At 62.4% G+C, this 57,671-nt stretch carries 52 protein-coding genes, 1 pseudogene and 1 riboswitch (2 of these 54 cut by a window edge); of the genes and pseudogenes, 28 read left to right on the top strand and 25 right to left on the bottom strand.

What is annotated here, in order from left to right; genetic code table 11:
* From QRN54_RS16960 to QRN54_RS16925, 8 genes are all read right to left on the bottom strand, one after another.
* On the bottom strand, positions 1 to 861 hold the 5' portion of the coding sequence (locus QRN54_RS16960; protein WP_052417026.1) for a TerD family protein. The gene continues 696 nt to the left of window position 1, outside the view; only the first 861 of its 1,557 coding nucleotides appear in the window; the start codon lies at positions 859 to 861; its stop codon lies beyond the left edge, outside the window.
* Between the two features lie 40 nt (positions 862 to 901).
* Entirely contained in the window at positions 902 to 1,795 is an 894-nt protein-coding gene (locus QRN54_RS16955) for an SGNH/GDSL hydrolase family protein (RefSeq protein WP_285182467.1), read from the bottom strand.
* A 158-nt stretch (positions 1,796 to 1,953) separates the two neighbouring features.
* Positions 1,954 to 3,363, bottom strand: a complete 1,410-nt coding sequence (locus tag QRN54_RS16950) for a TerD family protein (protein WP_285182466.1) — start codon at positions 3,361 to 3,363, stop codon at positions 1,954 to 1,956.
* A gap of 27 nt (positions 3,364 to 3,390) precedes the next feature.
* Positions 3,391 to 4,248, bottom strand: coding sequence for an HAD family hydrolase (locus QRN54_RS16945; RefSeq protein ID WP_082661496.1), 858 nt, complete (start codon positions 4,246 to 4,248; stop codon positions 3,391 to 3,393).
* Positions 4,245 to 5,354 carry a cysteine protease StiP family protein gene (locus QRN54_RS16940; RefSeq protein WP_003941082.1) on the bottom strand — a complete coding sequence of 370 codons (1,110 nt, stop codon included), beginning with the start codon at positions 5,352 to 5,354 and terminating at the stop codon, positions 4,245 to 4,247. Before QRN54_RS16940 ends, QRN54_RS16945 begins: the two co-directional genes overlap by 4 nt.
* Positions 5,351 to 6,640: a phosphoribosyltransferase family protein gene (locus QRN54_RS16935; protein ID WP_007727042.1), complete on the bottom strand. Its 1,290-nt coding sequence runs from the start codon at positions 6,638 to 6,640 to the stop codon at positions 5,351 to 5,353. Before QRN54_RS16935 ends, QRN54_RS16940 begins: the two co-directional genes overlap by 4 nt.
* The gene (locus tag QRN54_RS16930; RefSeq protein WP_042950575.1) at positions 6,637 to 7,794 is read right to left on the bottom strand and encodes an HpcH/HpaI aldolase/citrate lyase family protein; all 1,158 of its coding nucleotides are present in this window, start codon (positions 7,792 to 7,794) and stop codon (positions 6,637 to 6,639) included. The genes QRN54_RS16935 and QRN54_RS16930 overlap by 4 nt, the downstream gene beginning before the upstream one ends.
* Before the next feature lie 92 nt (positions 7,795 to 7,886).
* Complete coding sequence (locus QRN54_RS16925) at positions 7,887 to 9,032, bottom strand: hypothetical protein (RefSeq protein ID WP_285182474.1); 1,146 nt, start codon at positions 9,030 to 9,032, stop codon at positions 7,887 to 7,889.
* A 243-nt stretch (positions 9,033 to 9,275) separates the two neighbouring features.
* On the opposite strand from QRN54_RS16925, the gene QRN54_RS16920 reads away from it, so the two are divergent.
* The 5 genes from QRN54_RS16920 to QRN54_RS16900 all read left to right on the top strand — a co-directional run bounded on the left by QRN54_RS16920 (position 9,276) and on the right by QRN54_RS16900 (position 13,660).
* Positions 9,276 to 9,851: a TerD family protein gene (locus QRN54_RS16920; RefSeq protein ID WP_003941199.1), complete on the top strand. Its 576-nt coding sequence runs from the start codon at positions 9,276 to 9,278 to the stop codon at positions 9,849 to 9,851.
* A gap of 137 nt (positions 9,852 to 9,988) precedes the next feature.
* Positions 9,989 to 11,110 (top strand): DUF475 domain-containing protein, encoded by a 1,122-nt coding sequence (locus QRN54_RS16915; RefSeq protein WP_003941145.1) that lies wholly within the window; start codon positions 9,989 to 9,991, stop codon positions 11,108 to 11,110.
* 176 nt (positions 11,111 to 11,286) lie between these two features.
* Positions 11,287 to 11,763 (top strand): GNAT family N-acetyltransferase, encoded by a 477-nt coding sequence (locus QRN54_RS16910; RefSeq protein WP_042922718.1) that lies wholly within the window; start codon positions 11,287 to 11,289, stop codon positions 11,761 to 11,763.
* Positions 11,764 to 11,781: 18 nt separating this feature from the next.
* Positions 11,782 to 12,231 (top strand): GNAT family N-acetyltransferase, encoded by a 450-nt coding sequence (locus QRN54_RS16905; RefSeq protein WP_083055947.1) that lies wholly within the window; start codon positions 11,782 to 11,784, stop codon positions 12,229 to 12,231.
* Positions 12,232 to 12,295: 64 nt separating this feature from the next.
* Positions 12,296 to 13,660: a lipase family protein gene (locus QRN54_RS16900; RefSeq protein ID WP_083055945.1), complete on the top strand. Its 1,365-nt coding sequence runs from the start codon at positions 12,296 to 12,298 to the stop codon at positions 13,658 to 13,660.
* Between the two features lie 94 nt (positions 13,661 to 13,754).
* Here the strand turns inward: QRN54_RS16900 and QRN54_RS16895 are convergent, their stop codons facing one another.
* The gene (locus QRN54_RS16895) at positions 13,755 to 15,689 is read right to left on the bottom strand and encodes an oxidoreductase (RefSeq protein ID WP_063315083.1); all 1,935 of its coding nucleotides are present in this window, start codon (positions 15,687 to 15,689) and stop codon (positions 13,755 to 13,757) included.
* Between the two features lie 271 nt (positions 15,690 to 15,960).
* Between QRN54_RS16895 and QRN54_RS16890 the strand changes: the two genes are divergently transcribed.
* On the top strand, positions 15,961 to 17,001 hold the full coding sequence (locus tag QRN54_RS16890) for an ABC transporter substrate-binding protein (RefSeq protein ID WP_045066630.1): 1,041 nt from the start codon (positions 15,961 to 15,963) through the stop codon (positions 16,999 to 17,001).
* Between the two features lie 55 nt (positions 17,002 to 17,056).
* Here the strand turns inward: QRN54_RS16890 and QRN54_RS16885 are convergent, their stop codons facing one another.
* From QRN54_RS16885 to QRN54_RS16870, 4 genes are all read right to left on the bottom strand, one after another.
* Complete coding sequence (locus QRN54_RS16885) at positions 17,057 to 19,234, bottom strand: 3-hydroxyacyl-CoA dehydrogenase NAD-binding domain-containing protein (RefSeq protein WP_083055943.1); 2,178 nt, start codon at positions 19,232 to 19,234, stop codon at positions 17,057 to 17,059.
* Positions 19,235 to 19,289: 55 nt separating this feature from the next.
* Entirely contained in the window at positions 19,290 to 20,501 is a 1,212-nt protein-coding gene (locus tag QRN54_RS16880) for an acetyl-CoA C-acetyltransferase (protein ID WP_063315085.1), read from the bottom strand.
* A gap of 189 nt (positions 20,502 to 20,690) precedes the next feature.
* Positions 20,691 to 21,065: a hypothetical protein gene (locus QRN54_RS16875; RefSeq protein WP_021333780.1), complete on the bottom strand. Its 375-nt coding sequence runs from the start codon at positions 21,063 to 21,065 to the stop codon at positions 20,691 to 20,693.
* Positions 21,065 to 21,445, bottom strand: a complete 381-nt coding sequence (locus QRN54_RS16870; protein WP_063315086.1) for a nuclear transport factor 2 family protein — start codon at positions 21,443 to 21,445, stop codon at positions 21,065 to 21,067. Before QRN54_RS16870 ends, QRN54_RS16875 begins: the two co-directional genes overlap by 1 nt.
* Before the next feature lie 95 nt (positions 21,446 to 21,540).
* Between QRN54_RS16870 and QRN54_RS16865 the strand changes: the two genes are divergently transcribed.
* The 14 genes from QRN54_RS16865 (at position 21,541) to QRN54_RS16800 (ending at position 34,863) form a co-directional block, all read left to right on the top strand.
* Positions 21,541 to 22,680, top strand: a complete 1,140-nt coding sequence (locus tag QRN54_RS16865) for an acyl-CoA dehydrogenase family protein (RefSeq protein WP_063315087.1) — start codon at positions 21,541 to 21,543, stop codon at positions 22,678 to 22,680.
* Positions 22,681 to 22,782: 102 nt separating this feature from the next.
* Positions 22,783 to 23,571, top strand: a complete 789-nt coding sequence (locus QRN54_RS16860; protein WP_031331690.1) for an enoyl-CoA hydratase/isomerase family protein — start codon at positions 22,783 to 22,785, stop codon at positions 23,569 to 23,571.
* A gap of 31 nt (positions 23,572 to 23,602) precedes the next feature.
* Entirely contained in the window at positions 23,603 to 23,980 is a 378-nt protein-coding gene (locus tag QRN54_RS16855; protein WP_083055939.1) for a Zn-ribbon domain-containing OB-fold protein, read from the top strand.
* Positions 23,977 to 25,128, top strand: coding sequence for a thiolase family protein (locus QRN54_RS16850; RefSeq protein ID WP_045064296.1), 1,152 nt, complete (start codon positions 23,977 to 23,979; stop codon positions 25,126 to 25,128). The genes QRN54_RS16855 and QRN54_RS16850 overlap by 4 nt, the downstream gene beginning before the upstream one ends.
* Before the next feature lie 43 nt (positions 25,129 to 25,171).
* Positions 25,172 to 26,365: an acyl-CoA dehydrogenase family protein gene (locus tag QRN54_RS16845; RefSeq protein ID WP_063315168.1), complete on the top strand. Its 1,194-nt coding sequence runs from the start codon at positions 25,172 to 25,174 to the stop codon at positions 26,363 to 26,365.
* On the top strand, positions 26,362 to 27,321 hold the full coding sequence (locus QRN54_RS16840; RefSeq protein ID WP_063315089.1) for a phosphotransferase family protein: 960 nt from the start codon (positions 26,362 to 26,364) through the stop codon (positions 27,319 to 27,321). Before QRN54_RS16845 ends, QRN54_RS16840 begins: the two co-directional genes overlap by 4 nt.
* Positions 27,322 to 27,376: 55 nt before the next feature.
* The gene (locus QRN54_RS16835) at positions 27,377 to 28,579 is read left to right on the top strand and encodes an acyl-CoA dehydrogenase family protein (RefSeq protein WP_063315090.1); all 1,203 of its coding nucleotides are present in this window, start codon (positions 27,377 to 27,379) and stop codon (positions 28,577 to 28,579) included.
* A complete protein-coding gene (locus QRN54_RS16830; protein WP_285182458.1) occupies positions 28,576 to 29,334 on the top strand; it encodes an SDR family NAD(P)-dependent oxidoreductase in 759 nt (252 codons plus the stop codon). The genes QRN54_RS16835 and QRN54_RS16830 overlap by 4 nt, the downstream gene beginning before the upstream one ends.
* 31 nt (positions 29,335 to 29,365) lie before the next feature.
* Complete coding sequence (locus QRN54_RS16825; RefSeq protein ID WP_082845685.1) at positions 29,366 to 30,154, top strand: SDR family NAD(P)-dependent oxidoreductase; 789 nt, start codon at positions 29,366 to 29,368, stop codon at positions 30,152 to 30,154.
* Positions 30,154 to 31,215 (top strand): NAD(P)-dependent alcohol dehydrogenase, encoded by a 1,062-nt coding sequence (locus QRN54_RS16820; RefSeq protein WP_045066632.1) that lies wholly within the window; start codon positions 30,154 to 30,156, stop codon positions 31,213 to 31,215. Before QRN54_RS16825 ends, QRN54_RS16820 begins: the two co-directional genes overlap by 1 nt.
* Before the next feature lie 67 nt (positions 31,216 to 31,282).
* Positions 31,283 to 32,791: a class I adenylate-forming enzyme family protein gene (locus QRN54_RS16815; protein WP_502944055.1), complete on the top strand. Its 1,509-nt coding sequence runs from the start codon at positions 31,283 to 31,285 to the stop codon at positions 32,789 to 32,791.
* Positions 32,792 to 32,818: 27 nt separating this feature from the next.
* A complete protein-coding gene (locus tag QRN54_RS16810; RefSeq protein ID WP_063315091.1) occupies positions 32,819 to 33,442 on the top strand; it encodes a TetR-type transcription factor C-terminal domain-containing protein in 624 nt (207 codons plus the stop codon).
* Positions 33,443 to 33,514: 72 nt separating this feature from the next.
* Positions 33,515 to 33,850, top strand: a complete 336-nt coding sequence (locus QRN54_RS16805; protein WP_021333766.1) for an EthD family reductase — start codon at positions 33,515 to 33,517, stop codon at positions 33,848 to 33,850.
* Positions 33,847 to 34,863 carry an MBL fold metallo-hydrolase gene (locus tag QRN54_RS16800; RefSeq protein ID WP_021333765.1) on the top strand — a complete coding sequence of 339 codons (1,017 nt, stop codon included), beginning with the start codon at positions 33,847 to 33,849 and terminating at the stop codon, positions 34,861 to 34,863. The genes QRN54_RS16805 and QRN54_RS16800 overlap by 4 nt, the downstream gene beginning before the upstream one ends.
* Before the next feature lie 27 nt (positions 34,864 to 34,890).
* On the opposite strand, the gene QRN54_RS16795 is transcribed toward QRN54_RS16800, so the two are convergent.
* The 6 genes from QRN54_RS16795 to QRN54_RS16770 form a co-directional block, all read right to left on the bottom strand.
* The gene (locus QRN54_RS16795) at positions 34,891 to 35,655 is read right to left on the bottom strand and encodes an SDR family NAD(P)-dependent oxidoreductase (protein ID WP_031331685.1); all 765 of its coding nucleotides are present in this window, start codon (positions 35,653 to 35,655) and stop codon (positions 34,891 to 34,893) included.
* Positions 35,656 to 35,675: 20 nt separating this feature from the next.
* On the bottom strand, positions 35,676 to 37,394 hold the full coding sequence (locus QRN54_RS16790) for an ABC transporter permease (protein ID WP_063315092.1): 1,719 nt from the start codon (positions 37,392 to 37,394) through the stop codon (positions 35,676 to 35,678).
* Positions 37,394 to 38,557: an ABC transporter ATP-binding protein gene (locus tag QRN54_RS16785; protein WP_021333762.1), complete on the bottom strand. Its 1,164-nt coding sequence runs from the start codon at positions 38,555 to 38,557 to the stop codon at positions 37,394 to 37,396. Before QRN54_RS16785 ends, QRN54_RS16790 begins: the two co-directional genes overlap by 1 nt.
* A 2-nt stretch (positions 38,558 to 38,559) precedes the next feature.
* A complete protein-coding gene (locus QRN54_RS16780; RefSeq protein WP_021333761.1) occupies positions 38,560 to 39,321 on the bottom strand; it encodes an SDR family NAD(P)-dependent oxidoreductase in 762 nt (253 codons plus the stop codon).
* Positions 39,322 to 39,398: 77 nt separating this feature from the next.
* Positions 39,399 to 40,433 carry an ABC transporter substrate-binding protein gene (locus QRN54_RS16775; RefSeq protein WP_021333760.1) on the bottom strand — a complete coding sequence of 345 codons (1,035 nt, stop codon included), beginning with the start codon at positions 40,431 to 40,433 and terminating at the stop codon, positions 39,399 to 39,401.
* Between the two features lie 283 nt (positions 40,434 to 40,716).
* Positions 40,717 to 42,042 carry an FAD-dependent oxidoreductase gene (locus tag QRN54_RS16770; protein ID WP_172403421.1) on the bottom strand — a complete coding sequence of 442 codons (1,326 nt, stop codon included), beginning with the start codon at positions 42,040 to 42,042 and terminating at the stop codon, positions 40,717 to 40,719.
* Positions 42,043 to 42,246: 204 nt separating this feature from the next.
* On the opposite strand from QRN54_RS16770, the gene QRN54_RS16765 reads away from it, so the two are divergent.
* Positions 42,247 to 43,281, top strand: a complete 1,035-nt coding sequence (locus QRN54_RS16765; RefSeq protein WP_063315093.1) for an ABC transporter substrate-binding protein — start codon at positions 42,247 to 42,249, stop codon at positions 43,279 to 43,281.
* Positions 43,282 to 43,373: 92 nt separating this feature from the next.
* Complete coding sequence (locus QRN54_RS16760) at positions 43,374 to 44,162, top strand: SDR family NAD(P)-dependent oxidoreductase (protein ID WP_021333757.1); 789 nt, start codon at positions 43,374 to 43,376, stop codon at positions 44,160 to 44,162.
* A gap of 74 nt (positions 44,163 to 44,236) precedes the next feature.
* On the opposite strand, the gene QRN54_RS16755 is transcribed toward QRN54_RS16760, so the two are convergent.
* On the bottom strand, positions 44,237 to 45,799 hold the full coding sequence (locus QRN54_RS16755) for an MFS transporter (protein ID WP_285182454.1): 1,563 nt from the start codon (positions 45,797 to 45,799) through the stop codon (positions 44,237 to 44,239).
* Positions 45,800 to 45,974: 175 nt separating this feature from the next.
* Here QRN54_RS16755 and QRN54_RS16750 point away from each other — a divergent pair.
* Together QRN54_RS16750 and QRN54_RS16745 are read left to right on the top strand one after the other, a co-directional pair.
* Positions 45,975 to 46,271, top strand: a pseudogene (locus tag QRN54_RS16750) (NADP-dependent oxidoreductase); the annotation flags it as partial.
* A 105-nt stretch (positions 46,272 to 46,376) separates the two neighbouring features.
* Positions 46,377 to 46,985: an MDR family NADP-dependent oxidoreductase gene (locus QRN54_RS16745; protein WP_233405705.1), complete on the top strand. Its 609-nt coding sequence runs from the start codon at positions 46,377 to 46,379 to the stop codon at positions 46,983 to 46,985.
* A gap of 85 nt (positions 46,986 to 47,070) precedes the next feature.
* On the opposite strand, the gene QRN54_RS16740 is transcribed toward QRN54_RS16745, so the two are convergent.
* From QRN54_RS16740 to QRN54_RS16730, 3 genes are all read right to left on the bottom strand, one after another.
* A complete protein-coding gene (locus QRN54_RS16740; RefSeq protein WP_003941187.1) occupies positions 47,071 to 47,775 on the bottom strand; it encodes an MgtC/SapB family protein in 705 nt (234 codons plus the stop codon).
* A 9-nt stretch (positions 47,776 to 47,784) separates the two neighbouring features.
* Positions 47,785 to 50,478: a magnesium-translocating P-type ATPase gene (mgtA, locus tag QRN54_RS16735; RefSeq protein WP_285182453.1), complete on the bottom strand. Its 2,694-nt coding sequence runs from the start codon at positions 50,476 to 50,478 to the stop codon at positions 47,785 to 47,787.
* A 348-nt stretch (positions 50,479 to 50,826) separates the two neighbouring features.
* A riboswitch (M-box (ykoK) riboswitch) is annotated at positions 50,827 to 51,000 on the bottom strand.
* A 45-nt stretch (positions 51,001 to 51,045) separates the two neighbouring features.
* Entirely contained in the window at positions 51,046 to 51,630 is a 585-nt protein-coding gene (locus QRN54_RS16730; RefSeq protein ID WP_029254386.1) for a TetR/AcrR family transcriptional regulator, read from the bottom strand.
* A 126-nt stretch (positions 51,631 to 51,756) separates the two neighbouring features.
* Here QRN54_RS16730 and QRN54_RS16725 point away from each other — a divergent pair, with 126 nt between their 5' ends.
* From QRN54_RS16725 to dszD, 3 genes are all read left to right on the top strand, one after another.
* Positions 51,757 to 52,860, top strand: a complete 1,104-nt coding sequence (locus tag QRN54_RS16725) for a membrane protein (protein WP_003941129.1) — start codon at positions 51,757 to 51,759, stop codon at positions 52,858 to 52,860.
* A 15-nt stretch (positions 52,861 to 52,875) separates the two neighbouring features.
* The gene (locus QRN54_RS16720; protein ID WP_047269684.1) at positions 52,876 to 53,349 is read left to right on the top strand and encodes a YbaK/EbsC family protein; all 474 of its coding nucleotides are present in this window, start codon (positions 52,876 to 52,878) and stop codon (positions 53,347 to 53,349) included.
* Positions 53,350 to 53,557: 208 nt separating this feature from the next.
* The gene (dszD, locus tag QRN54_RS16715; RefSeq protein WP_003941189.1) at positions 53,558 to 54,136 is read left to right on the top strand and encodes an NADH:FMN oxidoreductase DszD; all 579 of its coding nucleotides are present in this window, start codon (positions 53,558 to 53,560) and stop codon (positions 54,134 to 54,136) included.
* A 52-nt stretch (positions 54,137 to 54,188) separates the two neighbouring features.
* Here dszD and QRN54_RS16710 read toward each other — a convergent pair whose 3' ends face one another.
* Both QRN54_RS16710 and gabT read right to left on the bottom strand, forming a co-directional pair.
* A complete protein-coding gene (locus QRN54_RS16710) occupies positions 54,189 to 55,634 on the bottom strand; it encodes an NAD-dependent succinate-semialdehyde dehydrogenase (RefSeq protein ID WP_042922728.1) in 1,446 nt (481 codons plus the stop codon).
* Between the two features lies 1 nt (position 55,635).
* The gene (gene gabT / locus QRN54_RS16705; protein WP_007727077.1) at positions 55,636 to 57,000 is read right to left on the bottom strand and encodes a 4-aminobutyrate--2-oxoglutarate transaminase; all 1,365 of its coding nucleotides are present in this window, start codon (positions 56,998 to 57,000) and stop codon (positions 55,636 to 55,638) included.
* A gap of 128 nt (positions 57,001 to 57,128) precedes the next feature.
* On the opposite strand from gabT, the gene QRN54_RS16700 reads away from it, so the two are divergent.
* Positions 57,129 to 57,671, top strand: the 5' portion of a protein-coding gene (locus tag QRN54_RS16700; protein WP_064111427.1) for a PucR family transcriptional regulator. The gene runs 975 nt beyond the window's last position; only the first 543 of its 1,518 coding nucleotides appear in the window; it begins with the start codon at positions 57,129 to 57,131; its stop codon lies beyond the right edge, outside the window.

The raw sequence follows: 57,671 nt of genomic DNA, 5'->3' as shown, positions 1-57,671 counted from the left end.
CCAGGACACCGACTTCCACGACGCCATCGACCGTGGGAGCACGCCGTCGATCACGCCGAGTTCGTGCGCAAGCTGAGCGCTGTCGCGGGCGTGATTGTCCCGCGCGAGTGAGACGAGGTCGTCGTGACGCTTCTGTGCGGCATCGCGCGCCGCCACTCCCGCTGCCGAGTTCCGCAACGACGGATCTGCGACGGCTGCGGTCAGATCCTCGTCCAAACGGGCAAGCGCGTACTCGCTGCTGGAGACGAAGGAAGCGGCAGAACGCGAGGCGTCCTCGAAGATCATCCACGCACGCTCGAGGCCGCGGCCCACCTCCAACGGCTCCACGGCGGAGTCCCACTCGGGCGCAGCTGTCGGGCCTGGTTGTGCCGGCTCGTCGTCCACCTCGACGCCGTGCACCGAGATCAGTTCCGCCAGACCACCCGCATAGCCCTGCCCTACGGCCCGAATCTTCCAGGCACTGGACTTTCGGTACAGCTCCCAGCAGATGACCGCTGTCTCGGTACCTGCGGTGGGGATCGCGAATTCGGCCAGGACCGAACCGGATTGATCGCTCAGGGTGGCGGAGAGCCCGGCCGTGCGAAAGGCGCCCGCGGCCGTCGCTGCCGGATCCACGCTGACGATGCACAACACGGCCGCGGCATCGGGGTGAAGTCGATCGAGTTCCACCCGGATGCCGCTCTGGTCGAGTTGCACTCCAGCGGTGGATGGTTGGTTGTAGAACACGAAGTCCGCGGACGTCAATGCCCGCAGGTTCGCGTCCGCTACCAGCGCCGACACGTCGAACGGCGTCTGGCTCTCGGCTCGAAACGTCACCACGGGCGCCTGCAGCGGCGCGTTCTGTCCGGGAACAAAAGTCATACCCACAGCAGCGAACTATGCCATGACCGGGCTCTCTCGGTCAGCCTTGCACGTCCGCCACCACTAGATCGGCCACCGCGGTCATCCCAGCGTCCGTGAAGTGCAAGCGCTGCGCCGTCGACTCCGAGAACAGGCCTTCGAACCAACGCTGATCTGCACTCGCACATGCGTCGTGCCCGCCGGCGATGCTCGCCGCCGCAATGTCGACAGTGCGCACACCGTGGGCGTGGGCCACCTCGTCGAACTTCGTGTTGTAGCGAGCGAAGTAGTCCATGAACCAGGATGCGTCGGCGTCTGAGAACGGAATGTTCGGCCAGCATCCGCGAGAGGAGATCATGCCGCCCTCACCGATCAGGTAGATGCGAGCGTCAGGCGCGCGCTGCGTGACCGCAGTCAGGATGCGATCCAATTCTCCGGCAGCCCGGTCGATTCCGGATTGGGCGACGGAATTCGCGAGCGGGTCGTACCGGCATCCACGATCGGTTCCTGGCCCCGGAGCGACGCACAGGGGGCCGAGGAAGATGCTGTTGGAGTCGTTGCCGCCGATCGAGATGGTGATCAGGTCGGTGTCCGGGTGAACGGCATCGAGTTGGACAGGCCAGTAGTTCGGAATCAGCTGTGGAGTGTCGATGATGTTCTCGGCGCGTGCCGCGCTGCAAGAGACGTCGGTGAACTCCGCGACCTCGAGTGCCCGAGAGATCTTGCCCGCGAAGTTCTCGTACGAACGCGAACAGGCGTCGGGGTACATCGGTTCCAGCCTTGGACCGGAGGCACGGGAGTCACCGAGGGCGACGTACTTGATCCCGGTGCCGGATACTCCTGACCGAGTTTCCGACTGGGGCACCGAAGCCTGCGCGATTCCGGTGCTCACGAGCGCCAGCACAACGCCTGCGACGGCCGCCGCCCGACCGAGAAGTTTCCCTCGAATGATCATCTACTGTGCCAAGTCCTCTCGCGCACGGCCGCTCGACTGACGGCTCGACATGCCGCATGAGGTTAACGCACAGAGGGGGAAACGATGTCCGGTTCGACGGACGGCGATCGAAATCACCTACCGCCGAACCGGATTCATCTCGAGTATGCAGTCTCGACTCAAGCAGTGAGGAAACGGCCCAGCTGCGGCGCAGCTTCTCCTGCGTGCTTGGCCTGGATACCTTCACCGATGGCCTGCAGCTTCCATTCACCGTTCACGCGGTACACCTTTGCCATCACCATTCCGGTGAAAGCCATGCCGCCCTGGAGCGTGTATCGAGCGAGCTCGGAGTTGGTGGTGCTGTCCACGAGACGGCAGAAAGCGTTGGAGACCTGCTCGAACGTGTGTCCGCGGTACGAGGTCACGGTGAAGATCACGGTGGTCACGTGAGCCGGGACCCGCTGAAGATCGACGAGCATGACCTCGTCGTCGCCGTCTCCGTCGCCGGTCAGGTTGTCACCCATGTGACGGACCGAGCCGTCCTTGGACGTCAACTGACCGTAGTAGCAGACGTCGACGAGGTTGCCGTCGGCGTACAGGAGTGCCGAAGCGTCGAGGTCGACATCGGCGGTACGGCTTCCGAACAGGCCGCTCTTCTTGATCGGATCCCAACCCAGACCCATCTGGATCATGGTGAGCGCGACGCCGCCCTCCTTGCGGAGTGTGACCTTCTGTCCCTTGGTCAGGCTGACGGGGCGTCCCTTGACCAGGCTCACCTCGGGCTGCTGGGCCGGCGGCTGGTTCTGCACGGGAGGCGCCGGGGGCGCCTGGTTGTACGTCGGCTGCTGGTTGTACGCAGGCTGTTGGTTGTAGGCAGGCTGCTGCGCCGGCGGGTAGGCCGGCGGCGTCGGTCTCTGGTTGTAGGCCGGCGGCTGGTTGTACGCGGGCGGGGCCGGCGGAACCGGCGGCGCGTTGTACGAAGGCTGCTGCTGCGGCGGCTGGTTGTACGCCGGCGGTGTAGGAGCGACGGACGAGGGCGGGGTGATCGGCGCCGGAGCCGCGACCGGAGTGGGAGGCGGCGGTGGTGCATCGTCGACGGACACACCATGATCGGTGACCAGCGCGGCAAATCCACCCGCGTACCCCTGGCCGACGGCGCGCACCTTCCATGCACCCTGGCGTCGGTACACCTCGAGCGCGATGACGATGGACTCGGTGGTGAGGCCGTCGATCACGTACTCGTACAACACGTTCCCGGCCGCATCGGAGACCCGAGCGGTCGGTGCAGCAGTGCGCCCGAAGTTCGACGAAGCGTCGTCGAGCGTGATGACGGCGCGAACCTGCTCGATATCGGCGGGTACGCCGGCGAGTGAGACTCGGAGTGAGGCAATGCCACCCGGGTTGGGTACCAATTGCACGCCGGGTCCGGTCGGCTGGTTGAAGAAGACGAAGTCGGCGTCGGAACGAACTTTTCCGTTGCTCGTCACGAGGAGTGCAGACAGGTCAGCGGCCGCAGCCAGCTGAACCGAGACAACTACATCCGAGACGTCCAGCGGGCCGTTCTGCCCTTTGGCAAGCGATACAGACAACTAAATCCCCTTCATAGAGAGCGTGTATTACCCGAGCGCGGAAGAGAACCACCGCAAGATCTCCGCGCTCGCTGCGATACCGGACCTTTCTGTCACAGTAACGGTCGGCCGTTGCCAATTCAGTTCTTCCAGCTCACCGTGCCTGGGCCTGATCGCGAAATCGGAGTATTCGAGCATGTCCGCATCCAATGCGCCGTCACCAGCCGAGATCACGACGGCGGACTGATCCAGATCACCCGACTCGACCAGTCTGCGGCGCACCTCTGCCAGCGCGCGTGACTTCGAGACAGCGTCGGGCATCGTGTAGATCTTCCGGCCTTGACGAGAGACGTTCCAGCCCCGCGCCACACACCAGTGATTCCATTCGGTCTCGAATTCACTCGGCATCACGGCCAGATCGACGACCAGGTACGGAAACAGATCGTCGGCAACACGAATGGAGCTGACCCAACTCGAGTCGATGCGCGATTCCAGTTCCGCCTGAACCTGCGGCAACTCGGCGCCGGCCTTGCGGGTCGAACGGTCGATCTCGTTTCGCCACTCGCGATCGGCTTCGCCGTCCACCAGGATGTTTCCGCCGTTGCTCGTGATCGCGTACTTCCACGGTCCGCCGGGGAGATCGATCCGCTGAAACTGTGCGATGGTCCGGGTCGTTGTCGGAATCACCGGAACCCGCGAGCTGAGCGCAGTCAGCAGTTCGATCGATTCGACGCTCATGTGCGAGAGCGGACCGCCGTTGTAGTACTCGACGCACAGCGGGCTCGGTGCCGAATCCAGGTCGGAGCCACTGGGATCGCCGCCGATCGCGGCCTGCGAATAGATCATCGTGCGGTCCAGATCCGTGGCGATCAGGACCTGGGACGCAGCGGTGTCCACACGGCTCACGTGATGTCCTTGATCAGGCCGACACACGAGTAGGCGAGATCCGGGACGACCTCGACCGGGACCCCACGGGCCTGTGCCAACAACCGGATGTGTGCGTGCTCCGGGGCTTCGAGTTCGCGCACCAGAACCTTCCAGGGAAGCCGGCGCAGCAGCACCCTGGTTGTTTCTCCGACACCGGGTTTGACGAAGTTGACCGTCGAGATCCCGTACTCGGCCTGCACCTTCTCCACCGACTCCCAACCGGCCCAGGTCGGCGTCCGATCGGAATCGAGCACTGCAGCAAGAGAATCCGCTGCGTCGCCGCGAACCGAATCGAACTCGGCCGAGACCACGTCGAGCAACCTGTTGGAAACGTCGACGTCGGCGAGGTCGGCGTAGAACTTGGCGCCGTGGAAATCGCCGGGCCCGATGAGGGTGTCGTTGAGGACAGTTCGTGAGACCAAGCCGGACACCGTCGAATTGAGGCACGCCGACGCGATCAGGAAGTCGTCACGGGTCCCGTACGTTCGCACGCAGTGTCCGGGGTCGGCGAGAACAGCCAGATCGGAGTCGAACTTCGCTCCGCCTGCCTCGTGGTACTCCGTCAACGCTGCGTCGAGTTCGCGGGCGATGGCGCCCTTGCCCGTCCAGCCGTCGACGAAGACGACGTTCTCCGAGTCGTGATGGTGCGCAAGATAATCGAGTGCGACGGAATCGATTCCTTTGCCACGGACGATGGACACCGCATAGTGCGGCAACGTCAACCCGCGGGTCTGCTGGGCCCAGCGCCGCATCAGAATCCCGATCGGTGTTCCGGCCCGGGCGAGTGAGACCAGCGTGATGTCACTCCCCCGCTCGGCCAAGACCAGGTCCATCACGGTCCCGACAGCGCGCGCCAACCGTGGAGCGCTCTCGGCGAGCACCGTCTCGAAAAGATCCCGGTATGCCTGATCGGGTTGGTACTCGATGGGGAGAGACTCGGCATAGTGCGCCTCACCCGACTGAATACGCTTCTCGCGCACGGATACATCCGCTTCGAGATCCACGTGCGAGAGATCCTTGAGCAGCCACTTCACTTCGCCCGGCGCGTACGAACCGAATTCGGGCCCGACCAATGGTTCGTTCATGACGAGCTCCCTGCTCTGGAATCTCGCAGCGCCGACGGATCGGCCCCGCGAACGGTGGCGACCAGGACGTCGGTGCCGGAGTTCCGCAACACCTCGACCACTCCGTCCATCGCCGTCAACCGATCGGTGTCGGCGGGCTCGTCGATGACCAGCAACGCAAGGGCGTCGACCGCCGCATCAGGCCACTGCGCGTTGTAGACGTATCGAGGGTCGTTCTCACCCAGTTCGGGCGCCGGAAAGGTGAACCCGCGACGCAGCGGGTATCCCGGCACGTCGACGACGTACGCGGGTGAGCGAGTTGTGGTCTGGTAACGAACTGCTCGCCCAGAGCTTTCCAAGCCCGCAGCGATGCGCAGTGGCAGGTACATCAACTCCTCGTGACCGATCACGATCACAGCACGCGACGCGTCGATCGACGATTTGAGAATGGACACCGCTGCCTCGACGGCTGACTCGAATGCCGCGGTGTCGCCATCGAGAAAGCCGTGCCTGCCACCGTCGGGGACATGTGCCGGCCACGGCAGATCGATCCGTGCCAGCGTGCCACGGCGGTCACCGATCGGATTGAGATCCGGAGCATCCAGCGCCGTGACGCGCTCGGTCAGGCCGTCGGGCAGGACCGTCGAACCCGAAGCGAGAGAGACGTAGTCGATTCGTACATTCAACTCTGCCGCCGCGGCTTCGCCGGCGACTCGGTGTTCCTCGGTTCTCATGTCCACCAGCGAGGCCACGACGTAGCGGCTTCGCGGGCATTGCCCGTGCAGCGCCCGGATGGCATCGATCGCGGTGGCGCCGGTGGAGATCTCGTCGTCGACGAGGACCAGAGGCAGGTCGTTCTCGAACAGTTCGGCGGACGTCGGCTGCATCAGATGGCTCGTGGCGTGCGAGTGCCCCTCCTCGAATCCGGCGAGCGTCGTAGCCCCTGGTACGTCTCGGCGCGTGGAGTGCAGGTAGCAGTGAGCGTGGAGGCGAGCTGCGACGCAGTGGCCCAAACCTGTTGCGGTTTCGGCAAATCCGAGAACGACGACGTCGACACCCTCACCGAGGGTTGTCCGCACCAGATCGCCGAGGTCGTCGGCAGCGCCGATGACCACGGACGGCTCGGTGGGCACGTGCTTTCCCAGCACGGTGGACACCAGCAGATGAGCGCGACGCGGATTCCGCCGAAGTCCCGGGATCACCAGATCGGGCACCGAATGCCCGAGTGACGAATCACCGTGAACGAGGTCCAAGCCGAATTCTGCTGTAGCCCAGGGAACGTCCTTGGACTGGACAAGCTCTGTCATCGATCGACCAACGCCGTCAGCAACTCGACGAACGTGATTCCCTTGTTGGTCACACCGAACACGTGAGCTCGGAGCGCAGTCTGATGGGCCCAATTGCGGTGCGGCTTCATCTCGTTCATCTTGTTCCGGTAGCCGGACGCCTGAACTCCCCCGGCGTCGGCACCGAGAATGTCGAGGGCATCGTGATATTCCTCGTGCGTGACGGCGGACAATGCATTGACCGCTGCGACGTGCGACGGGTGGATGACCGTCTTGCCCTGGATTCCGTTGGCTCGGTCCAGCGCGATCTCACGGAGCAGACCGTCGAGGTCGCGGCTGACGAGATGCTGACGGAACCGGACGGCGTCGTGTTCCTCGAACGGGGTGGCGCGCAGCATCGGCCGGAACATGCGTTCGTGATCGGCGAAGTACTCCCACACGGGCCCGGTGATGACAAAACCCGAACCGTCCGCGCGCCCGAGATAGTTGACGATGTCGGCGATGACGTCGACCACCACGCGCACGTCGTAGATGGTCAGATCGCGGTCACGACGGATGCCGAAGGTGCTGCACATGTCGGTGGCGCCGATGCGGACGGCAAGGATTCGATCGCGGTGTTGCGCGAGAATCCCACTGATGGTGCGCAATTCGAGATCGCGAGTATCGCGGTGCACAAGCGCGGGTGATTCGAGTACCGGCATCGCGTAGAGATGCTTGCCCAGCAACTCGGATGCGTCCGCGACGGCGTCGAGAAACACGGGGCCGGACTCGCTGCCGAACTTCGGGATGACGAACCCGGTGAGCGCGGCGCGCCCCTCGGTCAACGACGCGGCGACCTTGTGGATGTCCGCGACTTCACGGACCCGTACGAACAGCAGCATGCCGACGGCGTCGGTGGACGCGATCTTGTCGAGAGCGTCAACCGCGTTCGCTCGCGCCGACTCCACCTCGTGATCCGCGACGGCGTCCTCGAGATCAAGCACCATCGAGCTGACGCCCTCGGACGCACGCTTGACCACGATGTCGGCCAACCCGGCTCGGGTGGCAGGAACGTAGAGAGTTGCACCCAGAGCAATCGCGAGCAGATCCCTCTCGTCGGAATCCGCGAACGATCGAGGCGCATGCAGGAACAGTTGCTCCCGCACGTCATCCTCGAGATGTTGAAAGTGCTGCATTTCTCTTCTCTCTGTAACCGCAATCAAGTCCATGAAACGACCCCCTGTGACAACGCGTCGAGCAACTCCGATCCCCCGATCGGCCCGACCATTCAGTTTTTGCCGGCTCGCGCCCGCATCTTCTCGACAACTTCGGTGATGAACGTCGATACCGAGTCCAGCTGTAATACATACGACCAGTAGTCCGGATGAGTTCCCGACAGTGACGCACTCGCTCGCTCGATCCTTGCTAGTTGAGCATCGAGTACGGAGCCCCACTCCGCCACCAACCCTTGGTTAACAGCGAACATCTGGGCGTCTTTCAGCCGGAAACGAACCTCACGTTCCTTTTGGCTCGGATCTGCCCGGACTGCACGCAGAGTAGCGAGACGGTCCGTCACGGCGTCGGCACACGCTTCGGCGTCGGCGAGGTGCACGCGGGCTTCGGCCATCAAAGCCAGTGCATGTTCGGGGTTTCCCGCAGCCAGCGACTGCTTCGCTTCCTTGAGATCGATGTCGGCCTGATCGATATGCGCTCGGCTGCGACTGCTGTTGTCGACGAGGTCAGCAGAACTCGCGGCGTTGAACTCGCGCAGCAATGCGGAGTACGCCGGATCCAGGCGGTCCACTCGAGTGCGCACTGCCGACAACCTGGTCGAGACCGAGGAAATCGTCATCTCGGCACGGTGCTGGGTCGACGGGGCTTCTGCCAATGCTTCCTCGAGCGCCGATACCGCTTCGCGGACACTCTCGGCCCGCGTGCGGACTGCGTCGGCGCGACCGGATGAGCGCGCATTGTCGAGCGCTGCAACCGCGTCGTCGAGGTGTTCGGAGGCCGTCACCACCGACGGGTACTCGCGATAGCGCTGATCGGTGGCAGCCAGTTTTTCCCGGACGGCGTTCGCCAGGGTTCGGGCCTGCTGGCCGAGGACGGGAATGGCGGACATCGTGACCGTCGCCTGCTCGAGGTGCGCACGATGCCCGTTGTAGAAGGCGTCGACGCCCTTTGCCGCCTCGACGAGTTCGGCTACCGACTTTTCGAACGCCGCCCGAGCACCGTTCGGGTTCTGGTGAAGTACCTGATCGTTGCCATAGCGCTCGGATGTGTCGAGGTAGTCCGACGCAGCCTGGAAGCACCGATCCCGAACGGGTTCCCACGCAGCGCGCAGCCCTCGCTCGGGGTACAGCTCGGCGGAAGCGTCGACTGCTACCGACGCGATGGTCTGCCGCTTGTCCATGTCGAGGAACGCCGAAACCATGGCCGTCTGCGCCTCCCGCGCACGACTGACCGACTCCCCCACTCTTGCCCCCCGATTGAAGCGCTCCGACCATCTTCCCACCACGATTGAATCCTACGGGTCCAGCACTTCGCTTCTCGGTTCGTAATTCTGCTGTTACGGCGAACACACCGGAACTGCGGTTAGGGTGGTGGAGGTAAACACACTCCCAAGACGACTTCGCGTCGTAGTGGGCCTTGTCTCTCCTCTTGAAAGGACCCCTGAATGGGCGTCAGCTTGACCAAAGGCGGCAATGTCTCTCTCACGAAGGAGGCCCCGAACCTGACTGCAGTGGTCGTCGGCCTGGGCTGGGACGCACGTTCCACCACCGGAGCTGCTTTCGACCTCGACGCCAGCGCAATCGGCGCAGGCTCGAACAAGAAGGTCCTCTCCGACCAGCACTTCATCTTCTTCAACAACCTCCGTTCGCCCGACGGCTCGATCGAGCACAAGGGTGACAACACGGACGGCGAAGGCGAAGGCGACGACGAGCAGATCGACGTGAACCTCGCAGCGGTTCCTGCCGAGGTCGAGAGCGTTGTCTTCCCCGTCTCGATCTACGACGCAGAAGCTCGCTCGCAGTCCTTCGGCCAGGTCCGCAACGCGTACATCCGCGTAGTCGACAAGTCGAACGGCAACGAGCTCGCTCGTTACGACCTCTCCGAGGACGCTTCCACCGAGACCGCCATGGTCTTCGGTGAGCTGTACCGCAACGGTGCAGAGTGGAAGTTCCGCGCAATCGGCCAGGGCTACGCGTCCGGCCTCGCGGGCATCGCGCGCGATTACGGCGTCAACGTCTGATCTTCGCTCTCGACGAGCTGACTCGGGGAAGGTTCCGCAGTAGTCTGTGGAACCCTCCCCGTTTTCACGTTCGGATGCGGTGAGAGACCGCTTGCAGTAACCACTCTGCATTGACCAACTAGAAAGGGCCACGCTCCGTGGTACTGCGAATATTCGGTTTATCCATCGCAATTTCGATCCTCGCGATGATCGTTGCGTTCATCTACGGCGGACCTGAGGCACTGTTCCTCGTCATCATCCTGTCGATTCTGGAAATCTCGCTTTCCTTCGACAACGCCGTCATCAACGCCACTGTTCTGCAGAGAATGAGTGAATTCTGGCAGAAGATCTTCCTCACCATCGGCGTCATCATCGCCGTCTTCGGTATGCGTCTGGTGTTTCCACTCGTGATCGTCTGGGCTGCATCCGGTCTCGGACCCGTTGCTGCACTCGATCTGGCATTGAACCCGCCTGCGGACGACGCCGCGTACTTCGCCAACGGCGAGCCGAGCTACGAAACCATCCTCACCGACGCTCACCCGCAGATCGCTGCCTTCGGTGGCATGTTCCTGCTGATGCTCTTCCTCGGTTTCATCTTCGAAGAGCGTGAGATCACCTGGCTGTCTTGGCTGGAGAAGCCCCTCGCTCGCATCGGCAAGCTCGATCAGCTCTCCGTCGTCGTGGCCGGCATCGTCCTGGTTCTCAGTGGTTCTTTCCTCGCTGCTGACGACAAGGTTTCCACCGTCATGATCTCCGGTGTTCTGGGCATGATCACCTACATCGCGGTCAACGGACTGGGTGAACTGTTCAACCTGCCGGAAGAAGGCGAAGAGGAAGAAACCGCCAAGTCCGGCGGCCCCACGCAGCTCGCGAAAGCGACCGGTAAGGCCGGCTTCTTCCTGTTCCTCTACCTCGAGGTCCTCGACGCGTCCTTCTCCTTCGACGGCGTCATCGGCGCATTCGCCATCACGGCAGACCCGATCATCATCGCCCTCGGCCTCGGCTTCGTCGGCGCGATGTTCGTCCGTTCCATCACGGTCTTCCTGGTCCGCAAGGGCACGCTCTCCGATTACGTCTACCTCGAGCACGGTGCGCACTGGGCCATCGGCGCTCTGGCCGTGATCTTGATGGTGTCCATCGGCGTTCACATCAACGAGATCATCACCGGCCTGGTCGGTGTCTTCTTGATCGGCGCTGCTTTCATCAGCAGCCTCATTCGCAACAAGCGAATCGCGAACGCAGATCCGAAGTTGGACGAGAACACTCCGGCAACTGTCTGACGTTCTTTTTCACGAAACGCCCGCGACCAATTGGTCGCGGGCGTTTTGTTTGTTATGCCTGAATTGAAACGCTCTGCATTCACAACCGCGCGCCAATTGTTCAGCCGCGCGCCAAATTCAGCCTGCGGGTGAACAATTGCCCTGCGGGTGCGAAGAACCTATTCGTAAGGGAAACCATGAACGAGATAGTCATAGAGCGCGCAACGGACGAGGACGCCGCGGAAATCCTTGTTCTACAACGCTGTTGCTGGGTTTCGGAAGCAATCTCCAACAACAGCATGGACATACCCCCGCTCCACGAGGACCTACCCACGGTCCGAGCCTGGGTTCAGGAGTCGACTGTCTGGACCGCACGACGCGGCGGCCGGCTCGTCGGGGCCGTGCGAGGAACCGCGGACGGAACCGCATGGCAGATCGGTCGCCTCATGGTGGCACCGGACTTGGCGGGCAACGGCCTCGGCCGACGCCTCTTGCAGCACGTGGAACAGAACGCTCCGGAGCACATCACACGTTTCGAGCTGTTCACCGGAAGCAGGAGCCTGCGGAACATTCGCCTGTACACCCGAGCGGGCTACTCCCAATTGCCGCCGGACCCCAGCCACATCCCCGGAGTCGTCTACCTGTCCAAGCCGAACGCCATCAACTCCGACTGAACGGCGATACTGACTTCTGTGGTGAACATTCGCGTCGCAGCGCAGACAGACTTGCCGTTCTTACGTGAGCACGACTCGCACGTCGCTGCCGAGGAACTCGCGTCAGTGGTCCAACGCGGCCGGATACTCATCGCCGAGGACAACGGTAATCCAATCGGATGGCTGCGCTGGGGCTTGTTCTGGGACGAGATTCCGTTCATGAACATGCTGACCGTCCTGTCTTCGAACCGCGGCCAAGGCATTGGGCGCGCTTTGGTCACAGATTGGGAAAAACGCATGAGCCGCGCGGGACACTCGCAGGTCCTCACCTCGACACTCGCCGACGAATCAGCCCAGAACTTCTATCGCGCAATGGGATACAGCGACGCGGGAGTTCTGTTACTCCCAGGCGAGTCCTCCGAAATCTTCCTACGCCGAGACCTCGAGCCTGCGCCCGATCTGACCGATCCCCACATTACCCGCGAGTAATATATGGTGGTCGTCACACCGCGATCTCAGGGTGGGGCGTGGCACACCAATGTGGAGGACGAGTATGTCGTCAAGGGTCTTATCTCGCACAGTTGTCGGAGTACTCGCGGTTGCACTGACAGGCGTCGGTGCACCGGCAGCACTCGCGCAGCCGGCTCTTGCCCAGTCCCCTGATGACAGTTTCTACAGCTACGAGGGCGCGGCGCCTCTCTCGTCGTACGCTCCAGGCGCGGTCCTCGAGACTCGCACCGTGCCGTACACCGTGCTCAACATCCCGACCCCGATACAGGCAGTGCAGGTTCTCTACCGATCAACCGACGCCCTCGGTCAGCCGTCGGCCAACGTCACCTCGATCCTGCGCCCGGCCAACGCTCAACCGGATAAAGTTGTTTCGTACCAATCCTTTTACGATTCACTGAACCCCGACGACAGTCCGTCGCGGGCCATCGCGGGCAACACCCCGATCGGAGATTGGACGCCGAGTGGGCGCAATTTCAACGTCGGCGGAACCTTCACGTCCATCGAGGCAGCCTTGTTCGGGCCGCTCTTCGCCCTCGGCTACACGATCGTCGTCCCGGACACCGAAGGCCCGGATGCAAACTTCGCTGCCGGACCCGAATACGGGATGATGACGCTCGACGCTCTGCGTGCGGCCCGCGATGTCCCGGAAACCGGAATCACCGACGACGCAGAGATCGCGCTGATGGGTTACTCCGGCGGAGCGATCGCCACCAACTGGGCTTCGATCCTCGCTCCCGCGTACGCACCGGAGATCAACGACAACTTGATCGGTGCCGCGCAGGGCGGCGTGCTGGTCAATCCGGCTAACAACCTTCGCTACGCGAGCGGAAGCATCGGGTGGGGCGGCGTCGTCGGCATGGCTATCGTCGGCGTTGCGCGTTCGTACGACATCGATTTCGGAAAGTATCTCAGTGACCGTGGACGCGACGTCATGGCTCGACTCGAAGACGCGTCCATCGGCAATGTGCTGGCACAGTACCCCGGTCTGACCTGGCAGGAACTGGTCAAGCCCGAGTACGCCGATCCCAATACGGTTCCCGAGTACGTCGATGTCGTGAACAAGATCAACATGGGCACCGCAGCCACACCGACGATTCCGATGTTCATCGCCCAGGCAGCCAACGGCACTATCGAGGGCACCCAACCCGGTGGCCCCGGCGTCGGAGCAGGCGACGGCGTCATGATCACGGGCGACGTCCGTACACTCGCACGCAAGTATTGCGACGCCGGCCTGCCGATTCAGTACGACCAGTACGACACCATCAGCCACTTCCTCGGCGCCATGCTCTGGCTCCCCGGTGCGCTCACCTGGATCGACGACCGATTCACCGGCAAGCCTGCTCCGTCCAACTGCGCGAACATTGCACCGGGGAACTCTCTTGCGCCGCAGGAACATGCGGCGCGCTAGCGAAGCGATCCCGCCAACAGATACCTTTGTCGTCCTGGTGCGCTATCGAACTCAACTGCATGGACCGCGTTATCGCAGGGCCCGTAAATCGCACTTAGAGTTCTGCGCCGACACGATATCCCTCTGCGACAGCGTGACTGATCCGACGGGGCGCGACGCAGTCACCGATGACGCTGACGGACTCTCCGGCAACGAGACCAAGATTCGACATCGGAATCCGCGGTTTGTGCCAGACGGCCAACGCGTCGTAAATCGTTATGTCACCACCGCCGAACACGGGCCGCAGAATCAGTGGCAACGCGGAATCTTCCGGAACCACGAGTGTGTGGCAAATCTTGAACTCCACGCCGCCGTCACCGAGCCGGCCGAGAAGTGGGCCTGCACTCTCGGCCGGAATCCGCGAGACCAATGCAGAAAGCGGGGTGGCAAAGGTGACGTGCCAGCCCCGGCCGGCGAGCGCTTCGGCGGCGCTGTATGCGGGCCAGAATCCGTCACCCTCGTCGAATACCACTGCGCGTCGACTTGCCACCTCCGGTACTCGACCGGACAAGACGTCGTCGACCGTGGCTGCTGCTCGACCCGACAGTTCGATCGGTAGTTCGGCCGGCCGCGATCCGGTGGCCACGATGACGTGGTCAGCTGACGAGTGGATGTCGGCAAGGTCGTCGGCGTCGATTTCGGCACCGAGGTTGACATCGACTTTGAGCCGTTTGAGTTCTCGCCCAAGGTAATCGATGATATCGACCAAGGTGGCGCGATGCGGCGCAGCCGCGGCCACGCGGACAGCGCCGCCGAGAATGGTGTTCCGCTCGAACAGTGTGACACGGTGCCCGCGCCCTGCGGCGACGCGCGCTGCCTCGAGTCCGGCCGGCCCGCCGCCGATGACAAATACTTCCTTGGTGCGCGGGGAGACGACACCAACACCCGGATGCCGACCGCGCCCGACTTCGGCGTTGACCGCGCAATGGAGATGCGGGTCGAAGGCACGGCAATCCTGATTGATACCGAGACAGCCACGGATCTCGTCGAGGCGGCCGGTCTGCGACTTGATGGGCAAGTCAGGATCGGCGATGAGCGCCCGTGCCATCCCCACCATGTCGACGTAACCGGACTTGATCGCGTGATCGGCGGTGGCGGCGTCGCGAATACGCTGGCCAACGAGAGTGGGAATTCCGGTGGCAGCTCGCACCTTTGACGCGGACGGAATTGCGACAGCGTCCTCGTTGGTGGAGTCCTTGACATATTTCCCGCGGGTGCCGTGCGTGATGGAGAAGTAATCGACCCCGAGTTCGGTCATATTCTCGGCGATGCGCACGCAGTCATCGATCCGCATTCCACCGGGGATTTCCTCTTCACCGCTCAGTCGCACGCCGAGGGCGAATCCGGTCGGCATGACGGAGCGCATTGCCTCGATCACCAAGCGGGGGAAACGCATTCGATTCTCGAACGATCCACCGAAGCTGTCGGTTCGCTGGTTGGTCAAGGGGGACATGAACTGAGCAGGCAGATAACCGTGCGCGGCATGGATTTCCGCGCCGTCTGCGCCTGCCTTGACAAGATTCGCGGTCGAGATGCGCCAGCCTTCGATAATGTCTTCGATCTCTGTAATCGTGAGTTCGTGAGGGGGGTAGGCATCGCGCGGTGTCTTTATCGGGGACGGGGCCGACGGCGGCGCATCCGATTCGCCGCCGATGAATTCGCGGCCGAGGTGACACAACTGACCGATGAACTTCGCGCCGTGACGGTGTATCACTTCGACTTTCGCGGCTGTGGCCGGAACGAATTCGTCGATGTACGCCTCGACGAGCTTTCGTGAGCGCAGCGTCGTGGTCGGGTGCACCACGGTGGCACCGCCGATGATCAGACCTACTCCACCGGCCGCGAGTCGCTGGAAATGTTCGGTGTCCCCGTGTGTGGGGACACCGTTTTCGGCCATGCTCGTACCGGCAGGCAAGGCCACCAATCGATTCTTGATGGTCATGCCACCGACTGCGAACGGTGAAAATAGGTGGGGGAATTCGTTACCCATGAGTGCTCTCCCAGCTCGCAACTACTGACATGGCGATCCTACTCTAACTGTATTGAATTCAGTTTAGCCAACAATGGCGGCATCGAAAACCTGCACGCACCCAACTATTGTGACGTGAGCCACATCATGGCATACTGCCGTCGTCAGCTAAACCGAGTTCAGGTCATCTCGAATGAATGCTGAATTTGCTTGTTCTCGAATATCTTTCGCGGTTCGACAACGAGATCTCCGGAAAATACCTATGACATACGAGCGCCAGAAGGGCACGTCCATGAAGATCTTTCCCCGGTCGGTCATAGCGGTGACTGCGGCCGCCACGCTGATGGTGGCGGCCGCGTGCAGCAGTAACGAGACCATGGCAACGCTGGCCTCCGGCAGTTGGGACGACGTCGTCGCCGCGGCCACAGCCGAAGGTTCCGTGCGGCTTTACTCCACCCAGCATCCGGCAAACCTCGAGGCACTGCGGGTTGCATTTGCGCAGCAGTATCCGCAGATCACCTTGGAAGTTACGCGCGGCACCGATGTCGAGATGAACCCTCGAATCGAAACCGAGAATCGAACTGGCAAGGGCGTAGGCGACGTTCACATGTCCTCGGATCCGTCCTGGATCAAAAATGCCGCCGCAACCGGCGACTTCTCGACGGCGATTGTCGGCCCAGCCTTCGACAATCCGATATACGATCGCGCTCGAAGTGTGATCGACGACCAGTTCTTCCTGACCAGCGCGGCTATATTCGCGCTCGGTTGGAACACCGACGCTCTGCCCCAGGGGCTTCGATCACCGGACGACCTGCTTGATCCCGCACTGAAGGGGAAGATCGGGGTTGTGAACCCCGGCGGATTCGCGGCCGTGGTCGACGAGTACCAGTTCTTCGAAAAGAATTGGGGCAACGGCGATTTCAACGAACGGCTCGCGGCCCTGAATCCTCGAATCTACCCGAGTTCGCTGGGTATCGCCCAAGCATTGAGCTCGGGTGAGATTGCCGCAACCCCGATGGTGCAACCGCTGGTGCGGGAGATGGCGACAGGTGCCCCGGTGGACTGGGTACTGCCGGAGCCGGCTTGGGGAACGCCGTGGTATTCCTTGGTACTTGCGTCCGCGCCGCATCCGAATGCCGCGCAGGTACTGGCCAACTTCATGGTCACAGAAGCAGGGCAGAAGGCACTCTCGTACGGATACGGTAGTGCTCTGCCGGACATCTCGGGTTCGGTCGGACGTGCGCAGGATATCCCTCTACCGGACACCGCTGCGCTCACTCCCGAGCTGACCGGCAAGTTCCAAGAAGAATGGGAGCGGAGCTTTCAACGTTAGTGGTGCGATCTGGCCCGCCTCGGATCGAGGCGGGCCACCTCAGTGCTTTACTACTTCAGTACTTTTCACCCACCTCGGCCTTCTCGACCAACGACTGCGGTGGTTCGAAATGACTGCCGTACTTCGACGCCAGATCTCGGGCGCGGTCGACGAAACCTGGCAGCCCGCCGTCGTACTGGTTGATGTACTGGATCACGCCGCCGGTCCAGGCTGGAAAGCCGATACCGTAGATCGAGCCGATGTTAGCGTCCGCGACCGATTCCAGCACGCCCTCGTCGAAGCAGCGCACGGTCTCGAGCGCTTCAGCGAACAGCATTCGTTCCTTCATGTCCTCGAACGGAATTTCCGTGGACCCTGACTTGAACGCTTCACGCAGACCTGGCCAGATGCCGACGCGCTTGCCGCTCTCGTCGTACGAGTAGAAACCGCCGCCGCCGGATCGTCCGGTGCGCTCGAGTTCACCGACCATCCGATCCATGACGGCGTTGGAACCGTGGAATGGAACGGTCTCGCCTGCGGCGAGCAATGCCCGCTCGGTTTCCTTGCGGATCTTCTGCGGCAGTGTGAGTGTCAGTTCGTCCATGAGCTGCAGTGGCGGTGCCGGGTATCCGGCCTGTGCGCCTGCTTGCTCGATGAACGTGGGGTTTATGCCCTCGCCGACGGCGGCCATCGCCTCGTCGAGGAACTTGCCGATGACGCGCGAGGTGAAGAAGCCACGACTGTCATTGACCACGATGGGGGTCTTACGGATCTGCTGGGTGTAGTCGATGACCCTGGCCAACACAGCATCCGACGTCTTGGCGCCTTTGATGATCTCGACCAGGGGCATCTTGTCCACCGGGGAGAAAAAGTGGATTCCGATGAAGTCTTCCGAGCGCGCGACACCTTCGGCCAGGATGGTGATCGGCAGGGTGGAGGTGTTGGAGCCGAGCACCGCTTCGGGTTCGACGATGTTCTCGATCTCCTGGAACACCTGGTGTTTGACTTCGACCGATTCAAATGCGGCTTCGATTACCAGGTCGACGCCCGCGAAATCGGCGGCGTAGGTGGTCGGTGTGATTCGGGCGAGGAGTTGTTCGGACTTCTCCGCCGTGGTCTTGCCACGCGCGAGCGCTTTGGCCTCCAGCGCTACCGCGTACTGCTTGCCTTTCGCCGCTGCGTCGAGCGAAACGTCCTTGAGCACCACGTCGATTCCGGCCTGGGCGGAGACGTATGCGATTGCGGCACCCATCATTCCGGCTCCGATGACACCCACCTTCTTAGCGGTGAACTTGTCGTAGCCGTCTGGCCTTGACGCTCCACCGTTGATCGCCTGCAGGTCGAAGAAGAAGGCGTTGATCATGTTCTGGGCCACTTGGCCGGTCACGAGCGAGACGAAGTAGCGGGTCTCGATCTCGTCGGCAGTGTCGATGTCGACGTACGCGCCTTCGATCGCGGCAGCCATGATCGCGCGTGGTGCCGGCATCGGTGCACCCTTGAGTTGCTTACGCAGGAGACTCGGGATAACCGGTAGGACCTGGGCCATCTTCACGTCAGCCGGTCCGCCGCCGGGAATCTTGAATCCTTTGGTGTCCCAAGGCTGTATGGCATCGGCGTGGTCGTGAATCCAAGCCTTGGCCGCCGGTAGCAATTCCGCCACCGAACCAACGACCTGGTCGATCAGGCCCAACTCCAGCGCGCGTGTCGGGCTCAAACGCGGGCCCTGCAGCAGCACGTTTGCCAGCGCCCCCTGGATGCCGAGCAGCCGTACGACACGGGAGATTCCGCCGCCGCCGGGCAACAGACCCAGGGTGACCTCGGGTAAGCCGAGTTGGTTGCCCTTGACGTCGGCCGCGATGCGGTGGTGGGTGTGCAGCACGATTTCCAGCCCGCCACCGAGCGCGACGCCGTTGATGGCGGACACTACGGGCTTGCCCAGCACCTCGAGTCGCCGCAGCACCTTCTTGAGTTCGTTGAGGTGGGTGGTGACCTCGGTGGCAGAAACCGGGTTCTTCGCCTGCGGTCCCCAAGCCTGCATGTCCCTGAGGTCACCACCGGCAAAGAATGTTCGCTTTGCCGAGGTGAGCACGACGCCGACGAAACTGTCCTTCTCGGCTTCGAGTCGGTCGACTGTCGCGGCCATTGACGACGTGTACAGGGCGTTCATCGTGTTGGCGCCCTGATTCGGGTCGTCCATCGTGAGCACGAGGACGCCATCGGTATCGAGCGCCCAGCCGATCATGTTGTCAGTCATTGATTCTGTATGTTCTTTCTCTTCAACAGAGGGAGGAGCGGACCGGGGTGCAGACTCAGACGCGTTCGATGACGGTGGCTATACCCATGCCGCCGCCGATGCACAGCGTGATCAGGCCGTAGCGTCCGCCGGTACGTTCGAGTTCGTCGAGCACGGTGCCGACCAGCATGGCTCCGGTAGCGCCGAGTGGGTGGCCCATCGCGATGGCCCCGCCGTTGACGTTGGTCTTCTCGTGCGGGATCTTCAGATCCTTCATCCACTTCATGACCACGGAGGCAAAGGCCTCGTTGAGTTCGAAGACGTCGATGTCGTCCACGGTCAGTCCGGCCCGCTTCAGAGCGAGTTCGGTGGCGGAAGTAGGTCCGGTCAGCATGATCGTCGGTTCACCACCGGTTTGGGCGGTGGCCACGACGCGGCCGCGCGGCGTCAGGCCGCCGCGCTTACCCGCGGCTTCGCTGCCGACGAGTACCAGTGCGGCACCGTCGACGATGCCCGAAGAGTTACCGCCGGTGTGGATGTGGTTGATCTTTTCTATGTTGACGTACTTCTGCAGCGCAACCTCGTCGAAACCGGTTGTAGCCGCATGTTTTTCGAACGCCGGTGTGAGCTTGCCCAGACTCTCGACGGTGCTTCCCGGACGGCGATGCTCGTCGTGATCGAGCAGGACGACCCCGTTGAAGTCCCGCACCGGAACCACGGATTTGGAGAAATAGCCTGCATTCCAAGCATTTTCCGCGCGCCCCTGTGACTGTGCGGCGTAACCGTCGATGTCCTCGCGGGTGAATCCTTCGACCGTGGCGATGAGGTCGGCGCCGATCCCCTGCGGGGCGATGTACAGGTCGTATGCGGTCGCCGGGTCGGTGAAGATGGCGCCGCCGTCGCTACCCATCGGGACACGCGACATCGACTCGACGCCGCCGGCGATCACCAGGTCGTCCCAACCGGATGCAACTTTCTGCGCCGCCAGGTTTGTGGCCTCGAGACCTGACGCACAGAAGCGATTGACCTGCGTGCCTGGCACCGAATCCGGCAATCCCGCGAGCAGGGCCGCGGTGCGCGCGATGACTGCACCCTGCTCGCCCACCGGGGAGACGACGCCCAGTACTACGTCGTCGATTTCTGCGGGATCCATTGCGGTAAAACGGGTTCCGAGTTCCTGGATCAGCCCGACTACAAGGTCGACGGGCTTGACACTGTTCAATGAGCCTTTTCGCAGCTTGCCTCTCGGCGTGCGAATGGCCTCGTAGATAAATGCTTGTTCACTCACAGGGATTCCTTTTGGTCATGACGGCTCAGTTGTTTCGGCCGGACAAGAGTGAGAGTCGCCGGCCGCATTGGCGGCGCGCGCCTGCGATAGAGATCGCGGAGGAGTGCGAGAGCGCGGGAGAATTACGGCGTCCCCGGGTAGCGCGGCAAGGCTGCGCTGTACCCGAGGTCGGCCTGGATGGAGCTGGAATCAGGAGAAGGACAGTTCGGGGGTGCGGGCGATCAGTAGGCGCCGCACCTTGCCCTCGCTGTCGAGCTGCGCAGTGGCGTTGAACGAAGCCTCGAAATCGCCGCCTCGAGTGGTGCGCCCGAGTGACAACTCGACACCGTCGACGAATGCCCCGGCGTCGATGTGGTGGATCAGAACACTCTTCTCGCGTTGCGCCAGGTAGGCGACGAGACCGTCGCGATCGCCGACGAACTCGGCAGACTGACCATCACCCTTCGAGAACTGAACGGACATCACGAAGTCTTTGCTGATCATCGTCAGCACGCGGTCCGGATCGTCGGAATCCATGTACTCGAACCACTGGATGAGCACTGGCGTCTGGTTGGTCTCGCTCATCAGCGAACTCCTTCGACGGACGAATCGGGGGGAATCAAACTGAACTCAGCGTCGAAGGTCACCTGATAGCGATCGACGAGACCGGCGGAATCGACGTGCATGACACCGACGAAATAGCCCGTGGTCTTGGTCCCGTTCTCAGTCACCGACCCATGCAGGAAATGCAGATCTCCTTCGGCTGCAACGCGCAGGACCTTGTGTTTGCGATCCACCGGAGGGCGACCCGACAGGTAGTCGAGCATTGACGCACGACCACTCCCGTAGTTAGCCCCGGTGGGCAAGACCATGGCGAACTCCACGTTCTCGGCCAACAAGGCCACAGCATCTTCGAGTCGACCGCTGTCCACGGTCGCGTAATAGGTTTCGATCACTGAGCTCATGAGATGAACTTAGTTCGGTTCACCCCTTCTTGTCGAGGCCCTGACGCGCTAGTCTCGATCCATAACCAAACTGAACTCAAGTCAATTGGAGTGATATGAAATCGTCTACTTCCCAGGTAGAGCCCCCCTGGCCACTCTCCGAGCCCGCTGCTCTCAATCCTGGCCCCGAACAGTTGGAGCTTCGTGATGCGATTCGAGCGCTGCTCGGGAAACACGGCGGCGTAGAGCAGGCTCGGTCGGCTTCGCACACGGCCGAGGGATACTCGCCGGACCTCTGGCAGCAATTGATCGAGAATATGTCGGTCACTTCGCTCGCTGCGCCAGAAGATCGCGGCGGGCTGGGTTACGGCATGGTCGAACTCGGCATCATTCTCGAAGAGTGCGGTCGGAGTCTGGCCTGTGAGCCCGTGTTTTCCTCGGCGGTCCTGGGCGCCCAGGCACTATTGGCGGCCACGTATCCCGTCGACGAACTACTGGTCAACGTCCTCGAGGGATCCTCGGTGGCAAGCGTCAGTCCACTGACTGCCGCGACCGATCGACTCAGCGGTGTCGAAAGTGAATCCTCCTGGCTGCTCAGCGGTGAGGTCTCGGCCGTCGTAGGTGGTGCTGCTGCCGACCTCGTCATCGTCTCCGCCGACACCGCCGCCGGACGGCAGATATTCGCAATTAAGACAGCCGGTCAGGTGCACTGGCGCGAGCGCGAAGTCGTCGACCCCACCCGCAGACAGGCCGACCTGACCGTAGCGGAAGTGCCGGCAGTTCCCGTGGTCGGTGCCGACGATTATGCCCGGGTCTGTACTCGGATTCATGATTTACGGACGCTCGCAATCGCTTTCGAGAACACCGGAATTGTCGACGCCCTGCTCGAGATGACCGTCGAATACGTGAAAACCCGACACCAATTCGGGCGCCCGATCGGCTCGTTTCAAGCCGTCAAGCACCGACTGGCCGACGTACTCGTGCTGCTCGAGCGCGCTCGAGCAGCAAGCAGATATGCCGCAGCCGTATACGACGAGGCCCCGGGCACTGCCCGATTGGCGATCGCGGTGGCCGGCGCCGTCTGCACCGACGCGGCCATCGACGCCGCGGCCGAGGCCGTGCAATTGCATGGCGGCGTCGGCTTCACATGGGAACACCCGGCACACTCCTATTTCCGCCGCGCATTGGGAAACGAAGCAGTACAGGGCGATTCGCGCACTCATCGCGCACGCATCGCAGAACTGATCGGTATTTGACTGTTCGGAAAATGCCACCGACGCCGGGTATTGACGCGACGTCACCCGATCTGCATACTGAAGTGAATCCAGTTCAATTTACATCCACACGAAAGGCTCATGATGATCGAGACCGACCACATCCTGTTGGAGAAAGACGGAGACATCGCACGGGTTTGGCTCAACCGCCCGCACAAGAAGAACGCGGTCACCGTTGAACTGCTGCACCGCCTCGACGAGATCATTGTCGAGGTCGACAACGATCCGAACCTCAAGGTTCTGGTGCTACGTGGCGTCAACAACACGTTCTGCTCAGGTTTCGACCTGGACGAGCTGCTCTCCGACTTCATCGGCAGCACCACAGCGATGGACGTCGCCGTGCTTTCGGCCAAGGTCTGCGACCGTCTCTACTCGATGAACACACCCTCGATCGCAGTCCTCGAAGGCTACGTCACCGCAGGTGGTTTCGAACTGATGATCTCGTGCGACTTCGCGATCGCATCGGATGACGCCAAGATCGGCGACTTCCACATCCGTCGCGCACTCTTCGGTGGCGCCGGCCCGATCTACCGCCTTCCTCGCATGATCGGGGTTCGCAAGACCAAGGAGCTCATGCTCACCGGCAAGCTGCTCTCGGGCACCGAGGCCGCTGCATTCGACCTGATCAATGCTTCGGCACCGGCCGATCAGCTCGATCAGACCGTGGCAGACTTCGCCGCGACTCTGACCGACAAGAGCCCGTTCATGATGAAGCTCACCAAGATGTGCATCGACAAGGGCCTCGACGCCGACATCCAGTCGCTCATGGTCATGGAGCACTTGGCCGTCGGCAACGCACTGCAGTCGGAAGACGGCAAGGAAGGCGTCACCGCATTCCTCGAGAAGCGTGATCCGGTGTGGGTCGGCCGCTGATCTGATTCACCCCGAGACCTGAAGGGTAGGCATGGCAGAGAAGACAGCAATCGTGCTCGAAGGCAGCCGGTGCACGGTGTGCGCCACGGTGGCCTTTCCGGCCGGCGTCATATGCAGCAAGTGCGCAACGCCAACGGCAGCACCTCTCGATTTGAGTACCCGAGGTGTGCTGTGGGCGTATACGATTCAACGTTTTCCTCCGAAATCGCCGCCGTATGTATCGCCCGCCGGAGGGTTCACTCCTTTCGCGGTCGGTTACATCGAACTCCCTGAAGGAATCAAGGTCGAGGCAATCATCGACTGTGAAGACTTCGACGGACTGGATCAGGCACCGGTGACGTTGGTCGCCACCTCACCGGTGCCCCGGTTCGCCGTCGACCGTGACGCGAAGGAAGGAGCAACCAAGTGACGCAGCCTATTTCGATCGTCGGAGCCGGGCTCTCGAAGTTCGGCCGGCAACCGGGAGTGAGTGGGCGTGCCATGGCCGTCACCGCGATCGGCGCTGCGCTCGATGATGCCGGACTTTCATGGCCCGACGTCCAGGTCGCCTTCGGCGGCAGTGACGGATCCGGGCTGGCCGACACCTTGGTGGCCGAACTCGGTTTCACCGGAATACCTTTCACCAACGTCAAGAACGGTTGCGCAACCGGCGGTAGCGCACTCTTCTCGGCGGTCAATGCAGTTCGCTCGGGTGCAGCCGAGATCGCACTGGCGGTCGGCTTCGACAAGCACCCACGGGGGGCATTCGATCCCCGACCGGAAGAATGGGGCCTGCCGGACGGATACGGCGAGGCCGGTCTGATGGTCACCACACAATTCTTCGGAGCCAAGATCTCGCGCTATATGCGCCAGCACAACATCTCGGCCGACACCCTGGCCCGCGTGGCCGAGAAGGCTTATCGAAACGGCGTTCTCAATCCGAACGCCTGGCGCCGGGAGGCGATGTCCGCCGAGACCATCGCGACAGCCGACATGGTCAACGACCCGCTCACCCGTTACATGTTCTGCTCACCCGGAGAAGGCGCCGCCGCGATCGTGGTTGCCAGCGAGAGCGCAACCAAAGCGCTCGCCGCGCGAGCGGTCACACTTCGGGCAATCACCCATCGCACCCGAAGGTTCGGCTCCTTCGAGGTTTTCAGCCCGGCCGTGCAAGGTAACGGTGAACCGACCAGTGTCAGTGCGGACGCCGCGCGGGCAGCCTTCGAGCAGGCAGGCATCTCCCCCGGCGAAGTCGACGTGGCTCAGCTGCAGGACACCGAGAGCGGTGCCGAAATTATGCACATGGCCGAGTGCGGCTTCTGTGAACCCGGCGAACAGGAATCGATGATTGCGGCCGGCGAGACAGAGATTGGCGGCCGTATTCCGATCAACACCGACGGTGGATGCATCGCCAACGGTGAGCCGATCGGTGCGTCGGGCCTGCGGCAGGTGCACGAGATAGTCACCCAACTTCGCGGTGAGGCGGGTGCCCGTCAGGTTCCCGGTACTCCCCGGATCGGGTTCACCCACGTATACGGCGCACCGGGCATCAGTGCCTGCACCGTATTGTCCGTATGAGTTTGCGAAGACGACTGAGGGCAGATCAGTGACACCACAAACGATTCCAGGTCTCGACGCGTTCACCGAGGAAGCCATCGCCTGGTTGCGTGGCGTCGCCGCACCTCGCACCGAATCGGTGTGGGGCGTTGGTTCGGATTCGGTGGCGGTATTCGAGAATTGGACCGCCGAGCAAGAGCGCGAGCACACCGACGAAATCTCGCGCTACGAACAGGCGAAGTTCGATGCCGGCTGGGGAGCACTGAGTTGGCCGCCCGAACGCGGCGGTCGCAGTCTGCCGCTGTCATACGTGTTAGCTTTCCGCCGGGCTGAGGAATCGTTCGACGTGCCGCGGCGGACCGAGATGTTCTCGGTTACACAGCAATTGATCGCGCCCACCATCGAGCAGTGGGGCACCGACGAGCAGAAGGAACGCTACGTGCGCGCGATGCTTCGCACGGACATCATTGCCTGCCAACTGTTCTCCGAGACCGAGGCCGGATCGGACCTGGCTGCCGTCCGCACCAAGGCGGTGCGCAGCGAAGCCGGCACGTGGACTCTCGACGGGCACAAGGTATGGACCTCCGGCGCGCTGGTGGCGGACTACGGAGTTGCGGTGTGCCGTACCGACGCCACCGTCGCGAAACATGCCGGGCTCACCATGTTCCTGGTCCCGATGAACGCACCTGGCGTGACCATACGCCCGATCCGGCAGATGACCGGCGGCAGCTCGTTCAACGAGGTGTACCTCGACGGCGTCGAACTCGAAGACGCGTATCGACTCGGTCCGGTCGGCAAGGGTTGGCAGGTTGCTCTCACCGTGCTGGCGGCCGAACGTCTGGACGGCGGAAATCTCGGTCTGGCCAACGCAGATCAGGCAATTGCACTCGCACAGAACCTCGAACGCGAGCTGACCGAGATCGAGAAGGACAAGGTGGCCGACCTGGTCGCCAGGAGCTATCTACAGCGCGTGAGCAATATGCGGGTGGCCGGGGCGATGCTTGCCGGCAACGAGCCGGGTCCTGAAGCCTCACTCGGAAAGTTGTTGGCTACCGACACCATGGCCAGAACGTCGGAAGTTGCCCGTTTGCTGCTCGGCCGTGAACTTACCGCCGATTCCGGTCGATGGGGAACGTTCGCGTGGTCCGAACACGCACTCGGCGCCCCCGGATACCGAATTGCGGGCGGCACCGACGAGATTCAGCACAACATCATCTCCGAGCGCGTGCTCGGTCTACCAAGGGAGCCGCGACCGTGACCAGTTCGACTCTGCAAGAACGGGTCGCCGCCAAACTACTGGCGGACTGCGGCGCGACGTTAACCGACTTCCAGCCGCTACTCGGTGGACACTCCGGACTGACGTACCGCGCCACCACCTCGACCGGTGACGTGGTGATCAAGGCGGTGCCGGAAGGCCAGCGATCCATCGGCAGGCACGACATGCTGCGACAGGCGCATATTCTGCAGGCGCTGGCCGGCACCGAAGTTCCGGTGCCGCGCGTAGTTGTCGTCGACGAGATCGAGCCCGCGTGGTTTGCCATGGAATTTGTTGCAGGCGAGTCACTCGAGCCCGTGCTCGACGACCCGGCCGTCGATCCGGTGCTCGCTGCCAATCGAATGCGTCGTGCCGCTGCAGTCCTACCGCGACTGCATGAGGTGGACCTGGCCACCATTGCAGGGCTCGCAGATCCCCTGACACCGGCAGACGAGCTCGAGCGCTGGGCCAAGACGCTGGGCGCAGTGCCACCGGAATTGGTTGTCGGCGCCGATCGTCTGTTGGAACTGTTGCGCTCCGACATTCCCGAACCTATCGAACCCACACTGGTGCACGGTGATTACCGTCTCGGCAACATCATCTCCGACGGACTGGAGCCAGTTGCACTCATCGACTGGGAAATCTGGTCTGCCGGAGATCCACGAGTCGAATTGGGCTGGTTTCTGGTATTCGCCGACGGTTCGAACTTCCCCGGTGTCGGTCGGGAAGTCACCGGACTGCCGAGCGCCGAAGAGTTGGTCGCGCTGTACACCGGAGCGGGTCCCGCACTCCCCGAACTCAACTGGTTCGACGCACTCGGCCGGTTGAAGATGGCGGCGATCATGGGCCACAACCTGCGTCGGCACCGCGAGGGTCGCCATCATGATCCGGACCAGGAGAAGCTGCCCGACACCATCAACCGGTTGATCGAGACCGGTACCGCTCTCCTGCGTCCCTAGATCTTCTAGGCCGCTGGTCTTTTGCGTCGCTGATAATCACCTAAGGAGACCTACCGTGGATTTCGCCTATTCCCCGCGGACCGAGGAACTGCTCGGCAAGCTCGAATCTTTCATGGCCGATTACGTCTATCCGGCGGAATCGGTGTACGACGCCCAGGTCGCTGCCAACGACAACCCGCACGAACAGCCCCAGATCATGCGCGATCTGCAGGCGAAGGCACGCGAATTGGGTCTGTGGAATCTGTTCATGACGCACGACGGACTCGGTGCCGGGCTCACCAATCTCGAATACGCTCCGCTGGCTGAGATCGTCGGCCGCTCCATCATCGGTAACGAGACGATCAACTGCTCGGCTCCCGATACCGGAAACATGGAGATCCTCGCCATGTTCGGCACCGACGAACAGAAGGCGCAGTGGTTGAAGCCGTTGCTGGACTGCAGTATTCGTTCGGCTTTTGCGATGACCGAACCGGCCGTGGCAAGTTCGGATGCGACAAACATTCGATCGACTATCCAACGTGACGGTGACGAATACGTGCTCAACGGCCGTAAGTGGTACACCTCCGGCATCCTCGATCCTGACTGCAAGCTCATGATCTTCATGGGCAAGTCGGATCCCGAAGGCCCGACCTACCGACAGCAGAGCATGATCCTGGTACCGGCCGACGCGCCCGGCGTTGAGGTCATTCGGGACCTGCCGATGTTCGGCTTCCAAGACCGACTCGGCCACGGCGAAGTTCAATTCACCGATGTTCGGGTACCGGCTGCAAACATGCTCGGCGCCGAGGGCGACGGATTCGCCATCGCACAGGGACGCCTGGGCCCCGGCCGGATGCACTACGCGATGCGCGCAGTCGGTATGGCAGAACGGGCACTGGACATGATGTGTAAGCGCGCGCTCGAAAGGGAAGCGTTCGGAGGCCCCCTTGCCGACCGCGGCGTAGTGCGTGAATGGATTGCCCGCAGCCGCATCGAGATCGACCAAATCAGGTTGCTCGTACTCAAGTCGGCTTGGTTGATGGATACCCAGGGCAACGCGTCTGCGCGCTCGGAAGTGGCCGCCATCAAGGTGGCAGCAATGGAAGTTGCGCACAAGGTTGTCGACCGCGCGGTGCAGACCTTCGGCGCCGCCGGAGTCAGCAACGACACGATCCTGGCTCGGCTGTATGCGATTACCCGCGCCCTGCAGATTGCAGACGGACCCAGCGAGGTTCATCTGCGCACCATTGCCCGCCTCGAGGTGAAGAAGCACAAATGAGTACACCAGAATTGACCGGTAAGGTCGCGCTCGTGACCGGCGCGAGCCGCGGTTTGGGACTGGCCATCGCGCGCGGACTCCGGGACGCGGGCGCGACCGTGATCGTGTCCAGCCGAAAGCTCGAGTCCTGCCGCGAAGCGGTGGCGTCGCTCGGTGACACCGGCCCGGGAACCGCTCACCCGTTCGCCCTGCACGTCGGGCACTGGGACAGTATCGAGCCCGCGGTCGACCAGATCACTGCCGAATTCGGCAGCCTCGACATCGTGGTCAACAATGCCGGCATCGCACCGCTGGCCGACAACTTGCTCTCCGCCTCGGAAGGGCTGTGGGACAAAACTATCGAGGTCAACGTCAAGGGACCCTTCCGGCTGATGGCAGTCGCGGGAGACCGGATGCGGGCGGCCGGCGGCGGCTCGATCATCAACATCTCCAGTATCGGTGCGGAGCGCCCGAGCCCACCGGAAGCGATGTACGCCGCGGCCAAGAACGGCCTCAATGCGCTCACCCGGGCGTTTGCTCAGGAGTATGCACCGACGGTGCGGGTGAACTGTGTGATGCCAGGCGGTTTCGCTACCGACATGGCCGAGAACTGGGACGACGAGTTCATCGGAAAGATCGTGGACCGTCTGCCTGCCGGGCGACTGGGCCGGCCTGAGGAGATCGCCGGTCTGGTGACGCACCTGGCCTCGGATGCGGCCGGCTACACGACCGGCGCGCTCATCCCGGTCGACGGCGGCCGAACCGCCGTGTACTGACGCTGCGATGTCCTGATATCGCAGTAAAGCCATGACAGACAACGGATTCGAAGGTGGACAGATGCTGACCGAGATGTTCGGACTGGCCGGACGGGTAGCGATCGTGACGGGTGCGTCGTCTGGTCTCGGAATGGGATTTGCGCGCACACTGGCCAGTGCCGGGGCCACGGTGTACGCCGCGGCCCGCCGGCTCGACCGCCTACAGGACTTGGCAGCCGAGGTACCGGGAATTGTTCCGGTTCGTTGCGACATCACCGACGACGCTGATCGGCGCGCCCTGATCGACAGGTGTTACGAACAGTCCGGACGGCTGGACGTACTCGTCAACAATGCCGGCATGCCGGGACCGCCGAACGCCGAGGACGAAACCATCGCGGGATTCAATTCGGTACTCGAGCTCAATCTGGTATCCGGATTTCACCTGGCGACCTACGCCTCGACCCGACTTCCGGAGAACGAACGCGCGTCGTACATCAACATCTCCTCGGTGATTGGGCTGGTGTCCACGGCCCCGATCGGTGGCGCGAGCTATGCGGCCTCCAAGGCCGGAGCACTCGGCTTGACCCGGGAATTGGCCGGTCAGTGGGGACGCAGGGGGATCCGCGTGAACTCCGTCGTGCCTGGGTGGTTCGATACGGAGATGACCGACGGACTGTTCAGCAATGACAAATCGGCGGGGTGGGTGCGTAAGAACACCATGCTCGGCCGCGGCGGGGTCGAAGGTGAGATAAACGGCGCAGTGCTGTTCCTGGCCTCGGATGCCTCCTCGTACATGACCGGCCAGGCGCTGGTTGTCGACGGTGGTTGGACGGCGCGCTGATGTTGGCAGTCCAGCTGACGGCGTGGGGTCAGCCTCCGCAGGTGCGTGAGATCCCCGTACCCGAGCCCGCTGAGGGGCAACTGTTGATCAAAGTCGGCGCCGCTGGTCTGTGCCGCTCGGATCTGCACGTCATGGATTCGCCCGCCGGACGTTTCGATTACCCGTTGCCGCTCACACTCGGCCATGAGGTTGCCGGTACCGTCGTCGGTGCGGGACCGCTGGCCGATCACGCGTGGATCGGTGAAAATGTTGTCATTCATGGTGTTTGGCCATGTGGCCGGTGCCGCAATTGCCGGCGCGAGCGCGAGAACTACTGCTTGGAGAAAGTCCCGCGTGGGGACGGCCGACTCAGCCCGATCGGAAACGGGTTGGGCCATCCGGGCGGGCTGGCAGAATACCTGCTGGTGCCCTCGGAAGCTGTTCTCGTTCGCGTCGGTTCGCTGAGCCCCCAGCAGGCCGCTCCGCTCGCCGACGCCGGCCTGACCGCATATCATGCGATCCGGACCAACAGCGACGTCATCGACTCGGACACTGTGGCTTTGGTGATAGGAATCGGCGGTCTCGGCCATCTGGCGGTGCAGATCCTGCGCTCTTTCGGCGTCACAGACATCATCGCCGTCGAGACAAGAACCCAGACACACGCTCTCGCGCTCGAATCGGGAGCACACGCGTGTTTTGCGACGCTCGCGGAAGCGACAGAGGCTGTGGCGAGCCTCGGCGGTGCCGACGTGGTCTTCGACTTTGTCGGGGCTCAGGCGACGGTCGAACCCGCTCCGGCGCTTCTCGCTCCCGGCGGCCGAGTTGTCGTCGTGGGAAGTGCGGGCGGGCAACTGACCGTCGGCAAAAGCCTTGGTTTGGTCAACGGCTGGCAAGTTCGGGCGCCGTTCTGGGGCACCATCGAGGACCTGCGTCAGGTGGTCGAACTCGCCAGTGCAGGAAAGCTGCATGCCGAGGTGACCACGTTCACGTTCGACAGCGCACTGGAGGCATACGATCGCCTGCGTTCAGGCGATCTGTCCGGCCGCGCCGTACTGGTTCCCACAGCCCCTTCATCGCTGTAAACATCCAACACACAATCGAACTCGAAGACGGAAGAGGGACGCCGCAGTGAAGTTGCTGGCACAGGAGATGCTCGCCCGGGCGGAAGGCAATCCGGCCGAGATTGCGGTGATCGACGAGTTAGGTTCTCACACAATCGGTTCGATCGTGGAGGCGGCTCGCTTGCTGGCCGATACCATCGCTTCGCTCGACGGCGGGGCACCGACTGCGCTCATTCAGGCCGACAATACGTGGCAGACGGTGGCTACCGCCCTCGCGATCGGACTTCGCGGCGGCGTAGTGGCGGTCTTCAGTCCACACGCCACCGAATCCGAGTTCGAGATGGCGATCGACGACATCGACCCGGATCTCGTGGTGGCCGATGCCGACGCACTGACCCGCTGGGGCATCAAGGACGACCAGTTTGCCGGTTCGGTAGCCGCTTTCGGAACGCGAGTGCTCCGGTCTCGGCAGGGGGATTTCGCCTCGGTTGAGCGCTGGCGCGGCGGCACCGCGATCGCGATGACCTCCGGTTCGACCGGTCGCCCGAAGTGTGTCGTCCAGTCCGAGGAGGCAATCCGCTACGCGTGCCGGAGCACCATCGATACTGTCGGATTGCAACAGGGTGAGGCGGTCGGCGCTTTTGTGCCGCTGTCGTCCGTCGCAGCTTTCTGTTTCGGGATGTATCTGCCTGCTTACCTTGGCGGACAGATGGTTTCGATCGCCAAGTGGTCGCCTGCGGTAGCACTGGAGGCAATGGCGAAGCACCGGGTCGCCTGGACGATGCTGGTACCGACCATGGCCCTGCAGCTCTCGGTTACCGAAAGGGCTGGCGGTAAGCTCTCGGCGATGCGCGCCCTGACGGTTGGTGGCGGTCCGATGAACGAGCGCACACTCGGGAACGCCGAAACCGTCCTGGGTACCACCTTTCTTCGAGTATTCGGCATGTCCGAATGCCTGGGCCACACGACCCCACGTCTGGACGATCCGCCGGCCGTCCGACTGGGGCGGGACGGACGTCCGTTCCCCGGCACCGTCGTTCGAGCGGTCGACACCGCCGGGGCGCTGCTCACCGCAGGCGAGATCGGTGACGCCCAGGTGAAGGGACCGTCACTGTTCGTCGGTTATGCGCGCGGCGGTGCTCCGGTACTGCCCGAGCTCACCGCGGACGGCTTCCTGCCGACGGGCGATCTGGTCGAAGTCGGTGAAGACGGATCGATCTGCGTCATGGGACGCCAGAAACAAATCATCATCCGCGGCGGCCGCAATATCGACATCAACGAAATGGAATCTGCGATCGCGTCGTTGCCCGCAGTGGTTCAGGTCTGCGTCGTTCCCGTCCCAGATGACCTTCTGGGCGAGCGAGCGGCAGCCCTCGTCGTCACTGGTGGTACGCCGCTGACGCTGGCGGAGGCGACCACCCAGCTTGCCGCGAGGGGCTTTCCAAAGTTCAAGTGGCCGGAGTTTCTCTTCTCCGTCGAAGATCTTCCTCAGAACCGAGTCGGCAAACTTTCCAGGGCCGATGCGGTGGCGCTCGCCTCAGGCCTGGCCTCTGAAATTGACACGAGTTCATCTCAAAAAGGGGTAAGGTCGAACTAATCATCCACGCACCTCCGGGGGAGCCACATGACAGCAGAGACCGCGTTGCGCCGGGAGAGTCCGCGCTCCAAACGAACTCTCATTCTTGCCACGGCGATCGACCAGTTCGGCAAATTGGGTTACGAGCACACCAAGTGGGCGTCGATTGCCGACGAGGTCGGTATAGGACAGACGGCGCTCTATCACTATTTCGAATCGAAAGCGCATTGCCTCCTGACAATCATGCGGCTGGAATTGGCCGATTCGTTGGAGCGAGTCACTGTTGCAACCGAGGGCGACTCGGATCCCACAAAGGCACTCAGGGCGGCAATCGTCGTATCACTCAAGGCTTCACCGAGGGATGCTCTGCAGCGCCGCATTCTTCAGAGCCACATGGATCTTCTTGCCGCGGAGCGACAGTCGGAAAAAGAGGAGTCCGAACGACTGAAGTCCCGTGAACTCGTTCAAGCGATCGAAGAAAAGTGGACCGCGCTGATTGCGAGCGGAATCAAGGAAGGCGTCTTCGCTGATTCCGATCCTCGCTTGATGGGCCGACTCGTCTTGGCCCTCGTGATCAGTGTTTGGCGCTGGTACCGGCCGGACGGCAAACTCAGCCTGACAGAGATCGCCGAACGAGTGACCGATGCGGCCCTGCGGATGGTGTGCGCGTAGATCACTCCGCGCACGGCGAGTATCAGTTTGGACTGCCCATCGAAACTAAAGTGAATTCAATTAGGAGTTGATATGTACAATCTCGTTCTCGTCGCATCCCGACCCACCGACTGGACCTATCAGCAGTTCATCACTTGGTGGCGCGGCGAACACGCGGAAGTCACCTATCCCCTTCCCGGCCTTCTGCGATGGCAGCACACCGAATTGCTCGAAGCTTTCGGCAGCAAGTCGGAGGGGTGGGATGGCTTGTCCGTCTTGAGTTTCGAATCGCGGGAGGCACTCGAAGCCGCGCTGGCGAGTCCGCAGTGGCAGGCCGCCGTTGATCACGTCGGAACCATGGGTGGCCGCCGGATGATGTGGTACGGCGACGAAAAGACCATGGTGCCGCTCGCCGACAGCGGAAAATGACCGACTCTTGGGATCGGCCCGGTTGCTATCGCGTCGCCGACGGCGTTTTCCGGATCCCATTGCAGATGCCGCAGGACGGCCTGCGTGCAATCAACGTCTACGCGCTCGAGACCACGGACGGACTGGCGCTGGTCGACGGCGGTTGGCATCGCAACAGCACGCACGCCGAACTGTCCGACGCCCTAGCGCTGATCGGTCGTAACCCGGCGGAGATTCACGACATCTATGTCACGCATGTCCACCGTGACCACTACACGTTTGCCGTTGAACTGCGTCGACGGCATGGTTCTCGAATCCACCTCGGCGCAGCCGAATCTCCCGGTATCGCCGCAATCGCCAAGCTGGGCAACAATGTTCCGGAGAGCTCAATTCTTCAGCTGCACCGATCCGGCGCAGCGACAATCGCCGAGCAGGTCTATCGAGACTCGATCGACGAACCCTTCGAGCCCTCGGACTGGGAGGCTCCCGATCACTGGCTCTCCCCCGGCGCTCTCGATATTCCAGGCCATCGCTTGTCCGCGGTACACACTCCCGGACACACCAAGGGGCACATGGTTTTTCATGACCTCGAACGCGACGTCTCTTTCACCGGAGACCATGTGTTGCCGACGATCACGCCATCGATCGGATTCGAACTCGGCGATTGGGAGCTGCCACTCGGAGCGTACCTCCGCTCGCTGGAGATGATGCTCGACGACCGGGACCGGATCATGATGCCGGCGCACGGCGGCACAGGCGCGGGTCTGCACGCGCGATGCCGGGAGTTGTTGGCGCACCACGATCACCGTCTGGGTCAGACTGCTTCTGCGGTAGCCGAATTGGGCGAGGTCTCAGGGCTGCAAGTGGCGCAGGTGTTGACCTGGACCCGGCGCGAACGCGGCTTCGATTCTCTCGATACCTTCAACCAGATGGTGGCCACCTGCGAGACGCTTGCCCACCTCGACGTGCTTGTCGAACGTGGGCAGTTGTCCGTGAAAAACAGGAACGGGGTGGATCACTTCAGTTCGAACTGAAGAGATCCACCCCGTTTACCGACCCCCTCAGGCGCAGGTCCATCCGCCGTCGACATAGAGTTCGATACCGGTGACGAACGTCGAGTCATCGCCAGCCAGAAAAGCCACGGCGGCAGCAACTTCTGAAGCCGTGCCAAGTCGGCCCATCGGCGTATTCGCAATCATCGCCCGGTGCCGCTCACTACCCTCGTAACGCCGCAGCAGTTGCTGGGTCTCGATAAATCCCGGATGCACCGAATTCACGCGCACACCCTTCGTGGCCCAGTGCAATGCGGCGTTCTTTGTCATCGTGCGGACCGCACCCTTGGCGGCCGCGTAGGCGAAGCTGTTACCCAATCCGCCGACCGTGCCGAGGATCGAGCAGATGTTGACGACCGAACCGCCGCCAGTGCTTTCGATATAGGCCCCGGCGTGTTTCATGCCGAGCCACGTTCCGGTCTGACTGACCTCGATGACTTTGTTGTACCGATCGATGTCTTCGTCGACGACGGAAGCCAAACTACCGATCGCACCGTTGTTCACCACAGCGTCGAGTCGGGAATACCGCTCGGTGACAGCCTCTATGACCCTCTGCCATTGCTCTTCGCGAGCGATGTCGAGTGCGAGAGCCTGATGGCGGTCGGGCTGATCCTGCTTCGCGACCACTTCGGCGCACGCGTCACCACTGATATCGGTCACGATCACCGAAGCACCCTCGGATGCAAGGCGGCCGACGATTTCGACGCCGATACCGCCGGTGGCTCCGGTAACCAGTACCACTTTCTCACGCAAACGAGTATTGCCCACCGACATCGTTTCAGCCTCACTTTCTGTCACAGCTTGCTCAGGACGTTACGCCCGCCGACCAGCATGGCGATGGCAACGCCGATCGTGGTCACCGCGGTCATCAGCAGCGCCATGGCGGCCACCATCGGATACGAACCGTTCTGCCACATGTCGAACAGCAGCGTTCCCATCACCTGAGTTGTGGAAGCGCGTACCAGGAGCGACGCGGCGAACTCGTGCGTGAGCAAGATGAACATCAGCGCGACGGCACTGAGAACCGTCGGACGCATGAGCGGCAACATGATTCGCAGCGTCGTGACGAAGGGGGATGCACCGCTGGTGGCCGAGGCCTCGTTGTATGTGTTTCCGAGTGCAAGCATGGCTGTCATCTGCATCCGTGTGGCGAACGGCAGCATCAGAACGATGTAGACGAGGATGATGACCGTGCGGGTGCCGTACAGGATGAACGGCGGTTCGGTGTAGGTCAGCAGGAAGCCGACGCCGAAGATCACTGCGGGGATGCCGAGCGGCAGGGCGGTCATCAGATCGGCCAGCAGCGCCAGGATCTTGAAGCGCCGCCCGCGGACCAGGAGGTTGGCCAGCGCGTACCCGATCGGAATGCAGATGATCACCGCTCCCAGAGAGGTAAGTACGCTGGTGACAACGGATTCGGTGATCGCACTAGTCGACCAGAGCTCCCGGAAGTTGTCCAGGGTCAGTAAACCCCACGACAGCGATCCGGACCAATACGGCGTCAGCGAGACGATGATCAGCCCGATCAGCGGAATGACCAGTGCGAACATCGAGAAGATCACCACGGTGGCCGTCGCCCAGGTAGCCCGGCCGGTGGACGAGGCAAATGCCTTGCCTCCGTGCGTGACAAACCGAGTCTGGTTGCCCAGCAGCACCTTCTGCACCAGGACGAGCACCAAACCGAAGATCACCAGTGGTGAACCGGCAGCTGCCGCGGCCGCGAAATCCGAAGGGGACTCGGACACTCGGCGGTACATCTCCGTGGTCAGGACCTTGACGCCCGAATTCTGGCCCAGCAGTAGCGGACCGGTGAACTGTCCCAGACCGAGTAGCAATGCGATTCCGCCGCCGTAGATGAGTGAAGGCCGCAGCAAGGGCAGCACGATCTTGAAGAAGATTCCGACCGTTGACGATCCGCTCACCTGAGCGGCTTCGAGGTGTTCCGAACTGATGTTCTGCATGCCGGAGCTGACGAACAAGTAGACGAACGACGTGAGGCCGAAACCTGTGAGGATCACGATCCACGGGATGGTGTACACGTCGATGGGTCCGGTGTCGGTCCCGCTCCACCAGGGGAGCTTGCGCAGGAGCACGTTGAGGTAGCCGGGACCGGGCGAGAGCAGGAATGCCCAGCCGACGATGTTTGCGACGGCGGGCATGACGATCGGGAGGATGGGGACGATGCGAAGCCATCCCAGTTTCTCCGGGAGTCGGCTGGCGGCGAACGCAAGTACGGTACCGAGGACCATCGCGATCACGAGCGAGCCGAGTGCCAGGGCGATCGTCGTCCAGATCGCCTCGGCCACATCGTAGCGGCCGTACTGCGTACGGTAACCCGCGCCGCCGTCCTCGAACGCCAGCATCTGCAGCCGAATCATCGGCAGCACTACGAGATACGCAAGAACGGCGATCAGAATCGCGTAGCCGATGCGGGCCTGCCACTGCCGTGAAATCGAGAACGACTTGACGGATCCGCCGGCCGTTGCGGTTGCGGTTGCGGTTGCGGTTGCCATCAGGATCGGTCTCCTACACCCGGTGCGACCAGTTCGGGGACGGTCACCGCAGCGGCGTCCGGATCGGCGTATACCCGCAGACTGGACGGAGAGAAGCTGATCACCATGGGCGTACCCGGATCACTGGCGCGCAGTGTGGCACTGTGTTCGGCGGCACTGGCACGCAATGCCAGTTGTTCGGTACCTGTCTTGACCAATACGTCGAAGTGTCGTCCGGCGTACTCGTATGTCACCAGTTCGGCGTGCAGTGCAACGTTTCCGGCCGGAACGTCGTCCATCGAGGCATGCATCTGCACGTCGTCCGGTCGGAACCGCGCCACCGCGGCGGTGCCCTCGTCAGCGCGGTCCCGCACGCTGGCGTTGCTGAGATCGATGACGTCGTTCGCGCTCGTGTTCCAACCGTCGTGGGCGCGGCGCAGCTCCAGTCGATTGCCCATGCCGATGAAAGCGGCGACATACTCGGACACCGGATTCTCGAACACGTGCTCCGGCGCGTCGTACTGTTCGATTCTGCCGGACTTCATGATTGCGATCCGGTCGGCAAGAGCGAAAGCCTCGGCCTGATCGTGCGTGACGAAAACTGCGGTAAAGCCCAGGCTTTGATGCAGCTGATGGATCTGGGAGCGCACCTGGTCGCGGAGCCGTGCATCCAAGTTGCTCAGGGGTTCGTCGAACAAGACCAGATCCGGTTGCGCAACGAGTCCACGGGCCACCGCAACTCGCTGTTGCTGCCCACCACTGAGCTGCGACGGGTACCGATCGAGCAGTGCGCCGCAATCGACCATCTCGGCAGCCTTCTCCACCGCACCGTCTGCGATGGCCTGTTTGAGCTTGCGGACCTTGAGCGGGTATCGGATGTTGTCCCGGACCGTCATGTGCGGCCAGAGCGCATACGACTGGAACACCATGCCGATGTTCCGCTTGTGTGCGGGGACATCGGTTTTGGTGGAGGCATCGAAAACGTGCCTACCGCCGAACGAGATCGAGCCGCCCTGAGGTGTTTCCAATCCCGCCAGGCACCGCAGCGTTGTGGTCTTGCCGCAACCGCTCGGACCGAGCAGGACAAGGAACTCACCCTGCTCGATTTCGAGATCGAGTTGATCGACCACCACGTTCGATCCGTAAGTCTTCGTGAGACCTGAAACTGCGAATTGTGATGCCATTTCTATACTTTCTCGTTCGAGATTTTGGGGGTACGAACACCGGCGGCCTGGCCACCGTCGACGAGGATGTCGGTTCCGGTTACGTAGCTGCTGTCGTCAGTGGCCAGGAAACGAATGACCCTCGCGACCTCGCTCGGCGCGCCACGGCGTTGCATCGGAATGCTGCGCACATACGCTTCGACGTCGTCGTTGGAGAAGTCCGATACCGACGTGATTTCGGTTTCGATGCTGCCGGGGCAGACGGAATTGACTCGGATACCGCGGTCGGCAAGCTCGAGTGCGGCCACCTTGGTCAGGGCTCGGACCCCGAATTTCGCTGCGCCGTAAGCACCCAACTCGGCGGTCGCGAGCACGCCACGCAATGATGCGAGATTGATGACGCACCCACCATCTGCCATTGACGCGGCTGCGGCCTTCAGCCCCAGGAATGTGCCAACAAGATTCAGGTCGATCATCCGACGAAACTGGTCGAGTGACGTATCTGCCAGAGTCGCCTTCATCGCAGCTCCGGCACTGTTGACCAGCACCGTCATGTCGTGGCCGGCCGCCGCCATCGCCGCTGTTGCGTCGGCCCAGTCAGTCTCGCTCGTCACGTCGAGATGGCGGTAATACGCGTTTGCGCCCAACGTCGCAGTGAACGCGCTTCCGGCGTCGTCGTTGACATCGGTAAGGTAAACGGTTGCGCCGTGCGCGGCGAACAGTTCGGCGCAGGCCCCGCCAATACCGCCGGATGCTCCCGTGACAAGAACATTCGTTCCCCGCATCGAATCCGTGAGGTGGTTCAAGGTCAGCCTTCCACTTGTTGATTGGCGCTTATGTTCTGCGGAGCCATGTTTCGGTGTTACTGGAAGAGCTTTTGCCACTGCTGGGAGTACTGCTCGACCTTTTCCGGTGTCAAGTCTTCGGGATTGGGCAGCGCGATGTCCTGAGCCCGGGCGACAGCCCCAGGAATATTCGGGAGTGCAGCAGCGTATCCGTCGTTGAGGGCGGTCTGACCTGCGACAGTTACCAGGAAGTTGGCCAACACCTGGGCGGCGTTCGGATGCGGCGCCGTGTTCAAAACGTGGGAGTACCAAGGGGTTCCCCACGGCTGCTGCGGCAGCACCCAGTCGACAGGCGCGCCTGAGTTCACTTCGGTCACCAGCGGCTGCACCGAGGGGCTGACGACGATCTCGCCGGACGTCAGGGCCTGGGCCACACCGAGCGCGCTCGGGTAGATGCGGGGTTGCAGCTCCGCAAGCTTGTTCCAGTAGTCCTCCCCGTATGTGTTCGCGAAGTGCCGGTACATGTCGACGTACGAAGCGATCCCCACAGGGTTGACGATGCCGATCTTGCCGCGGTAGGCCGGATTGAGGATGTCCTGCGGCGTCTTCAGTCCGTTCGGTACCGCATCGGTATTCCAGCCGAGCGCAAAGACGGCCGCGCTGGTGAGGAAGAACCGGTTGTCGAGCACGCTCGCCGCTGGATCGAATTCGGGGGCTTCGAGTGCGGGCCCGACCAATTCGGCGGAATAGGTACCGGACTTGGCGGCGTTCTGGATCCATGCCGAGTCGGTGAGCATGTGGACGTCGGCGGTACCCTTACCGATCTTGTGTTCGGTCTCGACCCGGGGATTGATATCCGGATCGGTACCGCGAACGTATTCCAATTCGATTTGCGGGTACTCAGCGTGGAATGCGACCTTGAGCGCATCGAGGTTGGCCGGCTTCTGGCTCGAATAGAGCATCACCTTGCCCTCTTCGTTCGCTGCAGCGACCACATCTTCCCAGCTGCCGTCGACGGCAGCAGACGCGGGTTCACTACTGCCACATCCCGAGATGCCGACCATGGCTGCGGCGGCGCTCAACGCCACCAGGGTGCGGACGAATGACTTCATGGCTTCCTTTCGGGCATGCCGTCGGACGTCGATGTATCGACATGTCGTGGGCACTCCAGTGAGAGATGTTCTCGCGTCGGCATTTCTGAAGCTGACCCTGCGCGGTGTGTCATCGCGCCTGGTCTCGGGCGGAGGCTGCCGAATCGAGAGCCACCCGCTTAAACTGAACTGATGTCAGTTCGAAGGTAGTGCCCATAGCTTGTGATGTCAATCACGAAGTTCACGGACGTGGAAATTGCTTCGAAGAAACAGGGCGATGGCTCGACACCGCCAACGGAACAAGTCAGCCGACGGCAGCGGAGGCTGCGGACAGACCGAACACCAGAGCCGAGGCGAGGCCACCGGCGTACGCCCGGTTCCACAATCCGCCGGTGTCGGAGCCTGCTGCAAACAGTCCGGGGATGGGCAGTCCGGCGGCGTCCAGAACTCGGGCTTGCGTGTCGATCCGAATCCCGTGAAACGGGAAGGTGACCGCGGGAACCGTTTCGATCACGTAGTAGGGCCCCTCGAGTAAGGGAGCGCGATCGAGTCTACGGCCTGGAACCAGTTCTGCACCCTGGGAGGCCGCCTCGTTGAACTTCCTGATCGCCGCAGCGATCGCCGCTCCGTCGTATCCCCATTCCTCCGGCAAAAATTCGAGTTCCTCGAGGTCCTCGGCGAGGCCGACCCTGCCACCACGCCTGCTGGCAAGTTCGAATTTGTCAACGGCCACAGCACCTTCGACATACGACGCGACCATCCAGTCGCGGTGCACGCGCGCGTCGGCAATCAGCAGGCCTCGGCCCTGCGGCTGTTCGAGAAGAGCCATCGTGGTGAGGTGATCGCCGAGCGTTTCGTCGACGAACCGTTCGTTGTCGAGACTGAAGAGAAGCGCATGCTCGCTGTAGTACAGCGACATGTCGACGAAGTCTGCGGGATCGGCAAGTTCAACACCGCTCGGAATCAGATGCCCGTAGAAGCCGGCATCCTCGACGCCGGTCGACGCGCCGACCTCGATCGCGAGGCGGTAACCTTCGCCGCAACTGTGTGGGTTCGAACGCAAGGCCATCCGGCCTGCGTCCGGGTGGACGTGCTGAGCGAGCAATTCCTTGTTGCCTTGGAATCCGCCGGTTGCCAGGAGGATCTGGCCGGCCCGAATCTCGCGCGCGGGCTCGGCACCCGTACGTACCACGGCGCCGCGGACGGCACCGTCCTCGAACAGGAGCCCTTCGGTCGCGGTATCGAGCACGACCGATCCGCCGGCGTCAAGAACGATTCGCTTGCAGGTGTCGACGTAGTGATTGGTGTCGAATCTGTGCCCGCGACCGAAGCTCAGAATGGGCTGCGCCGCGTCGACGTCAATGCCAATCGAGCGGATCCACTCGACACCGACATCAAAGCTGTCGACGAGGTGGCGCTTGAGAGCTTCGTCGCCCCTCGGGTTCTGTTCGGCCATGACGTCGTGATTCGGTGCGCTCCAGGCGTATCCAGCGAATCGCGCCGAACCTCCGACGTCGGCGCTGATCTCGATCAAGCACACTCGCCTGCCTGCTGCGGAAGCTTTTGCCCCAGCAGTCAATCCGGCCATTCCAGCCCCGATTACCAGCAGATCGTATTCATTGCTACTCAAATTGACTCCAATTGTCCGGCGCCGGTGAGCGCCTCCCATTCAAATTGAACTGACCTCAATTTGATTACAGTAGAAGCGCAGCGAGGAGAGAGTCAATCGATGTCACTCCCGACATGACGGTTGCATTGTGGGCTGAGTCACTCTAATATGAACTGAATTAGGTTTGATTTTGTTTCGGCAGGTACCAGAAACGGAGCAGCTCGCATGATCCCTCAGGTTTTCAGAACCACCGTGGCACTCGCCGCGGTGGCGCTCGCGTTGACGGCGTGTAGCAACGCTCCCGCTGCCCCGTCAGAGCCGGTTTCAGGTTCGTGGGACGACGTCGTTGCTGCGGCCAACAACGAGGGAAAGGTCACGATTTACTCGACCCAGGCGGCGCCCCGACTCGCAGCCCTGGAAACTGCCTTCGAAAAGGCCTACCCCGCAATCGATCTCGAGGTCGTCCGCGGAGTCGATTCGGATCTGCTTTCCAAGATCGATGCCGAAAGCAAGTCCGGCAAGGGAATCGGAGACCTCGCGGTGATCACCGACGTGTCGTGGATGAATACTGTCAAGGATACAGGCAAGGCGACCAAGCCGATCGGGCCGAGTTTCGACAACCCGGACTATCGCCGGGATACAAGCATCGTCTCGGACAAGTACTTCCTCGAAGGGGCAGTGATCCTGGGATTCGGCTGGAACACCGACCAGCTGCCCGGCGGTGTCTCTTCCCCGGCAGATCTTCTCGCTCCTGTGCTCAAGGGCAAGGTCGGAATCGTCAGTCCGTCAACGTCACCGACATACCTGGACTTCTACTCCCACATCGAGAAGTACTACGGCGGCAGGGAGTATCTGGAGAAGCTTGCCGACCAGAACCCACGCATCTATCCGAGCAATCAGCCGCTCGCTCAGGCACTCGCTTCCGGTGAGATCGCCGCCGGCTTGATGGCCGATCCGATGTTGGCATCCAAGGACTCCGGGGCACCGGTTGAATGGTCTGCCGGAGAACATATCTGGGGAGCGCGTTGGTACGGTCTGACTCTCGGCTCGTCACCGCATCCCAATGCCGCGCAGGTATTGGCCGACTTCATGGTCACCCGACCCGGCCAGGAGGCCACGTCGGTCGGTTACAGCTCGGTGTTGCCCGACATCGAAGGTTCGATCGCGAATGCTCAAGAGGTTCCTGATCAGAACACCGAGGTGACCACGGGTGACGGCGCCGCGCGTTACCGCGACGACCTCGAAGCCCTGTTCAACTGAACTGCTTGACAACCGTTCCACGTGCACGTGTTCTACTCGTAATACCCGCGGCCGCCAAGCGAGCGGATCGACGGGACTGAAAGGTGTATTCGATGTCTGATCGGCAGTTCGAGGGCCAGGTCGCAGTGGTAACCGGAGCAGGTTCCGGAATCGGCGCTGCCACAGCGCGTCTGCTCGCTGACCGGGGCGCCGTGGCGGTGTATCTGTGCGACGTCAACGAAGCTGCGGTAACCGAGGTAGCAGCGTCTGTGGTCGGTGGCCAGGCCATCGGTTTGGATGTCGGCAATTCGGCGCAGGTGACCCAGGCTTTCACGAGAGTGATCGCCGAGCAGGGGCGGGTTGACATCGTCGTCCATGCCGCCGGCGTCGACGACCCGAAGAGTAAACAGCGCATCTACGAGGCAGCTGAGCGTAATGAACCGGTTGACGTTCTCACTCACCTCGAGGACGAAGATTGGCGACGGGTCATGTCGATCAACCTCGACGGTACGTTCTTCATACTCCGCGAAGCAGTCCGGGCGATGAAACCAGCCCGCAGCGGCGCCATCGTGACGGTCGGCTCGTCCTCGGCGTTCGACACGCTTGTTGGCTACCCACACTACTCAGCTTCGAAGGCCGGAGTTCATGCGGTAAGCCAGGCTGTAGCTAAAGAGGTTGCGCCCTTTGGCATCCGGGTTAACACGATCGCTCCGGGACCAGTCGACACAGGAATGGCCAGTCGCACTCCGACCAACCTTCGCGCTGCGATGACACAGGACGGATTCCGCGGTTACGCAACCGCCGAGGAATTGGCAGATAACATCCTGTACCTGGCGTCGCCGGGTGCCGCCAACGTCGTCGGGGCCGTACTACTGAGCAACGGTGGTAGATTCACCGTCTGATCGGGGTCAGTTCCGTAGAAATGCCCGGTTTTGCACGTCTTCCGAAGACGTGCAAAACCGGGCATCGTGCTTTGTCAAAATAGCTTCGGCTCGACAAGTAATCGGGTTTGCGGCGCTAAGACAAGATATTCGGCCAATTTCGTCCGCACCCGATTCTCCGGAACGGTCAGTCGCTCGGTCTCCTGAGCGAGGTACTCAGACCAATCACGGAACGTGCAGTGTTCAACGTAGATGTCGGGCTCGTTTGCCGATCGCGACACGCTCCAGCGCAGTGCACCAAGACGCCGCCGGGAGAGTTTGAGTTCGTGCACGTTGTCGAGAAATTCTTCCGTGCGGCCCGGGAGCACGTGATAGGTGGTCTCGACGATCACGCGCAGACCGGAGTATTCGGCATTAGGGGCCAAGGGATCCGGTGCCCCGGTCAGTTCGGGGGCAATCGCCTCACTCGGCATGATCCCGCGGCGAACTGTCTCGAACACCGAGACGAACATCAACAGTGCGGCCAGTAGCACGGCGGGAACGAGGCCGAGCGAGTCGGCAAGGACGCCCCACAACAGGGCGCCGATCGCCTGGCTCCCCTGAAACATCAACATGACGAAGGCGATAACACGCGCCTTGATCCATCGGGGAACCACGGCATGAGCGGCGATCATCCAGGTGCTCTGAACCCCGACCCACCCGGCGCCAACCACTACAAGAACGGCAAACATCGCGCTGAACCACGGGATCACGACCAAACCGATCAGGACAAGCGCATATGCACCCGAGCCTAGCGCCACGAAGTGATTCCAACTCATCCGCGCGCGCAGCGGCATCAGCAGGATCGTACCGAGCACGGCGCCGATTCCGATTGCGCCGGAGAGGATTCCGAAGCCGAACGTACTCACCTGCAACCGATCATGCGCGACCAGCGGCAGAAGCCCCCACAGACAACTCGCCGGGATCCCGAACATGGTCAGTCGCAGCAGCAATCGCCTGGTCCAGCGGGAATGGCGAATGAAGCGCACGCTTCCTGCCACCGCCTGGCCTATCGAATTGTGCACTTCGACCCGCCCGGTCGATGCGGGTACCGTCCGTGCCGAGACGAAGACGCAGACGGCGAACAGAGCGGCAGTCAAGGCGAAAGCCGAAGTCGATCCCCAGCCGGCGAGAACGGCACCACCGATAACCGGCCCGACTGCGCGAGCGCCATTGAAGACGGCGCCGTCGATCGCAGGAACCACCGCCATCATCTCGCGGCTGACTATGTTGGGCAGCAACGCCTGCCAGACGATAGCGACGGACGCCAGACCTGCGCCGGCGACGAAGACCGCGAGCATCAAAATCGGAGTTTTCGCCAAGCCCAACTGCTGCAGTACCGCCAGCAGGATCGTCGACCCAGTCAACACCATTGCGGTTCCGACGAGCAGTAGGCGATGGCTGACGAACTCGGCCATCGCGCCGATCGGCAACGCCAACAGGAAGAACGGCAAGCTGGCGGCGAACTGAACCATCGACACCGTCGTCGCAGACTCCCCGGTTTCGGTGAATGTCCACTGCACTGCAAGTACCAGAATCCATACTCCGACGCTTGTGCACAGTTGGAAGCCAAGCATCATGCGGAGTCGCCTGATGCGCAGTGGCGCAAAGATGCTCACTGGCCGATCGCTATCCATAGCGTTCCTCTCGATCAACAAATGCTAGACTGAACTTAATTCAGTTTAGAATCAACTGGGAAAGTTTTCGCAATATTTGCCTTGCACTGCGTTCCCTTGCCGGTCCGTACAAGATCCCAGCTATCCGGAAAGGATCATCGCCATTCACAATCGAGTTGTGTGCCTGACCACACGTCCGTCCGGCCCTCTAGCGCCGGAACATTTCACGATCGTCGATGCCGACGTGCCTACCTTGTCGCGGGGTGAGGTTCTGATCCGAAACACTTGGCTTTCGATAGATCCGTCGATCCGACTGCGGCTCAGCGCCACAACGCCTTCGGGGTATCTACGACCCCTGGCTCCCGGAGATCCACTGGTCGGCCTGGCTATCGGCACTGTCGTCGAATCTCGAAGTCCGGGATTCAGTGCTGGCGAGATGGTCTCTCACATGTTCGGATATCGCAGTTACGCGGTGGTTACCGCAGACGGTGAAACGCTCGGTGGTACAGGCGGGCTAACGAAGATTACTCCGGGCAACTTTCCCCCTCAGTGGTACCTTGGGCCACTAGGCAGTGCCGGCTTGACCGCCTACGTAGGGCTTTTCGAGGTCCTCGAGCTCAAAAACGATGATGTACTTTGGGTTTCAGCAGCAGCCGGCGCCGTCGGAAGCATTGCGGTGCAATTGGCAGTGCTGCGAGGCAACACGGTTGTCGCATCCGCAGGCGGCCCGGAGAAGGTCGAATACCTCCGGCGTGTATTAGGCGTCTCCCATGCAATCGATTACCGTGCCGGCGATTTGAAGACGCAACTGACCAAAGCCGTCCCGGGCGGTATCGACGCCTACTTCGACAACGTCGGTGGCGATCATCTGGGCGCAGCCCTCGATCACCTCCGGCCAGGCGGCCGCATCGCGATGTGTGGGGCCGTCTCGACCTACGACACATCTTCCCCCGCGCCCGGGCCAACGAATCTCTTCCAGATCACCGCAAAGAGCCTGCGAGTGAGAGGGTTTCGCGCAGGGGCATATGACGAGTTGTATGCGGACGTACGTTCGGAGGTCGGCGGTTACCTCGCCAAAGGCATGATGACGTACCAGGAGACAGTATTCGATGGGCTCGACCTAGCACCCACCGCGCTCGTCGGAATGCTCAATGGCAACAACACCGGAAAGACTCTGTGCCGACTGTAGGGAGCTCTGCTCCCACATTGGCATAGTACGCCGGTGCCGGTACGAGTCCTCCGCAATTCTGGATTTGAGAGTCTGGCCTCCGAAACTACTTCGACGGTTCCACCTCCCACCGGACGTGAGTCACCAACGGTTCCAAGCTCAGCCGGCTGACGGCGGATTCCAGGAGTCCGTCGTCACGCTCCGCTGCGGCCAATTCCGCGACCACTCGTACGCGGTCGCTGTCCGGGATGTCGAAGGACTGCACTGACCGGAGCTGGAACTCCGGCCTCGAAATGGACTGCACGGTAAGCCCTCTGATGTGAGCTTCGGCGTCACCGTGGCAGGTCACCTCGAAGGTGTAGTCAGCCGGCGGTTCCTCGCGTCCGGTGCGGGCAGGCTGGTGATCCATCATCCGGCCCAACGGCCTCAACAACGTATTCGCCAACATGATTGCACCGGCACCGAACACCGCCACCCAGTACATTCCGCCGCCCGCCAGCGCGCCGACGGCGGCCGTGGCCCACAAGGTTGCGGCGGTGTTCAGGCCGGTGACGGAGGCTCCCTGCTTCATGATCACCCCGGCACCGAGGAAGCCGATCCCCGAGACGATCTGCGCTGCGACGCGCGTCGGATCAGCGTCCGGCCCCTGAAACCCGTACGCGCCCATGATGACGAAGAGCGTCGCACCCAAGCTCACCAACGCGTTGGTTCGCAGACCCGCCATCCTTGCGCGCCATTGCCTTTCGATCCCGACGGCAGCGCCGAGGACGAGCCCGAGCGCTATCCGCACAAGGATGACGTGGATTTCCACGGTGAACTCCTAGAGCCAGGTCGCGAATCGACGAATGAACATTCCCTTGGCCACCTGCGTGACGACGCAGTATGCCCCGAGGGTGAGGACCAGCCACGGGAAGTAGTTCCACGGCAGTGAAACCAACCCGAGGGAATGACCCCAGGACGTGAACGGGAACACCAGCGCGAAGACGCAGGCAGCGCCCGTGCTGAGCAGTACCGGCAGCGATGCACGCGACTGGATGAACGGGATCTTGCGGGTGCGGATCATGTGAACGATCAGCGTCTGCGAGATCAATGACTCGATGAACCAACCCGATTGGAACAGCGCTGCATGCTCGGGAGAGTTGGCGGCGAACACGAACCACATCAGCGCGAACGTCGAGATATCGAAGATCGAACTGATCGGGCCGATGAACACCATGAACCGGCGAAGGCTCTTGGTCTCCCACTTGCGGGGCTTCGCGAGGAAGTCGTCGTCGACACGGTCCCACGGGATCGTGAGCATCGAGAGATCGTAGATCAGGTTCTGCAACAACAGAACTACGGGAATCATGGGGATGAACGGCAGCAGGGCACTGGCGACGAGCACCGAGAAGACGTTCCCGAAGTTCGACGACGCAGTCATCTTGATGTACTTCTGGATGTTTCCGAAGGTACGACGCCCTTCGATGACTCCTTGTTCGAGTACACCGAGGTCCTTCTCCAGCAAGATGATGTCCGCGGATTCGCGGGCGATGTCCGCCGCTGTGTCAACGGAGATGCCGACGTCCGCAGCCCGCAGTGCGGGTGCGTCGTTGACACCGTCACCGAGGAAACCAACCGTGTGGCCGACCCGGCGCAGCGATTCGACAATGCGTGCCTTCTGCATCGGATCCGTCTTCGCGAATACGGTTGTCCGCTGCACCAACTCGTCGAGGGCGTCGTCGCTCAACGCTTCGATCTCGGCGCCGGAGACCACGGTCCCCACGTCGATACCGACTTTGCCGCAGACGGTTTCGGCGACCAGTTCGTTGTCACCCGTCACTACCTTGACCGCGACTCCGTGGCTCGCGAGGGCTTCGATCGCCCCGGCCGCAGATTCCTTCGGCGGGTCGAGGAAGGCCAGCAGACCGACCAGGGTCATGCCCTCTTCGTCGGCCGTCGAGTACTCGCGGCGCTGCTCTTCGACGACTGTCTTGGTTGCCACCGCAAGCACTCGCTTGCCTTGACCGTTCAGCTCCGCGACCAGACGGTCGACTCGGGCCAGCCATCCCGGTGTCAATTGGTGGGTCACCCCGTCCAGTTCCACCGATTCACAGACCGAAAGGAGCTCTTCCACTGCACCTTTGGTTACGATCAGATCGGCGTCTCCGTGGTCGACCACCACGGAGAGTCGACGGCGCTTGAAGTCGAAGGGAATCTCGTCCACCAACCCGTGCCGACGCGAGATCTCCTCGACCACTTCGGGACCGGCGGCCTCGATCACCGCGTCGTCGAGAAGACTGCGCAATCCGGTCTGATTCACGGAATTGACCGCCGCTAGCCGCAATACGTCCTCGGACTTACGTCCGGCAGTATCGAGATGCTCACCGAGAACGATGCGGTCCTCGGTGAGAGTTCCGGTCTTGTCCGTGCACAGAACGTCCATGGCACCGAAGTTCTGAATCGCGTTGATCTGCTTGACGATCACCTTCTTGCGCGACATGTGGAGCGCACCCTTGGCCAGGTTCGCCGTCACGATGAGCGGCAACATTTCCGGAGTCAACCCCACGGCGGTGGCGACGCCGAAGAGTAGTGCTTGGCTCCAGTCCTTGGTCAGCCCGTTGATGATGAACACCGCGGGAACCATGATCAGCATGAACTTGATCAGCAGATAGCTGACGCTGCGCACCCCGATGTCGAAGCTGGTTTCGGGCCGCTTGGACGCCAATTGTGCTGTCATGGCACCGAAGTAGGTCCGCTTGCCGGTGTGTACCGCGACGGCGGTGCCACTGCCCGACACGACGGAAGTACCCATGAACCCGATGTTCTCGGCTTCGAGCAGGCGATCGACGTCGATCCCCGACGACGGGTCCGCCGACTTCTCGGCCGGCATCGATTCACCGCTGAGCATGGACTGATTGACCTGTAGATCCTTGGCCCGGATGATGCGGACATCGGCCGGGATCATGTCGCCGGCGGCAAGCTGGACTACATCACCCGGCAGTAACTGCTCGATCGGAATCTCAGCCGTGACCACGGTGTTGTTGATCTTGCGGGTGGCCGCGACGGTCGTCGTAACCATCGCCTTGAGCGCCTCGGCGGCGCGGCTCGAACGGTATTCCTGCCAGAACCTCAGTGAGACACTGACAAAGATCATCAACCCGAGAGTGATGATGCCCTCGTAGGAAGGACCGTCCTCGGGGTCCGCCCAGACCACGTCGGTCCCGACCATGATCAGGGCGAGGAATACCAGGATCAGGATGAACGGGTTCTTGAAGGCCCCCGCGAACTGCACGATTGCCGGCGCCGGGCGGTCGTGGCGGACATCGTTGCGCCCGTATTGCCGACGAAGATCGTCGATCTGATCGTCGCGAAGGCCGTTGGCCGTCGTGGTCAGATCGGCGAGGACGGTGCGCGTGTCCGAGGCCGAGTAGTCGACCAATTCCTGTGCGCTTTCCTTTGCCAGGACTGTTGAATGTGTTTGTTGTGCAATGTTTCTCGTGGGCCGTGGCCGCAATGCGAGAACGGAAAATGACATGACGAATCTCCTCGGCTGCCCGAACACGCCGGACCATGCCAGTGCATGAGGGCAGCAGAATGCGCTGAGCGACAATGGAAGTCGTCAGCGGACGCGGCAAAGCCGCGCAGATGAAGCCGAGGATGCAAAGAGTCAGTGACTGAAGAGCAAAAGACCGGGGTGAGCATCGTTGGCAAGAACAGAAGGATGGGTCGAATATCGACTCGGCGGGTCGTCCACGATGGTCACCTCCTGAAAGTTCGGGGCGTCCGATGACGCCACACAAAGTACATGCGCACAGCACACGCCAGGAGAACCGAATATCGACGTACTCTCGCCTTCGCCGGAAGAAACCGGCATCAAGCTGCGAAAACACCTCCACGTCCGAGTTTTGGCACTGCACGACGTGTCCCGATCAAGACCGGGAAGCCACTTTGGATCACCCCTTAAGCCGGGGAGATCTGTCCTAACCTTGGGCGTCTCTCGACGTCGTGAGATCAGTGGCCTGTGTTCGTGCAGAAGCCTCACCTAACGAGGTACTGCACCCAGAGGGTAGTTCTCAAATCTGTTGCCTGTCAACCGAGCAACTCAGACGGCGGGCAATCCTGCCCGTGCGACGGCGCCGGCGAAGAGTGCCGTCACGGCGGCACCCATCACGCTCTGATCAACTTCTTCCGGATCCACCGAGTGCTCGAGAACGAGCCCGGATATCAAGGCCATCAACGATATTGCAGTGGTCCGCACATCGAAGGAATCGTCCACTCCCCATTCGCGGGCACGTTCACCGATCAACTCCACGAGTTGACTGCGCAAGTGGCGACGCTCACGTAAGTACGCCTGAGCGATCTGCGGATCACGTCCGGCGAGCACTCCGAATTCGAGGACGAGCAGTGACCACCCCGGGTCGTCGACCATCCACGTTGCAATGGCCTCGCCACCTTTGCCCGCCGCGTCGGCCGGGTTCATCCCGGCGATCTCGGCAAGCACACGGCCGGCCAGTTCGAGAGACCGTTGCGCGAACAGTTCGGCGAACAGATCCTGTTTCGACTCGAAGTTGGAGTAGACAGCCCCCTTGGTGAAGCCCGCTCGGCGAGCAACTTCAGTGAGACGTGCGGCACTGAATCCGCGCTCCGCAAACTCTTCCGCCGCAGCGTCGAGCAGTCTTTGCCGCACCACGTCACGTCCGGGGCGGGTTACCGGCGTCCAGTCCGGTTGACGAGATTCAGTCACGATACCTAGAGTATTCAATACCTCGGGTATTGACAAGCTCTTTACTTTCGACAAGATCAGGACTCTTTCGTGACCACTACGCATCCGGCACACGCCGCACCAGACAACAGCTCCACCCACGACGAACACCACCACGACAATCTGCTGGTGAAATACGGCGCACCCAAGGTGATGGCCGCGCTGTTCGTCGGCGTGCTCCTGCTGCAGATGGGCTTCATCCTCAGCTACGTCGCCGCCTTCCATCAGCCGACTCCGCGAGACATCGAAATCGCGGTCATCGCCGATCAGGGCACACCCGACGGCATGGATCAGCAGATCGCCGACAAACTCAACGCCATCGACGGCAGCCCGCTCGACGCTCAGGTGGTCGACAGCACGGCGACCGCTCGCCGCATGATCAACGACCGCGAGATCCAGGGCGCGTTTGTCATCAACCCGGCCGGACCGGACACCCTGATCACCGCGAGCGCGGGCGGCAGCTCCATCGCTACGTCACTCGAAGCGGTGTTCACGAAGGTCGAGGCGACACAGGACCGACAGTTCGTCGTCCGCGACGAGATCCCCGTCGGAGCCCACGACAACCGCGGCCTCTCCGGCTTCTACCTCTCGGTCGGCTGGGTCGTCGGCGGCTATCTCCTTGCGGCAGCCATCGGACTGTTCATCGGTGCGCCGAAGACCCTCCGCCAGGCAAGCGCACACACGGGCGTGATCGCCATCTACTCGATCATCTCGGGAGCCCTCGGCGCCCTCATCACCTCACACGTGCTCGGAACTTTCGCGGGCCACTGGTTCCCGCTGTGGATCCTGGGAACAGCCGTGGTGTTCGGCACCGCCATGTTCACACTCGGATTGCGCGCTGCCATCGGCGTTCTGGCAGTCCCGCTGGCTATCGCCGTCTTCGTGATTCTCGGCAATCCCAGTGCGGGAGGCGCATTCGGCTCCAACGTGATTCCCTCGTTCTATGCCGCCATCGGCCGATGGATCACACCTGGCGCCGGCACCGAAGGCGTGCGGAGCATCGTCTACTTCAACAACGTCGGCGTCGGCCAGCCTGCTCTGACGCTGTTCCTGTACGCGCTGATCGGTGCGGTCATGCTGTTCGGCTTCACGATCCGTCGTAACCGAAAGTCCACCGACACGACGCCGACTCCAGCTGTGGCGAACGCCGACTAGTCCTAGTCTGAACTCATGACGAGCCTCCTCCACCCCAACGCCTCGCACGTCGCCGAAACACTGATCTCGCGGGGTCACCACGGCGTCATCGTCACGCAGCCCGACGCCACGCACACCGCGGCCGAGGCAGCGGCGGCCGTCGGGGTGGAGGTAGGCGCGATCACCAAGTCACTGGTGTTCCTTCTCGACGACGATCCGGTCCTGCTGCTGGTCTCCGGCGCGCATCAGGTGAATCTGAAGGCCACCGGCGAACGCCTCGAAGGCAAGCTCACGCGGGCGCCGCTGGAGATGGCGAAGTCCGCGACGGGCCAGCCGATCGGTGGGGTCGCTCCGCTCGGGCATCCCACCAACCTGCCGACGTACGTCGATACCGCCCTCGAGCAGTACCCCGAGTTGTGGGCAGCCGCCGGGCACCCCAACACGGTCTTTCGCACGACGTACTCCGAACTCCTCCGAATCACCGCCGGCCTCGCCGTCGACATGGACTGAAGCACTTCAGCCAACCCGGTCCGAAACCACTCAGACGTGCGTCCACCTATAGTTGGACGCACCATGTGCACTGCAACCAGGACCCCGGCCGGCAACCACTGGCGTCGACGGCACGTAGATCTGTGCCGCACCGACGCCTGTCTGTGTATGCCGAGCGCAGTCACCTCGACCACACCGCACACCTCGAGTTCCAGCCGGAGAGTTCCCGTTGTCTGACAAGCCGAATGCCGTTTCCAGCCACACCACCCCCGACGTCCCCGAAGTAGCAGCGACGCCCGAGTTGTCCACCGGCATCTGCGCCGGTGACTACCGCGCTGCGCTTCGCCGCCACCCCGCCGGTGTCACCGTCGTGACCCTCGATTCGGGTACCGGCCCGGTGGGTTTCACCGCCACCTCGTTCTCGTCCGTCTCCCTCGAGCCGCCGCTCGTCTCGTTCAACATCGCGGAGACGTCGTCGAGCATCAATGCACTCAAGGCAGCCGAGTCCTTGGTGATCCACCTTCTCGGCGAACATCAGCAGCATCTGGCCCAGCGCTTTGCGCGTAGTGCCGATCAGCGTTTTGCAGACGAGTCACTGTGGGCAGTGCTCGACACCGGGGAACCGGTGCTGCACGGCACCCCCAGCTGGATGCGCGTCAAGGTCGACCAGTTGATCCCTGTCGGCGACCACACGCTGGTCATCGGACTCGTCACGCGGGTTCACGCCGAAGAAGACGACGAATCCGCTGCCGCACCGCTGCTCTACCACGAGGGCAAGTACTACCGCCCGACTCCGTTAGGTCAATAGACAACTGTGCGCCTTTATTAACCGCCCGCGGTTAATAAAGGCGCACAGCAAGTTAGAGCGCTACGTACTTGGTATCGAGATACTCGTCGATACCCTCGGTTCCGCCTTCACGGCCGAAGCCCGATTCCTTCACCCCACCGAACGGCGCGGCAGCATCGGAGATCGCGCCGCGATTGACGCCCACCATGCCGGTGTCCAGCTTGGCCGAGACGCGCATCGCACGGTCGATGTCGCGGGTGTAGAAGTACGCCACGAGACCGTACTCGGTGTTGTTCGCAGCCGCGATCGCTTCGTCTTCGGTGTCGAAACCGACCACTGCCGCAACGGGTCCGAAGATCTCTTCCTTCAGCAGGCGCGCGTCGGCGGGCACCTGGTCGAGGACCGTCGGGGTGAAGAAGAACCCGGGGCCTTCGGGTGCCGATCCACCGGTGCGAACGCGAGCACCCTTGGACACGGCGTCGTCGACGAGTCCGGTGACGGTTGCGAGCTGCTTGGTGTTGATCAGCGGTCCGATGTTGGTGCCCTCGGCGTCACCGGCGCCCACCTTCAAGGCCGCAACCTTGGCGGTGAACTTGTCGGTGAACTCCTCGCGCACCGAGTTGGCGACGTAGATGCGGTTGGCCGCGGTGCAGGCCTCGCCGCCGTTACGCATCTTCGCGAGCATTGCGCCGTCGACAGCTGCGTCGATGTCCGCGTCGTCGAAGACGATGAACGGTGCATTGCCACCGAGTTCCATCGACGTGCGGAGCAGCTTGTCAGCGGCATTGCGCACCAACAACTTTCCCACGCCAGTGGAGCCGGTGAAGGTGACCTTGCGCAGACGCGCATCTTCCATCAGCGGTCCACTGATGGAGGCCGCGTCGGACGTCGGGAGGATCGAGAGCACACCGTCGGGCAGACCGGCATCGGCGAACACCTGACCGAGGAGCTGCATGGTCAGCGGCGTGTCCTCGGCGGGCTTGACGATGATGGTGCAACCGGCAGCCAGCGCCGGTCCGATCTTGCGTGTGCCCATGGCGAGCGGGAAGTTCCACGGGGTGATCGCGAGGACCGGTCCGACGGCTTCCTTGGTGACCAGGATGCGACCGTTGCCGGCCGGAGCCTGCGTGAAACGTCCGCCGATGCGTACTGCTTCCTCGCTGAACCAGCGCAGGAATTCGCCGCCGTAGTTGACCTCACCGCGGCTCTCTGCCAACGACTTACCCATTTCCAGGGTCATCATCAGCGCGAAGTCCTCGGCGCGAGCGTGCAGCAATTCGAAGGCGGTGCGCAGAATCTCGCCGCGTACACGTGCCGGAGTGGCCGCCCAGTCTTCCTGCGCCGCAGCGGCGAGGTCGAGCGCACGGATACCGTCGGCAGCGGTGGCGTCGGCTACCTGGGCGAGTTCCTCACCCGTTGCCGGGTTGTAGACCGCAAAGGTCTTCTCGGCCGGGACGAGCTTGCCGCCGAGCCAGAGACCCTTGGGTACCGAGTCGAGAAGATCCGAGACGTTGGACATGTCAGTTCCCCTGTGCTGCAGTGCGGATAGCGGTCTCGAGGACGGTCAACGCGTCGTCGAGCAGCTCTTCGGAGATGACCAGCGGCGGGAGCAGACGGATGACGTTGCCGTAGGTACCGCAGGTGAGGATCACGACGCCGGCAGCGAGGCATTCGGCGGCGATCTTCTTGGTGATGTCGGCGTCCGGCTCCTGCCCGCCGGGCTTGACCAGCTCGATGGCGAGCATCGCGCCGCGACCGCGAACGTCGCCGATGACGTCGAGTTCCTTTGCCAGTGCGTTCATTCGGCCGACGACGGTCGACTCGATGGTGCGTGCGCGGCCACAGAGGTCGAGCTCACGCATCTGGTCGATGGACGCCAATGCAGCGGCGCAGGCGACGGGGTTACCGCCGTAGGTGCCACCGAGGCCGCCGGGGTGGACAGCGTCGATGAGCTCGGCGCGGCCCGTGACAGCGGCGAGCGGCATGCCGCCTGCGATGCCCTTGGCGAGCGTGACCAGGTCGGGCACGATGCCCTCGTGATCGCTGGCGAACCAGGCGCCGGTACGAGCGAAGCCTGCCTGAACCTCGTCGGCGATGAAGACGACGCCGTTCTCCTTGGCCCACGCGACGAGCGTCGGGAGGAATCCTTCTGCGGGAACGATGAATCCACCCTCACCCTGAATGGGCTCGATGAGGATGGCGGCCGTGTTGGCAGCGCCGACCTGCTTCTCGATCATCGTGATGGCGCGCTGAGCGGCCTGCTCACCGGTGATCTTGGAGCCGTCGACATTGAGGCCCTCGCGGTACGGGTAGGACATCGGGACGCGGTAGACCTCGGGGGCGAACGGACCGAAGCCGCTCTTGTACGGCATGGACTTCGACGTCAGTGCCATCGTGAGGTTGGTGCGGCCGTGGTACGCGTGGTCGAAGACGACGACTGCGTCGCGACCGGTTGCGTGACGGGCGATCTTGACGGCGTTCTCGACGGCTTCTGCGCCGGAGTTGAACAGCACGGAACGCTTCTCGTGGTCACCGGGGGTGAGCTCGGCGAGACGCTCGGCGACCTCGACGTAGCCCTCGTACGGAGCGACCATGAAACAGGTGTGGGTGAAGTGCGCGACCTGATCCTGAACTGCGGACACGACGGCCGGGTTGGAGGCGCCGACGCTGGTCACCGCGATACCGGCACCGAGGTCGATCAGCGAGTTGCCGTCGACGTCGACGATGACTCCGCCGTCTGCGTCGGCGACGTAGACCGGGAGGGTGGATGCGACGCCGGCGCCGACGACCTTCTTACGGCGTTCGGCGAGCGCAGCCGAGCGCGGGCCCGGGAACTCCGTGACGATGCGACGCTCCTGCGGAAGCCGGTATTCGATTGCACTCATGTGACCACCCTCTCGGTTGTGTATTGCATTCGAGTATGCGACGCGCGAAGCACCGCAAGCACTGCCGAAATGGATACCCGGAGCTCCAGGGCTACTCCATATCGGCAACGACAGCTAGCCTTGATCAGGTGACGGTTCCGATCTCGTGGCTCTTGCGCCAGAAACACCTCTCGCTGGCTCTGCTCACCGACCGAGCAGCTGCCACCCACCCCGTCACGTTTGCGCAGGCCACAGAGCTGACGGACCCCACCCCGTGGCTTTCCGGCGGCGAATTGGTGCTCACCACCGGGCTGGCACTGGTGGGCGCGGACGCCACCGACTACAGCGAGTACATCGACCGTCTGGCCGCCGCAGAAGTATCGGCTCTGGGTTTCGGGACCGGCCTTTCCCACGAGAGTGTGCCCACAGACCTGATTGCCGCCGCCCGCAGCCGCGGACTCCCCCTGCTGGAAGTGCCGTTCACGACCCCGTTCGCGGCAGTCACGCGCGCGGTGATGACCCGTCTGAGCCAGCAGGAATACGAATCGGTACTCCGCGCGGCAGAAGTACAGACGCGCATCACCCGCGTTGCACTGCGCGGTGGCGTGTCGGCGATCGTGCGTGAACTAGCCACGGCCACAAAAACTTCGGTGGCGTTTGTCGGTGATCGGATCACCGCGGTGCATCCGGCA

The sequence above is a fragment of the Rhodococcus sp. MEB032 genome (genome assembly GCF_030208925.1).
Lineage (GTDB): Bacteria > Actinomycetota > Actinomycetes > Mycobacteriales > Mycobacteriaceae > Rhodococcus_F > Rhodococcus_F qingshengii.
The sequence above is the reverse complement of the archived record's forward strand: the minus strand, read 5'-3'. Positions and strand labels throughout refer to the sequence as shown.

Coding starts and splice junctions, on each gene's coding strand:
- QRN54_RS16955 (WP_285182467.1), bottom strand. CDS start 1,795: ATGATCATTCGAGGGAAACTTCTCGGTCGGGCGGCGGCCGTCGCAGGC.
- QRN54_RS16940 (WP_003941082.1), bottom strand. CDS start 5,354: ATGAACGAACCATTGGTCGGGCCCGAATTCGGTTCGTACGCGCCGGGC.
- QRN54_RS16935 (WP_007727042.1), bottom strand. CDS start 6,640: ATGACAGAGCTTGTCCAGTCCAAGGACGTTCCCTGGGCTACAGCAGAA.
- QRN54_RS16930 (WP_042950575.1), bottom strand. CDS start 7,794: ATGCAGCACTTTCAACATCTCGAGGATGACGTGCGGGAGCAACTGTTC.
- QRN54_RS16925 (WP_285182474.1), bottom strand. CDS start 9,032: ATGGTTTCGGCGTTCCTCGACATGGACAAGCGGCAGACCATCGCGTCG.
- QRN54_RS16920 (WP_003941199.1), top strand. CDS start 9,276: ATGGGCGTCAGCTTGACCAAAGGCGGCAATGTCTCTCTCACGAAGGAG.
- QRN54_RS16910 (WP_042922718.1), top strand. CDS start 11,287: ATGAACGAGATAGTCATAGAGCGCGCAACGGACGAGGACGCCGCGGAA.
- QRN54_RS16900 (WP_083055945.1), top strand. CDS start 12,296: ATGTCGTCAAGGGTCTTATCTCGCACAGTTGTCGGAGTACTCGCGGTT.
- QRN54_RS16895 (WP_063315083.1), bottom strand. CDS start 15,689: ATGGGTAACGAATTCCCCCACCTATTTTCACCGTTCGCAGTCGGTGGC.
- QRN54_RS16890 (WP_045066630.1), top strand. CDS start 15,961: ATGAAGATCTTTCCCCGGTCGGTCATAGCGGTGACTGCGGCCGCCACG.
- QRN54_RS16885 (WP_083055943.1), bottom strand. CDS start 19,234: ATGACTGACAACATGATCGGCTGGGCGCTCGATACCGATGGCGTCCTC.
- QRN54_RS16875 (WP_021333780.1), bottom strand. CDS start 21,065: ATGAGCGAGACCAACCAGACGCCAGTGCTCATCCAGTGGTTCGAGTAC.
- QRN54_RS16870 (WP_063315086.1), bottom strand. CDS start 21,445: ATGAGCTCAGTGATCGAAACCTATTACGCGACCGTGGACAGCGGTCGA.
- QRN54_RS16865 (WP_063315087.1), top strand. CDS start 21,541: ATGAAATCGTCTACTTCCCAGGTAGAGCCCCCCTGGCCACTCTCCGAG.
- QRN54_RS16860 (WP_031331690.1), top strand. CDS start 22,783: ATGATCGAGACCGACCACATCCTGTTGGAGAAAGACGGAGACATCGCA.
- QRN54_RS16855 (WP_083055939.1), top strand. CDS start 23,603: ATGGCAGAGAAGACAGCAATCGTGCTCGAAGGCAGCCGGTGCACGGTG.
- QRN54_RS16830 (WP_285182458.1), top strand. CDS start 28,576: ATGAGTACACCAGAATTGACCGGTAAGGTCGCGCTCGTGACCGGCGCG.
- QRN54_RS16825 (WP_082845685.1), top strand. CDS start 29,366: ATGACAGACAACGGATTCGAAGGTGGACAGATGCTGACCGAGATGTTC.
- QRN54_RS16820 (WP_045066632.1), top strand. CDS start 30,154: ATGTTGGCAGTCCAGCTGACGGCGTGGGGTCAGCCTCCGCAGGTGCGT.
- QRN54_RS16815 (WP_502944055.1), top strand. CDS start 31,283: ATGCTCGCCCGGGCGGAAGGCAATCCGGCCGAGATTGCGGTGATCGAC.
- QRN54_RS16810 (WP_063315091.1), top strand. CDS start 32,819: ATGACAGCAGAGACCGCGTTGCGCCGGGAGAGTCCGCGCTCCAAACGA.
- QRN54_RS16805 (WP_021333766.1), top strand. CDS start 33,515: ATGTACAATCTCGTTCTCGTCGCATCCCGACCCACCGACTGGACCTAT.
- QRN54_RS16800 (WP_021333765.1), top strand. CDS start 33,847: ATGACCGACTCTTGGGATCGGCCCGGTTGCTATCGCGTCGCCGACGGC.
- QRN54_RS16795 (WP_031331685.1), bottom strand. CDS start 35,655: ATGTCGGTGGGCAATACTCGTTTGCGTGAGAAAGTGGTACTGGTTACC.
- QRN54_RS16790 (WP_063315092.1), bottom strand. CDS start 37,394: ATGGCAACCGCAACCGCAACCGCAACCGCAACGGCCGGCGGATCCGTC.
- QRN54_RS16785 (WP_021333762.1), bottom strand. CDS start 38,557: ATGGCATCACAATTCGCAGTTTCAGGTCTCACGAAGACTTACGGATCG.
- QRN54_RS16780 (WP_021333761.1), bottom strand. CDS start 39,321: ATGCGGGGAACGAATGTTCTTGTCACGGGAGCATCCGGCGGTATTGGC.
- QRN54_RS16775 (WP_021333760.1), bottom strand. CDS start 40,433: ATGAAGTCATTCGTCCGCACCCTGGTGGCGTTGAGCGCCGCCGCAGCC.
- QRN54_RS16765 (WP_063315093.1), top strand. CDS start 42,247: ATGATCCCTCAGGTTTTCAGAACCACCGTGGCACTCGCCGCGGTGGCG.
- QRN54_RS16760 (WP_021333757.1), top strand. CDS start 43,374: ATGTCTGATCGGCAGTTCGAGGGCCAGGTCGCAGTGGTAACCGGAGCA.
- mgtA (WP_285182453.1), bottom strand. CDS start 50,478: ATGTCATTTTCCGTTCTCGCATTGCGGCCACGGCCCACGAGAAACATT.
- QRN54_RS16720 (WP_047269684.1), top strand. CDS start 52,876: ATGACGAGCCTCCTCCACCCCAACGCCTCGCACGTCGCCGAAACACTG.
- QRN54_RS16710 (WP_042922728.1), bottom strand. CDS start 55,634: ATGTCCAACGTCTCGGATCTTCTCGACTCGGTACCCAAGGGTCTCTGG.
- gabT (WP_007727077.1), bottom strand. CDS start 57,000: ATGAGTGCAATCGAATACCGGCTTCCGCAGGAGCGTCGCATCGTCACG.